Origin of the sequence: Bacillus sp. FSL K6-2869 (assembly GCF_040869405.1) — a bacterium.
GTDB lineage: Bacteria > Bacillota > Bacilli > Bacillales > Bacillaceae > Bacillus > Bacillus altitudinis.
Map to the genome: position 1 here is coordinate 3364798 of NZ_CP152035.1, position 57671 is coordinate 3422468.

Sequence of the window (57671 nt, forward strand, 5' to 3'; positions counted from 1 at the left end):
CATCGCTGTGATTTTGCCTTCTTTTTATATAGCAGTCATCGGCTTTCATTATGAGGTAGTCCCGGATGAATTAGCGATTACGATGAAAAATTCCATTATCGGCATTCCTTTTCCGCCTTTAATAGAAGCAATGCTGATGGAGATTACGATTGAGCTCATACGAGAAGCAGGGGTGCGACTGCCAAAGCCAATTGGTCAGACGATTGGAATTGTAGGCGGTTTGGTTATTGGGGACGCTGTTGTAAAAGCTGGACTCATTTCGAATGTTCTTATCGTTGTGGTCGCCGTGACCGCTGTTGCTTCCTTTGTTCTTCCTTCGTTTGAAATGACGTCTACCATCAGGATGCTGCGTTTTCCCCTCATGTTCATGGCATCGATGTTTGGGTTTATTGGCATTTCATTCGGCCTGTCGATCGTCCTGATGAATTTATGCCGCCTTGAATCACTAGGTGTCCCGTATTTATCTCCAGTAGCTCCATTTAACTGGCAGGACTTAAAAGACACTGTGATTCGGTTACCGATGTGGATGTATAAAAAGCGCCCTGTTTACTTAAATCCAAAAAAGAAAGAGCAAATTGAAAATTTGAGAGGATGGAAAAATCAAGATGAAAAATAAAATATCTCCATCTCAAGCTGTCTTTTTTATCATTCAATCTCAAATTGGTGTCGGTATTTTAGCCCTGCCTCATTTGCTCATGAAAGATATGGGGCATGATGGCTGGATGGCTATCATTTTGGCATGTTTTTTTATCCAAATCATCAATACCATTTTTATATATATCATTCACAAATATCCTGAGACATCATTTTTCGAGGCGTTAATTGAGGTTTTTGGAAAATGGATTGGGCGAATCTTAGTGGCTCTTTATACAATTTATTTCGCCTCAGTCTGTATTGTCGTTCTATCTATTTTCACGAGAATTCTGGGTATATGGGTTTTACCACTTACACCCAATTGGGTCATCAACCTACTACTCATGATATCCATCCTTTACATCGCCAAGGAACAAATTACAGCGATTGTCAGATTCAACTTTATTCTTACTCCTTTTTTACTCTTGTTGTCTCTCATCATGCTGTATTCATTAAAAGGAACCAATATCGACTACCTTATGCCCTTTTTCCAAACGGACTTCTCTCAATTTCAGCTTGGATTGAAGGATGTTGTATTATCTATGAATGGATTTGAGATGATTCTGATCATTTCTCCACTGATGAAAGGCACCATTAAAGCGCGATACAAGGTCATGACCATTGCCAATATATGCACGACTCTTTACTACCTATTTATCACAGTGATTTGTTTTATGTTTTTCAGCCCGATTGAGCTTAAAATCATTCCAAATCCTGTTCTTTATCTGTTAAAAACCATTTCGTTCGGTGTGATTGAGCGAACAGACTTGATCTTTCTCAGTTTCTGGGTATTTATCATTCTTGCCACACTCAGCAATTACCTTTACTTTTGTGCGAATGGCGTGGCAAGTATTCTTAAGAAAAAAGAACACAAAAAATATGTCTTTTATTTTGCCATTTTGATCTATGCGGCTAGCTGTTACCTTGCAACCGATAATTTTAGAATTCAGCGTTTTAATGATTTTACCACCATCGCTCAATATTCATTTATTTACACACTCCCAATCTTTATGGCCATTATCATCTTTATCAAACATCGCAAAGGGAAGGTGAAATCACATGCGTCATAAGTACATACTGACGTTGCTCATGTGTGTTTCTCTCATATTCATGCCTGGCTGCTGGGATCAAAATTTATTAAAGAACATCTCTCTTGTGTTAACCTCCGCTGTTGATCAAGGAGAGGATGAAAATGCAAGATACTCGATTACTTATCGAAAGGTGCAGCAGTCTCAAAGTATGGAACAAGGAAATACAGGTAGCTTTTTAACCACTCTTCTCACAACTGAAGCCCCTACTTTAAGAAAAGCGAGAACCAACTTCAGCCGGATTGTGGATCAAAAAATAGACATGTCGAAAATGCGGGTGATGCTGATCGGTGATGAATTTGCCCAAAATCGTCTTCTGCCCTACTTAGATATGTTTTATCGTGATCCAAAAAGTCCCCTCCTCGCAAATCTTGCCGTTGTTCAAGGGGGGACCTGTGAAGAAGTGATTAACTCGCTGCTGAAGGAAAAACTCATCGTGAGTGACTATTTAAATAACTTGATCACAACCGCATCACGCTCCTCCCAAGTAGCACCTAAAAACATCCAAAGTATTCGATCTAAGATGCTCCAAACTGGAGAGGACTTCACACTGCCGTTAATCTATTTTGATCAATCGAAGAAATTAATCAATGTCAAAGGGGTTGCTCTATTTGATAATGAGAAGAAGAAAGGCGAGCTGTATGGTCAAGATGCGATTCTGCTCACCGTAATGGACGGGAAAATGGGCAAGTATGCGAACTTCACTAAAAAAGTGAGAAGTGACATGAAGTCAAAAGAAAACAATTACATCACCATCCAAGTCACTGATGTGAAGAGAGACATCAAAATTCTGAATCCTGATCATCGAAACTTAACATACTCACTCAAATTTGAATTTAATACTTCTGTCCTTGAGTACCCAAAAGATAATCTAGATACAGATAAAAAAATTGAAATGCTCAACAAAAAGCTATCAGTCATTTTGACAAAAGAAGCAGAAAAAATTATCGCTGCCCTGCAAGATGCGAATTCCGATGTGCTAAGCCTCGGCAGAAAATACAGAGTCAGACATTATGATGAGTATATGAAAATGAATTGGGTCACCGATTATCCAAAAGTGAAAATCATCCCAAAAATCAAAGTGAACATTACCCAAACAGGCATTATTAGTTAAGAAAAGGAAGACGACCTCTTTCTTTTCTTTTTTTATTTTTTTAAGATTGTTTTTTCAATGCTTTCGTGATAATCTATCTGTGTAAACGGTTACACATCAAAGAAGGGAGGCACTCCATTGGCTACAATTAAAGATGTTGCAAAAGCTGCTCAAGTGTCTGTTGCAACTGTTTCACGCGTGCTCAATGATACTGGATACGTCCATATTGATACGAAAACCCGTGTGACACAAGCGATGCAGGAGCTAAACTACTTCCCCAATGAAGTGGCACGATCCCTTTTTAAAAGAGAATCAAGATTAGTTGGTCTCATCTTACCTGATATCACAAACCCCTTCTTCCCTCAGCTGGCTAGAGGCGTTGAGGATGAGATTCATGCAAACGGTTTTCGCTTATTATTCGGAAACAGTGATGAAGATCGGGAGAAGGAAATGGCCTATTTACAAACCTTTAAGCAAAACCAGGTGGTCGGTGTCATCGCTGTCACAAACGAACCTGAATCGGATTTGTACAATAATGATGAACTGCCTGTTGTCTTCTTAGATCGTACCGTTCCAAATGCGCCTTCTGTGTTTGCAGATGCTACGGCAGGCGGGAAAATGGCTGCAATGGAATTAATCAAACGCGGCAGTCAGCAGATCACATTGCTAAAAGGGCCCGCTCATCTTCAAACGGCGCGGCAAAGATTCAAAGGCGCACTTGATGTTCTGACTGAAGAAGGTGCTAACTTTCATGTGATGTCTAACGCTTCTTTTTCTTTTCAGGAAGCCCGAAAAAGCGCCAAGGCTCTTTTCAAGCTGTACCCTGAAACAGATGGCATCATTGCCAGCAATGACATCGTCGCAGCAGCCGTCGTACACGAAGCGCTTCGTATTGGAAAAGCCATTCCAAAAGACGTCCAAATCATTGGATTTGATGATATTCCGCAAAGTGAACTGCTCTTCCCTTCTCTATCAACGATCCGGCAGCCTGCCTATGATATGGGGAAAGAAGCCGCAAAGCTGATCATTAAAGCCATTCAAAAACAGCCAATAGATCAAGCAGTTATTCAAATGCCCGTCTCTTTTATTGAACGAGAGACCACAAGAAAGGTGGATTCACAATGAGTCAAATAGTTGTCGTAGGAAGTTGTTCCATGGATCTAGTTGTCACATCGAATAAGCGTCCCAATGCAGGAGAAACCGTCCTAGGTGAATCATTTAAAACGGTTCCTGGGGGAAAAGGAGCCAATCAAGCAGTAGCAAGCGCAAGGCTCGGTGCAGATGTATATATGATCGGCCGAGTTGGTGATGACGCATATGGTCAGGACATTATGAGCAATTTGCAAGCACAAGGTGTTCGCACCACCTATATGAAACCGGTTACCGAAATGGAAAGCGGAACAGCTCATATCATTTTAGCTGAAGGAGATAACAGCATTGTTGTCGTCAAAGGAGCAAACAATGAGGTAACACCTCATTATGTAAAAGATGCGCTTTCTTCTATTGAAAATATCGGAATCGTCCTCATCCAGCAGGAAATTCCTGAAGAAACAGTCGAAGCCGTCTGCACCATTTGCAGCGAAAAAGGGATCCCAGTCATCTTAAATCCCGCACCAGCTCGCAAAGTCTCTCAGCAAATATTAGATCAAGCTGCCTATATCACGCCAAACGAACACGAAGCAGCTCTTATGTTTGATGGACTCACCATAGCAGAGGCTTTGCGACAATATCCAAACAAATTACTCATTACAGAAGGAAAAAATGGGGTTCGTTACTTTGATGGATCAAAAGAAGTGTTGGTACCGGGCTATCCTGTGAAAGCCGTCGACACAACAGGGGCTGGCGATACCTTTAACGGCGCTCTGGCTGTAGCACTAACAGAAGGAAATTCCCTATACGACGCACTTGCCTTTGCCAACTTAGCCGCATCTATCTCAGTCACAAAATTTGGTGCCCAAGGCGGCATGCCAGCAAGAGAAGAATTGGAGAATAAGAAATGAAGAAAAATGGTATTTTAAATAGTCATATCGCCAAGGTACTTGCTGACCTTGGTCATACAGATACGATTGTCATTGCAGACTGCGGCCTGCCCATTCCAGAAGGCCCGGTCAAGATCGACCTTGCATTATCCATCGGCACACCATCCTTTCAGGAGGTTACTTCCCTTCTTCTTGAGGAAATGGCCGTTGAACACATCACGATCGCCAGTGAAATCAAAGAAGCCAATGAGAGAGATCATTCATTTCTAAAGAAAGCGTTCTCACATCCGTTAGATGAAGTCGATCACGAGACATTTAAAGACATGACCAAACAGGCAAAAGCAGTGATTCGAACGGGTGAAGCCACCCCATACGCAAACTGCATTCTTCATGCCGGTGTCATCTTTTAAAAGGAGGAGCCACTTATGAACATTGAAATGCATAACATCCATAAGACCTTTGGAAAAAACACCGTTCTCGCCGGGGTCTCCTTTGACCTCGTCACAGGTGAAGTCCATGCACTAATGGGTGAAAACGGGGCAGGAAAATCAACGTTAATGAATCTGCTGACAGGACTCTATTCCCTGGATCAAGGAACGATTCAAATCGACGGAAAAGAAACCGCTTTCAAAAATCCGAAAGAAGCCGAGCAGAACGGGATTGCCTTCATTCATCAGGAGCTGAATATATGGCCTGATATGACGGTACTCGAGAATTTATTTATCGGGAAAGAAATCTATACAACACTTGGTCTCCTAGACACCAAGAAAATGAAAACCCTCGCCCAAGCGCAGCTCGACCGATTGTCTGTCAACCTCTCGCTCGATCAAGAGGCAGGAAGCTGTTCTGTCGGACAAAAGCAGATGATTGAGATTGCGAAAGCGTTAATGACCGATGCAAAGGTCATTATTATGGATGAACCAACAGCTGCTCTCACAGACCGTGAGATTGAAAAGCTATTTCAGGTCATTGAATCACTCAAAAAAGAAGGCGTTTCCATCGTCTACATTTCTCACCGGATGGAAGAAATCTTCGCCATCTGTGACCGAATAACCATCATGCGTGACGGGAAAACGGTCGATACGAAAGCGATACCGGACACGAATTTCCATGAAGTCGTCAAAAAAATGGTCGGCCGCGAATTAACCGATCGTTACCCTGAACGCACACCTTCTACTGGTGATACCGTCCTAGAAGTGAAGCAAGCAACGAGGAAAGGCCGCTTTCAAGATGTCAGTTTTTCCGTCAAAGCTGGAGAAATTGTCGGTGTTGCAGGCTTAATGGGTGCTGGCCGGACGGAAATGATGCGGTCGCTCTTTGGACTCGATCCCCTGGATCAAGGAGAAATTTGGGTTCATGGGAAAAAGGCTGTCATTAAAAAACCAAGTGATGCAGTCAAACTTGGCATCGGTTTTATCACGGAGGATCGTAAAGATGAAGGACTGATGCTGGATGCATCCATTCGGGAAAACATCGGCTTGCCTAACTTAGACAGCTTCTCTCCAAAGGGGCTGATTGATAAGAAAAACGAACAGGATTTTGTTGACCTGCTCATCAAACGACTCACGATCAAAACCGCTTCATCTGAAATTTCTGCACGCAGCCTGTCCGGTGGAAATCAGCAAAAGGTCGTCATCGCCAAATGGATCGGCATTCAGCCGAAGGTACTCATTTTAGATGAACCGACAAGAGGCGTCGACGTCGGGGCGAAACGAGAAATTTATCAGCTCATGAACGAGCTGACGGATCGAGGCGTTGCGATTTTGATGGTCTCCTCTGAACTCCCAGAAGTTCTTGGGATGAGCGATCGAGTGCTTGTTATCCATGAAGGAACTATCAGCGGAGAATTAAGTAAAACAGAAGCTACACAAGAACGAATTATGACACTAGCTACAGGAGGGAAGTAACATGAAACCACTTACTTCAAATGGACGATTTGACAACATCATGCAAAAGCTTGGGCCATTCTTAGGACTCATCATCCTTGTTGCCATTGTTTCTATTTTAAATCCGGCCTTTTTAGAACCATTAAACATTTTAAACTTACTCAGACAAATCTCCATTAACGCCCTCATTGCCTTTGGCATGACGTTTGTTATTTTAACCGGAGGAATTGATTTGTCTGTCGGTGCCATTCTAGCGCTGTCTAGTGCTCTGACTGCCGGCTTTATTGTATCTGGTTTGGACCCGATTCTTGCCATCATCGTTGGATGTATCATCGGTGCCATCCTTGGAATGATCAACGGTCTTTTAATCACAAAAGGAAAAATGGCTCCTTTTATCGCAACACTTGCGACGATGACGATTTTCAGAGGATTGACGCTTGTTTATACAGACGGAAACCCAATTACAGGGCTTGGCTCTAACTATGCATTTCAGCTATTTGGCCGTGGATATTTCTTAGGCATTCCTGTTCCAGCGATCACCATGCTTCTCACCTTTATCGTACTTTGGGTCTTGCTTCATAAAACACCTTTTGGCAGAAGAACGTATGCCATTGGCGGAAATGAAAAAGCAGCCCTCATCTCAGGTATTAAAGTACCACGCGTCAAAATCATGATTTACTCATTAGCCGGCTTTATGTCTGCTTTAGCAGGTGCAATCTTAACATCTCGTCTCAACTCAGCCCAACCAACAGCTGGTACGTCGTATGAACTTGATGCAATTGCTGCCGTTGTACTTGGCGGGACAAGCCTATCCGGCGGAAGAGGACGAATTGTCGGCACACTCATCGGGGTGCTCATTATTGGTGTCTTGAACAATGGTATGAACTTACTTGGTGTTTCATCATTCTATCAGTCTGTTGTGAAAGGGATTGTCATCTTGATTGCAGTCCTACTCGACAGAAAGAAATCTGCTTAAGGAGGCAGCTGCTATGAAAAAATATGTAATCCTGCTCGTGACTCTCTCATTATTCATGCTTTCTGCCTGCTCGCTTGAACCGCCAGAGTGGGCCAAATCAACAAAGGATGGCAAGAAAAAAGACATAAAAATCGGACTGTCGATCTCGACTTTAAATAACCCATTCTTCGTTTCTCTTAAAAACGGCGTGACAAAAGAAGCAAAAAAGCTTGGCATCGAAGTTGTCATTGCCGATGCACAAAATGATTCAGCCAAACAAACAAGTGATGTAGAAGATTTAATTCAACAAGGTGTCGATGCATTACTCATTAACCCAGCCGATTCCTCTGCCATATCAACGGCTGTCGAATCTGCGAATGCTTCAGACATACCGGTCATCACATTAGACCGCTCCGCAGAAAGCGGAAAGGTTGAAGCGCTCGTTGCTTCCGATAACATCAAAGGCGGCGAAATGGCGGCTAACTTTATCATCGACAAGGTTGGTAAAGGCGCAAAAGTGGCTGAACTAGAAGGTGTACCAGGTGCTTCTGCGACACGTGAACGAGGAAAAGGTTTCCATCAAATTGCAGACAAACAGTTAGATGTCACAGCAAAACAAGCCGCTGACTTCGACCGGACAAAAGGGCTCAACGTGATGGAAAACCTTCTTCAAGGAAACCCTGACATCAAAGCTGTTTTTGCCCACAATGATGAAATGGCACTTGGCGCACTAGAGGCCATCCAAAGCTCTGGAAAAGACATTCTTGTCGTCGGTTTCGACGGTAATGAAGATGCACTCAACTCGATCAAAGCAGGAAAACTATCTGCAACAGTCGCGCAGCAGCCAGAGCTGATCGGTCAACTGGCAGTCGGCGCTGCTGACGATGTATTAAAAGGCAAAAAGGTAGAAAAAAATATCGCCGCACCATTGAAACTAGAACAAAAGAAATAAATACTAAACCCCCGATAGCCTCGGGGGTTTTAGATTGTAGACAAAGGCTGAAATGAACTTTATTTTAGCCCTTTGTCTTCTTTTCAGCGTGATAGAAAACCTTTGCAGTCTAGGAAGGACGAGCACCGGAGCAGAGCGAATTGACATTCGTGAGCACCGAAGCGCAGGACTGACAAAGAATGCGAGGGTTTGTCTACACGCTGGACCCCCGATAGCCTCGGGGGTTTTAGATGTTATTCCGGCCTCTTCAGTACAAATGGCGTACCTAAATGGGCATAATCATTCCCCGCTAAACGTGCAACTGGCTTTAATTCATTCGTAAAAATATATCCTTTTTCCGCATCATAGACGGATTCATCTAAATGCGCGCACACCACCCGGCCAATGATATGATCGACTGTGATCTCCCCTTCATCATTTTGAAAGGTCAGATGTTTTTCCAGCTGACATTCAAAGCGAATGCGTGCTTCCTTGATTCCTGGCACTGACACCACGCTGCTCTTCACTTGATGAAGACCGGTACGAGTCAGCTCACTCTCTTCCTCTGGCAAAGTAGCAGCTGTTTCATTTATATCTTCAATCATCGCTTCATCACTCACATGGACAACAAATTCTTCCCTGTCGATGATATGTTTTGCTGTATCTTTCATCTCTCCTTGACGACGTCCAATAGAAACAGCGATCAGCGGAGGATGGCCACTGATGACATTAAAGAAACTAAATGGTGCAGCATTGACGACTTCTTCTTTAGAAAGGCTTGTAATAAATGCAATGGGTCTTGGAACGACGGAACCAGATAATACTTTATATGCTTCTTTTCGTGACAACTGATCCATTTGTAATGTAATCACTTCAGACATGCCTCCTCTTGTATGTAACGACATCATACCATACCCCGTTCTCTCTTCCCTTATTCCGGCTCACCGCGATGGAGAATATGATGGACAAGATGAAACAATGCCGGATTATGATTTTCTCGTCTATAAGAAATGGTCCATTCTGCGAGTAGCTCCTCACCTTCAATTGACCGATACACCACATCTAAATTAAATAAACGCCGGGCCGATGTTGGAATGATAGCAATTCCGATTCCCGCTGTGACAAGCCCAATGACCATTTGATATTCTGCTGCTTCCTGCACGATATTGGGTGAAAATCCGTACTTTTCACAAAGTAGGACAAAATGCTGATAAAGGGACGGCCATGATTCCTTTGATAAAGAAATAATCGGCTCATCACGAATATCTTCAATCGTGACCGCTTCTTTTTCCGCCAGCGGATGGTTTTTCGGAATCGCAAAAATACATTCACTTTGCTTCATTAAACGACTGACCAATTCTTCTTGCGGTGATGTAGGATGCAAAAAACCAATATCAATCTCACCATTCAAAAGCGCCTCAAGCTGCTGCGGGACAGAGAGCTGTTGCAGCTCAATACTGACAGAGGGGTACCGCTCTCTGAATTCACGGACAACTGGCGGCAGAATATCATATGTCGCTGTACCAACGAAACCGATGATAATCTTCCCAAGCTCCCCTCTTGCCGTATGCCGGGCATGATCAACGGCTTTATCAAGCTGATGCAGCACCCCCCGGACCTCATGTAAAAAAACCTTTCCAGCAGCTGTTAACTCCACCACCCTTTTAGACCGGTGAAACAAAGGAAATCCCAATTCTTCCTCAAACTGCTTAATTTGCTGACTAAGTGGAGGCTGTGTCATGTTCAATCGTGCGGCCGCTCTGCCGAAATGCAGCTCCTCCGCGACTGTGACAAAATACTGCAAATGTCTCAGTTCCATCCTTTCACTCCTCAAACACTTATTCGTGAAACATATTAAAACTACGTTAAACATATATTGGAAAATTTATTTTGTGAAATGTATAGTAAATCATATCATGAAAATATATTTTCATAAAAAATTTTACTTGCCGAAAGGAGTGCGGGGTAAATGAATTCTCAAACACAACCCCTAACAAAACGAGGAGCAGAGTTGATTGTCGATACGCTCATTGCCCAAGGTGTGACCCATGTTTTTGCGATTCCAGGTGCAAAAATTGATGCAGTATTTGATGTATTAAAAGACAGAGGTCCAGAGCTTGTGCTATGCAGACACGAACAAAATGCGGCATTCATGGCAGCAGCTGTCGGTCGTTTAACTGGCAAACCAGGCGTTTGTCTCGTCACATCAGGTCCTGGCGCATCCAATTTAGCGACAGGTCTATTAACAGCCAATACAGAATGTGACCCTGTTGTTGCAATCGCTGGAAACGTCATCCGTGCGGATCGGCTCAAACGAACACATCAATCACTCGACAATGCGGCATTATTCAAACCAGTGACAAAATATAGCGTTGAAGTACAAGACGTAAACAATATACCAGAAGCCTTAACAAATGCTTTTCGCGCGGCACAAAGAGGTCAAGCTGGGGCAGCATTTATCAGCTTTCCACAAGATGTCGTGACCGAACACACCACACAAACACCAGTGTCTGCTCACCCTTCTCCAGAACTAGGTCCTGCACCGGATGCTCTCATCAGTTCGGCCATCGCCAAAATTCAAAATGCGCACTTACCTGTTGCAATTGTGGGAATGAAAGCTAGCCGTCCAGCTGCGGCAAATGCGACAAGAACATTATTAAAAACACTTGGTATCCCATTTGTCGAAACGTACCAAGGAGCCGGTGTTCTCTCAAGAGAGCTTGAGGCTCAATATGTGGGCAGAATCGGCTTATTCCGTAATCAGCCAGGCGACCTTCTCATTGAGAAAGCGGATGTGATTTTAACTATTGGCTTTGATCCAATCGAATACGATCCGAAGCATTGGAATTTGAAACCGCAGCAGCGTCAAATCATCCATGTGGATGACATGCAGGCAGATATTGACCATTTCTATGAACCGACGCTTGAGCTTGTGGGCAATATATCTGAAACGGTGCAACATCTAGCCCACGACAGCGTTCCACTTTCATTATGCAAAAAGAACGTAGATCTCGTCACAGAATTACAAGAGCTGTTAAGTGATATCGAAAAAACACCAGAAAGAGAAAGTCATTTATCACACCCGCTGGATGTCATTCATACGTTGAGACGTATCATTCCAGATGACACGAAAGTGACATGTGATATCGGATCGCACGCCATTTGGATGTCTCGCCACTTCCGTGTTTATGAACCGAACACGTTCCTAGTAAGTAACGGAATGCAAACACTTGGCGTGGCATTACCATGGGCGATTGCAGCCTCCATATTGAATCCAGATGAAAAGATCATTTCAGTCTCAGGTGATGGCGGTTTTCTCTTCTCCGCCATGGAATTAGAAACAGCCGTGCGCATGAAAACAAATCTCGTTCATCTCGTTTGGAACGACAGCACATACGATATGGTGGCATTCCAGCAGGAAATGAAGTATGACCGTACGTCTTGTGTTGAGTTCGGTCAGATCGACTTAGTAAAATATGCAGAAAGCTTTGGAGCAACTGGATTACGTGTCAACTCACCTGAAGAGCTTTCAACTGTCCTTCAAAAGGGTATAAACATAGAAGGGCCCGTTATTATTGATATACCGATAGACTATCAAGACAACCCAGACCTCGCCAGTCAAAAATGGCCAGAAGCCTTTCGTGAAAAACACACAACGAACGTCAGATAAGACTTCGATACATTACGTTAAAGGAGTGAGCGGATATGGGTATGATGCACCCAATGAATCAACAAAATAACACAATACCGCAGGACAAAAAGCAAGAGGTCTATCAAGTATCAACCATGACCTCCTTGCTGGAAGCCGTATACGATGGAGATTTCTCCCTATCACATATTCCCGAGCATGGTGATTTTGGCATTGGCACATTCAATCAATTAGATGGGGAACTAATCGGCTTTGATGGCGCTTTTTATCGACTGCGCTCTGATGGAACAGCCACACCAGTAACCGATCAAGATTATTCACCATTCTGCTCTCTAGCATTCTTTGAAACGGACATCGTTCATCGAATTGATGCACCGATGACGTCCAAAGAGCTAGAGGAAGAAATCGACCGAATCTTACCGAGCAAGAATGTCTTTTATGCGATCCGCATCGATGGGTCATTCAAAAAGGTTCAAACCCGTACGGTTGAAAAACAGGAAAAACCTTACGTTCCGATGGTAGAGGCAGTCAAGTCACAGCCTATTTTCGATTTTGAAAATATTCGCGGGACGATCGCAGGCTTCCGTACACCACAGTACGCACATGGCATTGCGGTAAGTGGATATCATCTCCACTTTATTGATGATGATCGAAGCTTAGGCGGGCATGTATTTGATTACACTGTGGATCAAGTGACCATCCGAATTTCCCAAAAACGTCACATGAATTTACACCTTCCAAATACGCAGGAGTTCTTCCAAGCAGACATTGATCGTGCTGACCTTGCACAGCAAATTGCCAGTGCGGAAAGCAGCCCAGAAAAATAAAATGAACACACCCCGGTGATACTGGGGTATTTTTTTATGCAAAAAGATATATTATCTTCTTTTATTATTTCATTTCGTTACTCAATTAAAAATCAAACATTCTATTCGTAATAAAATATGATAGAATATCAACAGAAGAAAGGTGGTTATACGGTGGCACATGAATATCGCATTCCAAACTTAACATTAGATGAAAGAGATAAACAAATTCTTTCCTTATTACACGAGGACGGGCGTATGTCCTACACGGATCTAGGGAAACAAGTCGGCCTTTCCCGTGTTGCTGTACAAGCCCGTATTCAGCAACTCATTGAAGCAGGTGTCATTGAACGATTCACCGCTGTCATTAATCCAGCAAAGATCGGCATTCATGTCTCTGTCTTTTTTAACGTAGAGGTTGAGCCGAAATGTTTAGAAACAGTCGCCCTTCAGCTTGAGCAGGAAACAGCCGTCACAAGCCTTTATCATATGACAGGACCAAGCAAGCTGCATATGCATGGCATTTTTCAAAATGAACAGGAAATGGAGACGTTCCTGACAAAGAAGCTGTACCCGCTTGAAGGCGTCGTCAGTGTTGACTGTCAAATGCTCATTAAACGATATAAAAGCCGAATGGGCATGAAATTGTAGATAGGAGTTGAACCACTTGCAATCATATCTTGAACTCATGATCGCCATGGTACGAACCGGTATTCTGGGATTTGGCGGAGGACCTTCTGTCATCCCGCTCATTCGCCATGAAGCGGTCGTCAAATACAAATGGATCAATGATGACGAATTTGGAGAAACACTCGCCATCGCCAACGCATTACCCGGACCGATTGCTACGAAAATGTCGGCATACCTCGGCTATCGATTAAAAGGTGTATCTGGCGCCATTGTTGCAACAGCTGCACATATTTTACCGACATGTCTCGCTATGGTGGCACTTGTTACACTTGTCAGCGTCTTAAGCTCTTCAGTCATCATTCAAAATATGATCGGTGCTGTGACACCAGTGATTGCCGTTCTGTTAGGAATGATGGCATATGAATTTGGACAAAAAGCGTTGAAGGGCTTCGGCATGATCTTCGGAATCGCCCTATTCCTATTGGCATTTGTCGGTCTTCAAGTACTCTCGATTCATCCAGGAATCATTGTCATCATCTTTTTATGTTATGGTGCCTTTCATTTTAAACTGAAAGATCGCTGGACTCGAACAAATAAAGAGAAAGGAGTGTCTTCGTGATGCTGATTCTCTTTTTATTCTGGGCATTCTTCTTATCCAATCTGTTAGGGTATGGCGGAGGACCTGCCTCCATTCCGCTCAATTATGAAGAAATCGTCAATCATTTTCATTGGATGACGAACGAAGGGTTCTCCAATATGCTCGCATTAGCCAACGCACTTCCAGGTCCAATCGCTACGAAAATTGCGGCTTATGTAGGCTATGATGTCATGGGATGGCCAGGCTTTATCGTTGCACTGCTTGCCACGGTCCTGCCGTCTGCAATCGGATTGATCTTACTGCTAAAACTCATTGACCGTTTTCGCCAATCTTCTGTCGTCAAAGGCATGACCCTATCTGTGCAGCCTGTCATTGCGATGATGATGCTTTTATTAACATGGGAAATTGGCGGAGATGCCGTGAAAGCCATTGGCTGGACACAATCACTTGCCATTGCCGCCATTTCATTTTTCTTTATGACCAAATTCAAATTGCACCCTGCCTTTCTAATTGTGGCTGCATTTTTATATGGCGGATTCATTCTTCCGCATTAACGCAAAAACCGATAACACGTGAAGTTATCGGTTTTTCTCATTACATATAAATAGGAGAGACAGACCTGCGCCCAATAGAATGATACTCGACACCAGCTACTTCTGCCGCTTCAAGCGTATGACAATTCCGGCCATCAAAAATGATCGGCTGCCTCATGAAATCTTTATAAGCTGAAAGTGGAAAGGACTGAATATCCGCCCACTCAGTTAATATACAGACAGCATCAGCATCCTTGATCGCCTCTTCAATCGTTTGAGCAAAAAGGACTTGATCAGGCAGTTCTTGAGCTGCATTGCGAGCGGCAGCAGGATCATAGGCTACAATCTCCGCTCCTAATTGATGGAGCTGATGAGCGATCGGGATTGACGGCGCCTCTCTCATATCATCTGTATTCGGCTTAAAGGAAAGGCCAAGAAGAGCCATTCTCTTCCCTTCCAAGTTTTCTCCCATCCGCTCCTTCACACTTCGAATAAAACTTGCTCGCTGCTCATTGTTGACTTTGATGACAGCCTTCAATAGCTCAAAATCATGGGACACATGCCCTGCAATTTGGACAAGAGCATTAGTATCCTTCGGAAAACAGGAACCTCCGTAACCAATGCCTGCCCTAAGAAACGAAGCACCAATCCGCTGATCGAGTCCCATCCCCTCTGCAACTCTCTCAACATCAGCTCCCGTTTTTCCACAAATCGAAGCAATTTCATTCATGAAGCTGATTTTTGTGGCAAGAAATGCATTTGATGCGTATTTGATCATCTCTGCGCTTTTCCGATCTGTTCTCACGAATGGAATGTGGAAATCCGCATACATAGACTCTAGCTGATCTAATCCGTTCTTCGTTTCGGCTCCAATCACCAGCCGATCCGCTCGCAGCGTATCTGAGATGGCAGACCCTTCTCGTAAAAATTCTGGGTTCGATGCAATAGATAATGGCTCCTTACGACCTAACACGTGATGAATCAAATGATCAATTTGATCGCCCGTTCCGACAGGCACTGTACTTTTCACGACAAGCACTGCGCCTGGCTTTGCTTGTAAGCCCATCTCCTTTGCCGCTTGAAAGACATACTGCAAATCAGCTTGACCGTCTGCCTGCTGCGGGGTACCGACAGCAATCATTAACACGTCAGCCTGCGAATAGGCTGACGCTCCATTAATATGAAAACGAATGCGTCCTTGCTCCATATTCCGTTTGAGCAGTTCTTTTAATCCCGGCTCGTACATCGGAGGATTCCCTTGCTTCAGCTGCATGACCTTCCGCCGGTCAATATCCATACATGTCACATCATGTCCCGCCTCTGCTAAACACACCCCTGTGACAAGCCCTACATACCCACAGCCTGCAATCGCAACCTTCATGACACATCAGCTCCCCATACTCCTTATGCTTGTAATGTCATCGTATGCCGGGAATTTTCGTTCCATTCATAAAAGCATACAAAAACCCCCTGCTGAGAGAGCAGGGGGCTACTTTTATGAAACAAGGCCATTTCGAATATGAGCAATCAGATTTTCAAGCATTTCTTTTGTTGTGACATCATTGGAATTTTCACCAATATCATGAGCGTACATCAAAATCTTTAAAAACTCTTCTTGATTTAAACCCTTATTATCCATGTCTGTATCCTTTCGATTCCACTAATTTCATTATTATATGCTGTATGGTTGGTTTATGCAATACTCTATTACATCATTCGACAGCTTTTGAAATTTATGACCATTTTCATGAAAAACTTTTTTATAAATCACCATTGAGCTATAATAAAAGAATTGGAATCTTTTACTTGGTTAGGAGCGGATCAAATGCTTCAGCACAACATCAACGAAGAAGAAATCAAACAAACAGCCGAACAGATCAAAGAACTTCTTCCTTCAACAGATGAAAACAAGCAACTCATCAAAAAAGCATTGATTACTTATAGACAGGACAGCGTATATCGGCTCAAGCAAGAGTCTGATACCGAATGGTCAGCTTATGTACATGATGTCGTGGCAGCAAGAGTCCACCTTCATGTGCTGTTTCCAGTGAAAAGCAGCTGTTCATGTCCAGCTGATGGACTATGTAAACACATCCTCGCTGTCTTCTTTTCGCTATACGCTCAAGTAGAGAGTGTGACCGGCTTTACAGAAAATTGGTCAGAGAAGGATGAATTACAGCGCAGCAAAGAACTCATTCGTCAGCACTTCCAAGTGAAGCGCCCAGATGAACATTCACTTCAGAGCTGGCTGAATTTTTTCCAGGAGGAATTTCACCTCTGGCTGAAACGGACACCGAAGCACCAGCAAACGCCACAGCATTTGTATTACGGCTATTTATCGATCCTGAAAAAACACGCACCCACTTCACCTGAATTCAAGAGTTTGTATGCGATTCATACGTCCATCGATGTGTGGTTAAGGCTCCATGAGCTAATCGATCTCGGCCGTCTTGATGCCGAAAAAGACTTTTATTCGATGAATCCATATGTAGAACAGCTCATGAACACCATTTTTGATTCAGTGGATCACTTGAGGACATACGCCCTTTCCTTTTCCCTCGATCCGTTTCTTGAAAACACACCAACTGCCGTTCGGACACTTCTTCAAATCAGCGGACCTTTCCAGCATGAACGAGTTGCGGTCTTTATGGAAATGTGGGGAACTATATTAAATAGAGGGAAATGGGTCAAAAAAGAAACAGAATTACTCAAGAGCGCCCAACAGCAGGAACAAACGGTTGAACGCACCATTGGGCTGATGCATATGGATTATTTGCTAAAAGAAGACGAAAGACTCTTCCAGCAATTAAAATTGCTCAATGCAGATATGCTGCCGAATGTGCTCAATTGGCTAAAGGATCTCACAAACCGCAAGGACTGGAAGCGTCTCAAACTTTGGTATCAAGAGATCACATATGTATTAGAAGAATATTGCCAGCTTGACCTATCTTATAGAGAACTGCGTGGAGCCGTCAGCGATTTCTTCTTTTATTTAGACGCGTACTTTAAACAGACGAAAGATCATTTCTTGTATGAACGCTATCTCCAAATCTGTATGCCTTATGCATTTACTGAATATAGTCAGCTCTTATATGCACAAGAACGCTATGCAGAATGGATTGAAATACACAGCCTCGTTGGTTTCTCCATCAGTGAATTGGAGAAAGAACTGATCAAACAGATTGCAAAGGAAGAGCCTGAAGCACTCATTCCTTCGTACCACCGGGAAATCTCACTGCTTCTCGATCAAAAGAATCGAAGTGCTTACCGGGAATCTGTGAAAATGCTCAAAAAACTGCGTACGCTTTATCATAAAACGAAAAAAACCGCGGTGTGGGAAAGATATGTACAGCAGCTGCAAGATTCAACAAAACGGCTGCGTGCGTTCCAAGAGGAAATGAAGAAAGGAAAATTAATTGATGACACGCCATAAACAAATTGTCATTCATGCAGAACAAACCGAAGATTTCTCTTTCACCATTTCAGCGCAAGCAGAGGACGGACAGCCTGTACCGCTAAATGAAATGAAGAGGCAGCTTTTCCAATGGCACGAATCATCTTTTTACGGAACATTCTTAGAAGATGTGAGCTTTATTGGCACACCTGCCTTCCTGTTAAGTCCTTGGATGACCGTTGAATTGCTAGGGAAAAATTCATTCAATACTTTCAGCCATGTGACGTTAACGGATGAAACAGAGCCGCTTATGAAAACAGCCTCAACCATTTACGAATTCATCGAGGATGAAGATTTTGTCCCAGATTTCGAGGCATGGACAAAAGGCATGCTTCGCTTTAAAGACAAAGAAGGCCTATTAGATGGCTACACAGCTGATTGGTTCTCCTTTGCCATACAGGATTACATTCAATATGATGATGCCTTGCAGCACAAATGGAACCGAATGACTGCACAATCGCCTGCTCTTTCCTCCTTCCAGGGACATTTTTTAGATGAACAGGATTTCTTGGAAACGATCGGCTGGATCGATGATGAGACGCCTTTCACTGTCGGCTTGCGTTTAAATGAGCCTGATTTCGACGGGGATGATTGGAAAATTGAATTGTTTTTGCGTGATAAGAAAAACAGTGATCTGCATTTCTTTGAAGGCATCCGTTCTTTAAAAAAATCATGGCGTCCGTTTCAAGAAAAAATCACCAGAGAGCTGGAGCGGTTCGGTCAGATTGTCCCTTGGCTCTCATTTACATCTGGTACCACCCTCATGTCAGAAGAAGAAGCGTGGCTCTTCCTATCTGAAGCGAGTGAAACACTTGTAAACATGGGGATTGAGATCCTGCTCCCATCATGGTGGCAGATCGTCAAAGAAAGCACCATGATGCTAAAAGCACGGATTTCCTCCACACCACGAGGCGAATCGCACGTTGGAATGGATGCCCTTATGGACTTTAATTGGCGCTTTGCCACAAACGGTATTGAGCTGACAGAAGATGAGTTCAACGAGCTTGTTCAAAGTAAACGTCGTCTTGTCAACATTCGTGGACAATGGATTAAAATCGATCCGACCTTTATCCAGCAAATGAAGAAATGGATGGAGCGCGCTGAGAACGAAGGACTTCATATGTCGGATATTTTATCACGTGAACTCGCAGACCAAGAGGCCTCCTCTGAGTCGATTCCTGAGCTGCTAGACAGTTCGGCCTTTGCCCATATTCAATTTGAACTTTCGTCTCAACTACGAGGACTTGTTCATCAGTTAAATGATACACAAGAGCTGCCATCCTATGAGATGAGTGAGTCCTTTAAGGGCACACTGCGCCCGTATCAGCAACACGGTGTCAACTGGCTTCTGTTCTTAAGGTCTCATGGATTCGGGGCTTGTTTAGCAGATGATATGGGACTTGGAAAAACGATTCAAATGATCGCTTATTTCACCTATTTGAAGGAGCATCAACAAGACGCCGCTCCATCTCTCATCATTGCACCGACTTCCGTATTAGGGAACTGGCAAAGAGAGCTTGAAACATTCGCACCACATTTGAATGTCGCTCTGCATTATGGACCGTCACGTCCACAAGGTGAGAACTTTACAAAAGCGTACGAATCAACAGATATCGTCCTCACTTCGTATGGTCTCTCACATTCTGACCGTGATGAATTAACAGCAGCCAAATGGAATACCATTTGCTTAGACGAAGCCCAGAACATTAAAAATGCCCACACGAAACAATCGAGAGCCATTAGGCAATTAAAAGGACAGCACCACATTGCCCTCAGCGGGACACCGATGGAGAACCGCTTGACAGAGCTTTGGTCTATTTTCGACTTCGTGAACAAAGGATATCTCGGCAGCCTGACCAGTTTTCATAAAAAGTTCGTCCTTCCGATTGAAAAAGACCGTGAAGAAAAAAGAATCCAACAGCTACAGCAGCTGATCAAGCCATTCTTATTAAGACGAACAAAACAAGATGAAGAAGTCGCACTCAATCTGCCAGAGAAACTAGAAGAAAAAGAATTCATCCCGTTATCTGCAGAGCAGGCATCTTTATATGAACAGCTGGTCAAAGATACATTCGAACATATGGCCTCATTAACAGGGATGCAACGGAAAGCCATCATTTTAAGTATGCTTGGCAGACTCAAACAAATTTGCGATCACCCTGCTCTTTATTTAAAAGAGAGCGGAACAGATGTGAAATTGTTGAAGCGTTCATTAAAAATGGATAAATTAGCAGAGCTGTTAAAAGCCATACACGAACAAGGAGAAAGCTGTCTCATTTTTACGCAGTATATTGAAATGGGCAACATGATCAAACAGCTCGCCGAAAAGATGTTTGGAGAACCAGTTCAATTTTTAAATGGGAGCTTATCAAAACATGATCGGGACAAAATGGTGGAACGTTTCCAGAAAAAAGAGTTCAACATCTTAATTCTTTCTTTAAAAGCAGGAGGAACCGGACTAAACTTAACCGCCGCCAATCATGTCATTCACTACGATAGATGGTGGAATCCTGCTGTAGAAAACCAAGCAACAGACCGTGCTTACCGCATCGGGCAAAAGCGGTTTGTTCACGTCCATAAGATGATCACAACCGGCACGATAGAGGAAAAAATTGATCAAATGCTCGAAACAAAACAAACGTTAAATGATCAAATTATCCAAAGTGAAAGCTGGATTACAGAGCTGTCAACGAACGAACTAGAAGATTTATTCACGTTAAGTGCAGCCGCTCAATCATCGTAATGACAGCAAAAAGAGGACTTTTCTCAAACTTGATGAAAAGTCCTCTTTTTTTAATCTCATCTAAAGGAATGCTTAAATTTGCAGCTTTTTCAATGCAGATTTCACATTCATATACGTGTTCAACTCACGGAAGTCCTCTCTCATTTCTCCCATTTTCATCGCAAGATTTGGTTTAATACCTGTCACGATCAGTTCTGTGCCAGTCATTAAAATCAAATCGTTCAGCTTAAAGATCGCATCCGCCACAAATGAATCCACTTCTAATAGACCAGACAGATCCACAATAAAGTAATCGTCTTTGGATTGAGAGATATAAGTGGAGACTGTTGAGATGATTTTATCAAATCTTGGCGCTGTTAACGTACCTATGATCGGCAGGACAGAAATACCATCCTTCACCGGAACAATCGGGACAGAAATATTCAATACTTCATCAATGGATTGCTCAAGAAGCTCTTGCTGTTCCTTCTCTTTTGTAACATCCTTTTGCAGACCAACGAAATAAAGGCGTTTCCCTTCATTTTCATCAATCCATAGAGGCGCCACACTTAACTCGTTCCAAAACATTTGACCAGATTTTTTATAGTTTTTCAACTGTACAGTGACAGCCTCTTTGTTTTCAATGGCTGTCCTAATTTGTTTGAGAGCAATCTGTTCAGTTTCATCTCCTTGAAGGAAACGACAGTTCTTTCCTAATACTTCGGTTTCTTGATAGCCTGTCATATCTAAAAAGCCCTTGTTCACATATATTAAAGGATTATCAGGTAAAGACGGGTCCGTCACCGTCAGGCCAACCTGAGTATAGTCTAAGGCTTCCTTGATTAAATGCAGATTGTCGGACTTATAAGATTCCAGCGCCATTCGTTTACTCTCCTTAACTTCCTTACAAGCGGGTTATATTCATAATTAAATTATATGATGTTCCATAGCGGGTGTAAATAGAAGTAGTTCTGAATTCCTCTTTTGTAGAATGCGCTTCATCCTATGTCATTTATACAAATACATACGATTCAATTATTTCAAAAGATGTTGAATCATATGTGCCACACCATGTTCATCATTTGTTAACGTGACGTGATCAGCTAATTCTTTTATATCCTTTCTCGCATTCCCCATTGCAATTCCAACCCCAGCTGCCCGAATCATCGATTCATCATTTAAACTGTCTCCTACAGCCGCTGTTCGGCTTAATGGAATACCGAGCTTTTCTGCCAGCCTGGTTAACGCCTGCCCTTTCGACGCTTCCTTTGCTCCAATTTCAAAGTTATGATCAGCCGAACTAACCAATGTTAATTCAGAATCATGTCCAAACGCATCCCATCCGGCTTTCAATCTGTCTTGAAAAAATGAGAAACCTAAGATGTTATAAAACGAAAGATTCTGATCCTCACGAAACAATTCTTGATATGTATCAATATAAGCAAAACCTGACTGGCTGTATTGAACTTCAGCCGCTTGCTCAAGAACACGCTGATCCGTTTCTGGATTTGCACTCTTTAAGCGGTCCATTTCTATCGCCAGAAGCTCCCTGCCGCGGTTTGGTGTGTAAATGGCTTCATTCGTAAACACTTCATAGTAATAATCACGCTCCTCAAGCCATGATAAGATGTGTTTTGCTTTTTCTTCTTCTAGAACAGCCGAATGATATACCTGACCTTCTGGATCATGAATCACAGCTCCATTTGCACTGATGACCCACGTATTCATCCCAAGCTGATCAAAAATAGATTTCACATCAAAATACGCTCTTCCTGTTGAAACGACAACCTCAATCCCACTCGCCGCTGCTTCCTTTAACGCCTGCTCGTTTTCCTGACTCACTTTGTGCTCACTGTTCAATAAAGTTCCGTCTAAATCCGTTGCGATTAATTGAATGTTTGCCATCGGTCTCTCCTTTTTTGCCTGCATTTTCAGTTGACCTTCCGTTTATCAAATCCATCATCATTATGAAATGAGTATCCACTATTTGCAAGGGATGATCGGCTTATCAATGAATATAAGAGTACCCGGTCACGCTACATGACCGGATACGCATAAGGGGATTCACAGGGGACACATGACTGATACAAAGAAACCTTGGTTCTACTATTACGCAGTGAATATGTGTACAAGGCAAAGTCTATCAGCTATAGCTAGAGGGGGGCTGCGAGATGCTAGACCTTTGCCTTTTGCCTCCTTTCCTTTCAGCTAACCCTAGTCTACTGAGAAATAGCACAAGAGACAAAAAACGAAAATGACAAAATCGTTCTTCAAATTCTTAATTTCCTCAATCATTTTTACTTTTTACCGCTTGCGTATAAAACATCATCTTATTTTGTTTGACGAAATACTTATTTTTCATAAATTGATAAAAAACATCTGAATGAATCCAATTACTAGAAGGCATGTGAATATAGTCAGACCCGTCCCACGCAAACCAATAAAAACAAAGCCTTCCATCATGAATTGACAATTGAAATTCGAAACAGTCCATTTGATCGTCTGTCACGTATTGAAAAGTGAGGGACTCCCCTTCTTCCATATACACATCACAAAATGAGAGAATGTCTCCCCATGTATAGACCCTCACATTGCTTTCCTTTTCCTCACCAATATGTATGTTTCGAAGTTGATAGGACTCCATAAAACATCTCCTTTCACTTATATGCAGCTAGTTCTGAGTAGGCAGCGGTTTCATTTATACAGATGTTGTATGCTATAATGATACTTACGAATAATGAACGCTTGTGAGGTGATAAATATGAAAACCTTTAGGCTGATTGATTTAAAAATCGAACTTGATCCAAAGCAAGATAAAATGTCCAGCATTCCCCTTCGTGACGGCTTAATCATTAATAAAGAAGATGGCGAAAATCACTGGATGATCGAGGCACTGATTCCAAAGAAGCATAGACAAGTGTTTGAGGTGCTCTTTCAGCAGCATACAGAAGTAAAGATTCTCGTGACGATTACAAAAGAAAACAACCGCCCTGTTCATCTATCGGTCCAAGTCAAAAACATCGTTGCCTTAGAAGAAAACATATCTGTATTACTCGACGGTAAAATGATCACAAATCGTTACAGAACTGAAACCGAAGAAGTATTAAAAGACCTCGTCAAAGAGGGGCTATCAGGAGAAAAACTGCTGGATGCTTTTAAACAGAACACATAAAAAAGAGCGGGATGAGCCGCTCTTTTTCTATTGCACATCTTTCGATTGGCTTTGTTTTTTCAATAAATCTCTAATTTCGGTTAACAACACTTCCGTTTGATCTGGCGTTTCAACCACTTCTTCTTCCTCTACCTTTTTCCGTTTTAATTTATTTAAATAACGAATAAAGATAAAAATGGAAAAGGAGATAATCAAGAAGTCGACCACTGTTTGAATGAAACTTCCATACAAAATTTGAGCAGAACCGATTTTAATAGACAATCCACTAAAATCATGCCCCCCAACAATAATACCAACAAGCGGCATAATTAAATCATTCACAAGAGAAGTGACAATTTTGCCAAATGCTCCCCCGATGATGACACCGACAGCAAGGTCAATCACATTCCCCTTGACGGCAAACTCTCTAAATTCTTTCAGCATTCTTTATCACCTTCATCTTTTTTTGTCTAATATGACGTTTTTTTGTCAAAAAAGCAAGTCCTCATCCGCTCTGGCTGAATGTTTCCATATAAAAAACGGTTCATACAAGATGAACCGTCAGACACATTACGATACTTTCGGACCGATAGAAAATGTCAGTTCTGCTTCACATGCCACTTCGCCATCTACTGTTGCAACTGCTTTTCCTTTGGCAACTGGACCGCGAAGACGTGTGACTTCAACCTCTAAACGTAGCTGATCGCCTGGCTTGACCTGTCTTTTGAATCGGCAGCTGTCAATCCCTGCAAACAAACCAATTTTCCCTTTGTTCTCTTCTTTACCTAACATGATGACCCCAAAAACTTGAGCAAGCGCTTCTACAATAAGCACACCCGGCATGACGGGGTATCCTGGGAAATGGCCATTAAAAAATTCTTCATTTACTGTGACATTTTTGATTCCAACCGCTCTTTTCTCACCATCAACTTCTAAAATACGGTCAACCAATAAAAATGGATAACGGTGTGGAATAATGTCTTGAATTTGCTGAGCATCAAGCATGTCTTGATCTCTCCTTCTTTTCTATATCGCTAATCTTCATTTGATTCCTATTGAAGTATATTATGAATGCAGTCATTTTTCAATGTTCAGCCAACATTTATGGTAAAAAATAGAATCTATCATTACCTATTGTCATGAAATATAATCCACTCTACACTCATCGTTTTTTCACAAATATGGTAATATATATTACATCATTGATTGAATAAGAGGGTAAAAATGAATTTTATAAGCGATAAATCCATTAAAAAACTTCTCCATTCGTGGTATACAATGCTAAAACATCGACATTTTTCGAAGGCTGAAGAGATCAAAACGTCCTTAACCAAATATAAACGTAGATTGTCAAAGAAACAGGAGCTTCATTTACATTATCAGCTTATGCTTTTTCGGCACCAGCTCTGGATGAACCAAACAGAAGACTTAGAAAAACTGAAGCATGAACTCATGCTCCACAAAGATCAAATGAATGATCAACTGCAATATTATTTTTACTTTTTTCTCGGTTTATACGAATCTTTAAAGAGCGATCAAAATGATGCCATTCATTATCTTGAAAAAGCAGAAGAAAAACTGCCCCTGCTAGACGATGAGCTAGAGGAAGCGGAGTTTCATTTCCGTACAAGTGGTGTTTATTATAACAACCGCTATTCACTGTTATCCATTCGACATGTTGAAAAAGCCATGGATATCTTTGCAAAGCACGGGGATATCCACAGCATTTATCGGTGCAAAATTGTGCTCGCACTTAACTTTAGTGATCAAAAAAAATATGAAGAAGCAGAAGCTATTTTGATTGAAATTATCGAATACGTGAAAATGATTGATGACCAAGAACTGCTTGGTATCGTGTATTATGACGCTGGTTTTATCAAGTCGAGACAGAATCGTCATAAGGAAGCACTAGAATACTTTAAAAAAGCGCTTCGGCTCCCAGCATACCGGAAATCTGCCCACTCCTATGTATCGTGTCTCTATGAAACTGTGCGTTCCTGCTTTAAAGAGAATTTAACTGATGAAGGAATGAAGTATATTCAAAAAGGGCTAAAAGAAGCCGTTGATGCCCAATTTGATCTATTAAGAATCAAGTTCCAAATTTTATTCCTTCTCTACAGCCAAACGCCCAAGGCAGATGAACAGATTGCTACACTCGTCACATGTCTTGAACGAAAAGAAGCCTGGATTGATCTTGAAGATCTGCTTGCAGATGTCTCAGATTTTTATAAAAAAAAGGGCGACTTTGAGCGAGCCGCCTTTTTTATCATGAGAGGCTGACATCCGCCTGCTCATTATCGAATGGTATTAATGAGTCCTAGCATTTGATCGCCCATCGTAATGGTTCTTGAGTTCATCTGATACGAACGCTGTGTTGTCATGAGGTCTGTTAATTCTTTAGACATGTCTACATTCGACGTTTCAAGTGCACCTTGCTGAAGTTGAATGGCCTGACGGTTTGCCCCATTCAGTGCCGTTAAAGCGCCTTGATAGTTGCCGTCGACTGAGAACAAATTTTCTCCTTCAGAGATGAGTGCTGAAGAATTATTCACTTGAACAACCCCAAGATTCACCTGCTGATTCGGTTGATTGCCTCGAGAAATAGCTGTAAGCCGGCCATTTTTATCAATAGAAATATCACGGAAATTCGCATTTAAGACAATCTCATTCCCGTTTTCGTCAAGAATCGGATGGCCTTCACTTGTCACCAGCTGGACTTGATTCCGATTATTTCCTGGCTGTAGATAAAGAGAACCATCTCTTGTATACCGGATGTTACCGCCAGCATTGACCTGCAAATACTGCGATGGCGCACCAAATGCAACATCAAGGTCACGGCCTGTTTCTTTAATAGACCCTTGCAATGAGTTAATGGATGCATTGACCATCGTTCCAGTTCCAAGCCTTAAACCAGCAGGTGTCAGACGACTGTTTGCCACCTGCTCATTTTTTTCATCTACCTGATTAAACTGTTGTCTGACCAGCTCTGAAAAACGGGTGTTTTTCGCGCGATACCCTGTTGTTTCACTGTTTGCGATGTTATTACTAATGATATCAAGCTGCTTTTGCACCTCGTTCATTGACACAGCTGCATTGATCATCGTTCTAAGCATGAGAATCCTCCTCTCTCTTCATTTTTTCATTAATACACTCTTCCGATTTCGTTCACTGCTTTTTCTAAACTTTTATCATATGCCTGAACCACTTTTTGGTTTGTTTCAAATGCGCGGTAGGCTGTTGTCATTTCTGTATATGATTTCGTCACATCAACGTTCGACAGCTCTGATACACCTTGGCTTAATGTATAGGACATTTGACCGTTATTGACCGCACTTGGAAGAGGCTGGTTATCAGCTGTACGGTATAAATCATTTCCTTCACGCGCAAGGTTTCTTGTATCCATTGCAACACGTACATCAATTTGTCCAAGGTTTTGTCCGTTTTCACTCACGGTTCCATCTGCGTTCACTTTGAAATTCTCACTTTGAACGGTAATCGGCTGACCCGTCACAGAAAGAAGGGCACGTCCATTGATCGTCAACTGATTTTGATCATTCAATGTAATGGAACTGCTTTTCGTATAACGAACGCCTTCTGGTGTATTCACAGCATAAAAAAGCGCTGACTTTTGATTTGTCTCCGGGTTGATGGGTACATTATTTTCTACTAATGCGATATCCGTTGTTTGATCCGTTGTTTTTAATGTTCCTTGTGTAAATTGAGGAATCAATTCCTGCATGTATGTTCCCGTATTAATTCCGCCAATCGCCGTTTGCTGTGGGATACTAAAGCCTTTGCCTGAAGATGTTTGGAAACGTCCTGATTCCATTCGGCTTAGCAGCATTTCTGGAAATGCGCGCATGGCCCCTTCATCTGCTTTATAGCCTGGAGTATTCGCATTTGCGATATTATTTGAAAGCATTTCTGTCCGCCGCTCTTGAGCGATCATGGCAGATGTTGCGGTGTATAGTCCTTTTAACACGTGCTCACCTCATTCAAATTCTTTCACATGACATAAAATCATCAGTACACAATCTTCTATGAAATATATCGGCATATTGGCAGGCTTCTTTAATAAAAATCCCCCATTCTTTCTAAAAAGAATGAGGGAAATCATTAGCTGAGTTTACGCTTTGGCAGCTTGTCCATATTATCAAGCATCACGCCAGTACCAACTGCTACACAATCCATTGGATTTTCTGCAACGAAAACTGGTACTTTCAGCTCTTCTGCAAGCAATTGATCAAGCCCGTTTAGAAGCGCTCCGCCACCAGTAATGATGACGCCGCGGTCAATGATATCAGCTGATAATTCAGGTGGTGTTCTTTCGAGAACTTGTTTCGCAGCCTGAACAATGGCAGATACAGATTCACGTAATGCTTCTTCTACTTCTTTGCTTGTGACGGTAATCGTTCTTGGTAATCCTGTCACCATGTCTCGTCCACGAATCGAGATCTCTTCGTGACGTGCGTCTGGGAATACCGTTGCAACTTGGATCTTAATGTCCTCTGCAGTTCGCTCACCGATCAACAGCTTGTACTCTTTTTTAATGTAGTTTAGAATTTCCAAGTCAAATTTGTCTCCAGCCATTTTAATAGAAGAGGCGGTTACAATGTCACCCATTGAGATGACAGCGATATCTGTCGTTCCGCCTCCAATATCTACGACCATGTTTCCACTTGGCTGAAAAATATCCATACCAGCACCAATAGCTGCTACTTTTGGCTCTTCTTCAAGAAATACATGCTTCCCGCCGCTTTTTTCAGCAGCTTCTTTGATCGCCTTCTGCTCAACAGATGTAATGTTTGTTGGACAGCAGATGAGCATACGCGGCTTAGAGAATAGCCCTTTCACATTTAATGAGTTAATAAAATGCTTGAGCATCGCTTCAGTTACTTCAAAATCAGCAATTACGCCATCTTTTAATGGACGAATCGCAACAATATTCCCAGGCGTACGTCCAACCATACGTCTTGCTTCTTCTCCAACAGCTAATACTTTCCCGCTGTTTTTATCAAGAGCGACAACAGATGGTTCATTTAACACAATTCCTTTTCCTTTGACATGAATCAGTACATTTGCAGTACCAAGATCAATTCCAATATCCCTAGCAAACATCTATATATATCCTCCTTGAAAATCTGTTTCCATAGCAAATACCACATTCTGCCCTAATTATATATTCTATCATAATTTGCAGAAAAAAAGATATTTCTTTACAAAAGTCTTTACAAAATTTGTGGTTAGAAACTACCGATAAGAGGAAGATATATATATCATGTTTATGAACAAAGAACTAAAGCTTACTGTTTTACAGGCTCACCTTCTAAAATTTCTTCTTTTTTATACTTTAACTTTGTGGCTTCTCCCCCTCGCAGGTGGCGGATTGATTTATGATAATCCAGTATCTCCTTCACTTCGTTAGCCAGATCTGGATTAATTTCTGGCAGTCTTTCTGTTAGATCCTTGTGTACAGTACTTTTAGAGACTCCAAATTCTTTCGCAATTACACGAACGGTTTTCTTTGTCTCCACGATATACTTTCCTATCTTGATTGTTCGCTCTTTGATGTAATCGTGCACACCACTCGACCTCCCTAAAATGGATGTGAGAAGTGTGAAATGAGATCCGTATCAATATTATCCATTTTCAGCGGCGCTTGTTCGTCTTAATTTCTCATCCATTAGGTAGTAAATGCCAAACACGATCCCTCACCTCAAACACTCTCTTTGTCAGGTTTGTAACAGTGTATTAGCATTGCATAGGGAATATGCTAAAAATGAAGATGGGACAAGGGATTTATCAGAAAAGACAAAACAAAAAATCATTTCGAGTGGCGAAAATTTTCACTTTACAAGCATCGGTGTAACACGTAAAATAGGAAAGGTGATTTTATTTACCTAGATAAATAATGAATAAAGGTGAGCCTATGGATACGTTAAACAGAGAGTGTTTACATCAAATACATCAAAGCGCGCGGCTGCTGTCTAAAAAAGCGAACGAAGCGCTTGCTGCTTATGACTTGTACATGTCCCAGTGGACTGTACTTTTTTGTTTGGATACATTCGGTCCTAAAACGCAAAAAGACATTTGGACCTATTTGAACGTCGAAGCACCGACGATTACCAGAACCGTGACGCGTCTAGAAGCAAACGGCTGGGTGAAACGAGTCCAAGGAAAAGACAAACGTGAGAATCTCATCGTCATGACAGACGATGCAAAAGCAAAGTTTAAAAAAATCAAACAGACGATGGAACAATTTGAAGAAGAATGTCTTTCAGATTTTACCTACGAAGAAAAACAACTCCTCCATACACTTTTACACAAATTATCAACTGAATAGGAAGTGACATACACCATGAACGAACGCATTTGGACAAAAGACTTTATCATGATTGTCCTGGTGAATTTATTTACATTCACCTCTTTTTATGCCCTTTTGACACTACTCCCCATTTACACAATGGATGAATTAAATGGAACAGAATCACAGGGCGGCCTCCTTGTGACGGTCTTCTTATTATCAGCAATTGTGACAAGACCATTTTCAGGGGCCATTATTGAGAAATTCGGCAAGAAACGCATGGCGATTTTTTCTTCAACGGCTTTTGCCCTGCTCACTTATTTATACATTCCAATTGATCAATTCCAAACACTTCTCATGCTGCGTTTCGTGCAAGGAATCTTCTTCAGCATTTTGACAACCGTAGCAAGTGCCATTGCAGCTGATATGATTCCGAAACATAAACGAGGAGAGGGTCTTGGATACTTTGTGATGTCGATGAACCTTGCCGTGGTCATCGGTCCGTTTATCGCACTGAATCAAGTCGGAAAAGTAGGATTCCATTCTTTATTTCTGCTCTTTTCCATCATCGTCTCCATCGGTGCAGCTTTCACGATGCTGATTAGACAGCCAGAGCCTGAAAACGGCGGAAGTGTCATCTTTCGATTCACTTTTTCTCACCTGTTTGAAAAAGGTGCTTTAAAAACGGCAGCAGTTGGAATCATTATCTCCTTCTGTTACTCGCCGATCATTTCATTTATTTCAGTCTATGCCAATTCCCTGAACCTAATGGGTGCAAGCAGTTATTTCTTCATTGTTTTTGCAGCTGCAATGCTTGGATCACGTCCATTTACAGGCAGACTGTTTGACCGAGTCGGACCTCATATTGTGATCTATCCATCGATTGCTCTCTTTGCGATTGGTTTATGGATGCTGACCGCTACCCAAACAGCCACCATGCTTCTTTTATCCGGCGCTGTCATCGGTCTTGGCTACGGCTCTTTGGTGCCATGTCTACAAACACTTGCGATACAGCACTCACCAGCACACCGTACAGGCTACGCCACAGCAACTTTCTTTACCCTGTATGATACAGGGATTGCCGCTGGATCCTTTGTCTTCGGACTGCTTGTCAGCTTCACAGATTTTTCAAATGTATATCTCATTGCTGGCGTTGTCGTGTTACTCAGCATGGGCGTTTTTTATTGGAGCGAACGAAAACCGCAAGAAGCAAAAGCACAAAAGGTTTCCCTATCAGAATAGGATACTGTTTTAAACTTCACTGAAAACATGCTAAAATATAGGATATTTCAAATGAACAGATAGGTCTTTTGAAAAATAGTTGGCGTTAAGCGAAAGTATAGGTGATGTTTTGAATTACGAATTGTTTAAAGTCATACACGGGATGGCTCATCATTCTGAGTTTTTAGATCAGGCCATGATTTTCATTACGAAAAAGGCCATTCTCGTATATGCCCTCGTCTTATTGATTTGCTGGTTTTTAGGTAATCACAAATTTAAGAAGCATGTCTTCTTTTCTGGTGTAACAGGCATCGTGGCACTCATCGTCAATTTTGCCATTACGCTGTTTTATTATGAAGAGCGGCCGTTTGTGGCGCACAAAGTCGACACACTCATCCCGCACTCAGCAGACGCTTCCTTCCCAAGTGACCACACAACAGGTGCACTGGCTCTTTCACTAGCCATTCGATCCCGTAATAAAAAACTCGGCAATATTTTGCTTGTTTTTGGATTACTGACAGGGTTCTCCCGCATCTGGGTCGGTCATCATTATCCATTTGATGTATTAGGCAGCTTGATCGTATCGATTGTGGTTGTCTTTATCATGAATAAATTATGGAAGTTCTTTGACTCTCCAATTGACCGTATCGTGACATTTTACGAGAACATTGTGGGCAAAATTTTCAGAAGGAAGCAAAAGGACCAAGGATCAGACCTATCCAACTCTTAAGCGGCTTGCGATAAAGTATGGAAGACCTCTCTTCTACTTTATCCCAGCCGCTTTTTTCATTGTTTGTTTTCCTCTGACCATACTCGAAAAATAAAGGCTGACGCTAATGCCGACAAGAGAAATCATGATCAATGTCCAGCCTAATTGTTCAAAATGAGAACCTGCAATTTCCTCACCAAACAGCATGCCAAGCACGGCAGATGACAGAATGGAACCAAGGTACCTGCATGTTTGAAAAAGCCCAGAGGTCGTGCCAATCATTTGTTGAGGGCTCGCTTTTAACATCGCAGCTTGAAGCGCAACATTTCCAATCCCATAACTGAGTCCAAGCAAAGCAAGAACCAGTCCTTTCCCCCAGAATGGCGCCGGAATAAAAAAGAAAGTCATTGCGGAAGCACCGGCCAGCATCAGCACAGCACTTGCCAAAACAGGGTGCCGTTCATCGCCGCGATCTACCCACTTGCCAGTCAGTGGCGAGACCATTATGCTCATGCCAGACATGCAAAGCATAAAGAGACCTGTCATCTCCACACGCCAGCCCAATTCATCCTGAAAATAACTTGGCAAGCCAAAAAAGAGACAATAGAAGAAAATATTCAAAATGATAAATTGCACATACACAAGCGAAAGCCGTTTCTCCTGCCTGAACATCCGAATTTGGATAAATGGCTCATCCACCTGATATTCCCACCATATAAAAGCACCCGCACTCACAAGACAGAGAATGCCCTGTACATACTGAATACCATCAGATAGTGATAATAAAAAAGAAAGCAAAAGGACAATACAAACTGTAAATAGAAACATCCCTGGCAAATCAAGCTTTCGGACAGTGTCTCCGATACGCAATTTTTTCTTCTTCTCCTTAGGAAACAAGGAAAGGCCTAGAAAAAAACTGATCAATATGAATGGCAGATTCACTAAAAAGATCGCCGGCCAGCTGCCGATCGTCATCAAAAACCCGCCAAGTGTCGGCCCGAGTGCTGTCATCGCTGAAGCAAAGATGGACAATACCGCTAAAGCAGAAGCTTGTCGTTCCTTCACATGATCCCGAATCAGTCCAACACCTGAAGGATAGATCGCACTGCTTCCAATCGCCTGTAGAAGCCGGATCACAATCAGCACCGCAAAAGTCGGGGCAAACGGCGCACAAATGGCTGAGACTGCCACTAGAACTAGTCCAAATAAAAATAAGGTTCTCCGGCTCATCACATGATCTCCAATTCGTCCACTCACCGGCTGCGTGACCGCACTGGCCAAATAAAAGGTTGAAATGAGCCAAGATACCGTCGTAAACGACAAACCGAACTCATGCTGAATTTGATGCAAGGCTAAAGAAATCATTGAGGAATTCAATGGATTTAACATCGTTCCAAAAGCAATCGCCGTTAAAAAGACTTTTCGGTTGTTTTTCCATTTGATCATACACCCGCCCCCTTCTTTTGACATACACGTTCTTTGTCTATCTCCTCGTTATTATGAGATTCATTTCCCTTTTTTACCCTGATCAATTCAAGTTCTCTCTCCGAAAAGCAAGACATACATTTTAAAAAGGGCAAGTGTTGGAAAAGCGCATATAAAATTGAGAATATGAGGAACAAATGGTAAGATGCTACACATATTTAAAAGCCTACTTTCTCCTTATACGGAGAACGGCTGAAAAGGAGGAGAAGCTTATTATTAAAAAAAGACGGTTTTGGGTCCCAGCCCTTTTCTCGGTTGCAGTATTACTTCTGTCTTCGTGCGGTTCAAATGAAACAAATGGGAACGGAGATAAACGTAATTCTACAGCGAAAGGGTCGCCGATTTTGGAGGATGGGAAATTTATTTTTGCAGCATCAGGTGAATTCCACCCATTCAGTTACATGGATGGAAACCAGATGTCCGGCTTTGATATTGATGTCGGCAATGCGATTAGCGACAAGATGGGCCTAGAGCCTGTACAGAAAAAATATAAATTCGCAGGCATCGTCGAAGGCGTCAAAGCAGGTAAATTTGATGCCGCCATTGCAAGTCATACCATCAACGAGGAACGAAAAAAACACGTCCTTTTTTCTCAACCGTATTACTACTCAGGTCCGCAAATCTTCACAAGACCCGGCGCAGATATTCACAGTGCAGATGACTTAAAAAGCAAAGAAATCGCTGTCTCTAAAGGTTCGTCTTATGCGGATATTGCCAAAGAACATAGCGGTCAGGAACCGAAATATTACGACAGTGATGTTGTCGCTTTAGAAGCACTAGCCAATGGCAAACACGATGCAGTCGTCACTGATTTTGCCACAGGGGCAGAAGCCATGAAGAAAAAACTAAAAATTGAAGCACAAGAAAGACTCGGGCAAAGTGAGCAAGCAATTGCTGTCTCTAAAGATAATAAAGAGCTCATAAAAGAAATCAACGATGCGATTGATGCACTCAAAAAAGACGGAACATTAAGACAAATTAGCGAAAAGTATTTTGACGAAGATATTACCGTCAAACAGGATTAAAACCACGATTGTGCGCCTTTCTCTAGGCGCACTTTCTTCAAATGGAGATGATTGTTTTGCCTACCTTATCACATTTTTTTCAAACGCTGATTGATTCTAGAGGCGTTTTCTTAGAAGGAATGCTGCTCACCTTACAACTCACTGTCATCAGTATTTTCATCGGCATGTTCATCGGGCTTTTCTTTGCCTTACTAAAAATATCCCGCGTGGCCGTTTTCGGTTATATCGCAAATGCCTATATCTTCCTTGTACGCGGGACACCACTCATTGTGCAGATTTTCATCCTGTATTTTGGGCTGACAGAATTAAATATACCCGACTTTTGGGCAGCCTCTATTGCGCTTGCCTTCCATAACGGTGCCTATATAGCAGAAATATTCAGAGGGGCGATTCAATCAATCGATCAAGGTCAAAAAGAAGCAGGACGTTCTCTTGGCATGGGGCGATTTCTCACCATGAGACGTATCATTCTCCCGCAAGCGATGCGGCGCGCCCTCCCCCCTCTCGGCAATCAGTTTATTATCGGCTTAAAAGACTCATCACTTGCTGCCTTCATCAGCGTCAATGAACTCTTTAACATAGCCACCACTCAAGGCTCCAACAGTTTTGACAACATGACGTACTTACTTGTCGTGGCTGTCTATTACTTAGTTCTTGTCCTGCTGTTAACATTCGCTGTGCAAACCGTTGAGAAGAAACTATCAGTCAGTGATCATTAGGAGGAGAAGCATGACAGAATCAAAAGAGATCATTCGTGTTGAAAAACTGAATAAACACTTTGGAGAACTGCATGTCTTAAAAGATATCGACCTCACTGTATATGAAAATGATGTTGTCGTCTTAATTGGTGCAAGCGGCTCTGGGAAAAGCACCTTGCTCCGTTGTATGAATTTTTTAGAAATAAAAAATGACGGTCAGATCATCATTGATGGCAGTCCCGTTCATCCAAAACGAGATCAATTAAACGAAATGAGGCAGAAAATAGGCATGGTGTTTCAGCATTTTAATCTTTTCCCGCACAAAACCGTGCTTGAAAACATCATCGAAGCACCGGTCATGGTGAAAAAAACAAAGAAAGCACAAGCGATAACTGAAGCCAATGTCTTATTAGAGAAAGTCGGACTAGCGGATAAAGCAAAAGTGTACCCTTCAAAGCTATCAGGAGGTCAAAAACAGCGCGTTGCCATCGCACGAGCTCTCGCCATGAAGCCCGATGTCATGTTATTTGACGAGCCCACTTCTGCGCTGGACCCAGAGCTTGTAGGCGAAGTGCTGCAAACCATGAAAAGTCTTGCCAAAGAAGGCATGACAATGGTCATCGTCACTCATGAAATGGGCTTCGCAAAAGAAGTAGCTGACCGAGTTGTTTATATGCATGAAGGACGAATTGTCGAACAAGGTACCCCATCAGAATTATTTGATTCTCCCCAAGAGGAGCGAACCAAATTGTTTCTCAGTTCGATTTTATAGGTCAAACGCCCTTTATTTTTCGTCGTTCATACACGTTTATTCTCATTTTTTACGAACTTTTCATCCATTTATATTGATAATGACCAAAAAACCATGTTAGATAAACTTACATGAATATGTTATATATGACTTTTCTCTCTATAATGAAGAATTAAGAAATCTATTAATTCTGAATGATTCGGGGGAATGCAGCATGCAAATGGGTGATACAGTATTTATGTTCTTCTGCACACTACTCGTGTGGTTAATGACACCGGGTTTAGCCTTATTCTATGGAGGACTTGTGAGAAGTAAAAACGTGTTAAGTACGACAATGCACAGCTTAACCTCACTAGCCATTGTCTCTATCGTCTGGATCGTGTTTGGCTATTCACTGGCCTTTGCGCCAGGCAATGCATGGATCGGAGGCTTTGACTGGGTTGGACTAAAAGGCGTTGGCTTTGAACCTGGTTCATATAGTGATACGATTCCACATTCATTGTTCATGATGTTCCAAATGACCTTTGCTGTCCTCACAACAGCCATTATCTCTGGTGCCTTCGCTGAACGTATTCGTTACTCAGCGGTGGTCGTGTTTACACTCCTTTGGGTCACATTTGTATACGCTCCAGTCGCACACTGGGTATGGGGTGGCGGCTGGATTGGCGAAATGGGAGCACTTGACTTCGCCGGTGGAAACGTCGTCCACATATCATCCGGTGTGGCTGGTCTAGTCGTAGCCATTGTTCTCGGGAAGCGAAAAGAAGCGGCAAGTTCTTCTCCGCATAACTTGATCTACACACTTCTAGGCGGAGCTGTGATTTGGTTTGGCTGGTTTGGGTTTAACGTAGGAAGTGCCCTCACATTAGACAGTGTCGCCATGTATGCCTTTATTAACACGAATACAGCAGCTGCTGCAGGGATCATCGGCTGGCTGTTAGTCGAATGGATGATCAACAAAAAACCAACGATGCTAGGTGCAATCTCTGGAGCCATTGCAGGCCTAGTAGCGATTACACCTGCCGCAGGTTTTGTCACACCATTTGCTTCGATTATCATCGGAATCATCGGCGGAATCGTTTGTTTCTGGGGCGTCTATTCACTTAAAGCCAAGTTCGGCTATGATGATGCACTGGATGCATTCGGTCTGCACGGAATCGGCGGTACGTGGGGAGGCATTGCTACAGGCCTTTTCGCCACTACATCTGTCAATGATGGCGGAGCCAACGGCTTATTTTACGGCGATCCAAGCTTACTTTGGAAACAAGTTGTCGCCATCGTGGCCACATACGTCTTTGTTGCAGTTGTCACATACGTGATCATCAAAGTCGTCAACATCTTCTTCAAGATTCGCGCAACTGAAGAAGAAGAATCAGTCGGTCTTGATTTAACGATGCACGGCGAAAAAGCATATCAAGATTAAAGAAAAAGGGGTGTCTCTATGAGCAAAATGTATAAAGTGGAGATTGTCACACGTCCAGCTAATTTTGAAACATTAAAGGTGGAGCTTGGAAAGATTGGTGTCACCTCGATTACCTTTTCCAATGTGCACGGCTGCGGACTACAAAAGGGACATACGGAACTATACCGTGGCGTCAAAAAGGAAAGCAATGTGTACGAACGTTTAAAGATTGAAATCGTCTTAAGCAAAGTACCTGTTGAACAGGTCGTGGAAACGGCTCAAAAGGTACTTCGTACAGGAGAACCAGGGGATGGGAAGATTTTTATATATGAGATAGAAAATACAATCAACATTCGGACAGGTGAAGAAGGACCTGCCGCCTTATAATCCATCCTCCGCCGAGTGCGGGGGATTTTTTAAGACAGAAAAAAACCTCTGCATATTCATATACACAGAGGCTGCAAGGTATTAAGATTGTTTTGTTTCTTCTGACTGACTGCGGTCTTTAGAGGAATCAGAAGACTTTTCTTGATCAGAGGATTTCCCCTTCTCATCAGACTTATCTTCAGATTTTTCTTCAGCCGGCTCTTTTGCCTTATCGTCAGCAGCAGGTTCCTTCGTTTTTTCATCAACTTTTGGCTGAGCAGGTTCTTTTGCTTCTTCTGTCACTTCTTGCGCTGCTTTTTCAATGGAAGAAACAGGCTTATCAATGAAGCTAAGTGGATTAAGCGCTAAACCTTCCATACGAATTTCAAAGTGAACATGGTTGCCGCTTTCAGCACCATATAGATTCTTACCAGAAGCACCGATGACATCATTCTGCTTTACTTCATCGCCTTCTTTTACACTCACTTGAGACAACGATTGATAAACAGTAGACAATCCATCTTCATGTTCAATTTCAACAACGTGACCGAGAACTGGATCTTTTTTCGCCTGAACGACTGTTCCACTAAGAGCAGCTGTGACATCAAACACTTTGCCATCTTTATCTGCAAGATCAATACCTTTGCTTAAGGTATAGGTGTTATTATAGTTTACAAGTGCTGCTTCTTTTTCTTTTTGATCAGCATCTGCTTCATAGAACTTTTTCACGACAGAAACATTCTCAGAATTCTGGACCGGCATAGCGACATTTTCAATTGGCTTTCCAACTTCAACGGCATCATCACGTTGTTCTTGTCCTGTTTGATTTCCATCAGATAGTTGGTCTTTCACATCTTTCGATACAGCTTGATACCAAAGAACGGCTGTTAACACGACCGCTGCGCTGACCAAGTAAATAGCAGGGAATACCCAGCGCTTACGGAAAAATTGCTGAACTTTTGTGATTTTGGAAGTACGTTTCTTTTCTTCCTCTCTCATTTTTCATCACCTCAGCAACATTCTGAACACTTTTCAAAAAATATATACACACGAAATTATTTTTCTTTTTATTTTGCGCAATCGTATCAATAATATGTATGATGAATGAAAAAAGATGGGGGTACATATGGTGAAGACTTTCAACCGCATGGCGACAGAAGATGACCTCAAAGAGATCGTCGATATCTACAATTCTACGATTGCTTCAAGAGAAGTAACGGCCGATACAAAACCTGTTACAGTAGAAGACCGCCGTCAGTGGTTTTTGAATCATTCGGAGAAACGTCCTCTCTATGTGAAAACAGATGAGGAAGGAAATATCTACGGCTGGCTCAGTTTTGAAACGTTTTACGGCAGACCTGCATACAACGGTACTGTTGAAATGAGTATTTATTTGAACCAAAACTATCGAGGAAAAGGTTTAGGGTCATTGTTCTTACAAGAGGCGCTCGAATTGGCACCCTCATTAGGCATCCGAACGTTACTTGCCTTTATTTTCGGCCACAACGAAGCCAGCATCAAATTATTTAAGAAGCACGGCTTTGAGACTTGGGGACATTTGCCACGCATCGCAGAAATGGACGGAAATCGGTACGACTTAGATATTTTAGGAAAAGAATTATAAACGGAGCGTCTCTTGAAGAAAGAGACGCTTTTTTATGAAGCATGCACTAACTGCTCAAATTGCTTCGCATTTTGAAGCGATTTTCTTTTCAGAATGATACCATGTTCATCAATCAGAAGCGCTTGCGGAACAACTGTTACTCCATACAACTCCATAATTTGTGATGAGCGCATATAAACAGCTTGCTCCGGCAGCAATTGAAGAAGCGAGGCATCATCGGCTTTTTCATCTCCATTAATAACAATCACATGAGCATCATCATGTGAAGTTTGAGGCTGCACATCAGACAAAATACTTTTACAAGTCATACAAGTAGAATTCACAAATAACAGCATCACAGCTCGCCCATTTTGCAAATACTCCTTCAAGATCACCTTTTCACCTACATGTGAATAACTGCGAAATAACGGAGCCGGGTCACCAATATCCGCTTCCTTCAATTCAATTCCATCAAGGGACTTTATTTTATTCATAAATCTCCCGATAAAACGGGCAAGCAAAAACACGACAGCCAGCTGGGCAATGACAATTAATAACACAATGATTAATAAAATATCTGTCATTTCATTTTATCTCCTTCTATAATTGATCCATCTGCAATCTGGAATGAGTCGATCCACTTTCGCTTCAATAGCACAATTTCTTGGCTGACCGCTATGATCAAACAGACAGCCGCTGCAATGAGAAAACAAATCATTTTCAACCGCAATGAAATCATTTCAACACTAGGATGTACATAAAATAACCCTGCCACAAGAGTAAGCATCAGCAGATTGCGAATCACAATCCCCCAATGCAGGCGATCGTTTTCCAGTAATCCTCCACAACCGCACGAAATATCACGATGCCCCCTAATTAAATTGAACGTAACCGCTCCAGTATAAATACATAACAGGGCTGTAAGGCCAATTGCAGGCAGGACAGACATGTTCCATATAAACAAATGAACCGTACAAACCAATTCAATCAACAAAAACAAATAAAACATAGGTGCCTCGAAAGAAGGCGGCAGCAGCCGATAAGCATTGATCTGCTGGACATGTGCCTTCTGTTTCCTTGCTTTATCGAGCCATGCACCCGCAAAAATGATTCCTAGTAAATAGACGCCTATGAAATAAAAGACACTCACCTTACACCATCTCCTTTTGTTGAAATAGTTGAGATTGTGCCTCGTAAAGCCTTCTGTACTCTCCGTGCAACGCCATCAGTTCATCATGGTTGCCCTCTTCAATAAAAGCACCATCTTTCATGACGATGATACGGTCTGCTAAGCGGGCCGCTCCCATACGATGTGTAATAAACAAAACCCCTTGATCCTGCGTATGATCGAATAACTTTCGAATGAGCGAGATCTCCGACAGCGGATCGAGAGCAGAGGTCGGTTCATCTAAAATAATAAAATCACTTTCTCTAAAGAAGGTTCTCGCCATCGCAAGCTTTTGCCATTGTCCGCCAGACAATTCATGTCCCTCTTCAAAAAAGCGACCTAGCTGCGCATCATATGTGTCTTCCATTTGATTAATTCTTTTCTCTATACCTGCTTGGCGGGCGGCTGAAATCAACCGCTCTTCCTCTTCTATATCATCAATACGGCCAAACCCTATGTTTTCTCTCACAGTGAATTCGTACTTCATAAAATCTTGAAAAAGAACAGCCATTCTCGCATGATAGGTCTTTTTATGGATGGTGGAAATATCCTCTCCATTGACTTTGTGCATATTCTGTTGATCTGGATCATATAAGCCGGTTAAACATTTGATTAAAGTGGTTTTACCGGACCCATTATCTCCTACTAATGCAATTCGTTCACCTTTTTTCATATGAAAATGAATATGCTCAATCGCTGGTTTTTTCATATTCGGATAAGTAAAAGAGAGATTGTCTAATGTAATGGACTGGATATGCTCAATTCCCTGAAGCGACGCTGCCCCTTCTGTCTGTTCATGTTCATGCATTTCCTCTTCTCTCTTTTGAAAAGCTCTCATTTCATCAACATATAGGCTTGTTTCATATAAACTAGAACATTCTCTTGTTAAATCTTGAAACCCACTTTGAATGTTTTGTACAGCTTGCAGCACTGCAACAAACGTACCCGCTGCTAATTTTTTTTGAAAAATAAGAAAGACAATCAATAAACCACAGCACACATAGGCCAATGTCATAAGCAACCCGCCTGCCATCTCCCAGCGCACTTGGCGTTTCAGCAAATTATATTTTTCATCTGCACTTTTAACGTAGTGACCTCTCCACTTTTGAAGAAGATAATTCCCTATTCCATATAAACGAACTTCCTTTAAAGAATCTCGCTGCGCGACGAGATCAGATACATACATTTCTCTTCGATCATTAGCCGTTAACAAACGATTTAATCGATAACGTGCGCCTCCAAAGAAAAGTTCAATCCATAATACAGGCAAGGTAAACAAGAACAATATGACCGCTAAGCCCCAATGAATACCGATCATATAGATAAGAAGTGATACAACAGTAATCAACGCGCTCATCATTGTAAAAATACTTCTCACCATACTGAGAACATGCTGATGACTGTTCATCACACGTTGACTTTCATTGTAAAAGGACGGGTGCTCAAACGTAATAAACGGCAGTCTTATCGCTTTTTGAAGCAATTCACCTTTCAAATGCAGACCAATCAGATTTGTTGCTTTCTGTTGACTAAGCTGAAGAATGAATTGAAGCCCATATCCTAAAATCACAATGACCATTTGCAGTCCAAATAACCACAAAACCTTTTGGATGTCACCTGAAGACGTCATAAATAAAATAATTTCATTAATCAAAGTTTGAATAATCCAGACACTAGCCAAAGGCATAAAACCAACGATCACTTGAATGAACAAAGTTAAAAGAAGATAAGAACGACTTTTTTTCCAAGTATAGGAGATTGCATATAAACAATGGTTCACTGTACTCATGAGATGCTCCACCTTACACCATTTAGTATAATTGACATATTTTTGATATTTGTAATATGATAGCTTTGCGTAACTTCACTTTGAGAGGACGATATACGATGAATTCAATTTTTCTTTTACAGCTCGCTCTTATGATTTGCAGTCTTCTATTAACGGCTGGAATTATCATCTATTTAAAACAACAGATGCAGCTTATCATCTTACCTATAGAACACGTGGGGCAGAAACTTGCGCATCCACTTCTCGAACAGCCATCACCCATTCACATGAATGATCTGCTGCAAACAAATCGTACACAACAATTACTGATCTTCACTGACACAGCATGTCCGCACTGCATTCCATCACTCGAACAATTCCTAGAAACAAAAAAGCAGCGTAAACTAAACGTTTCATTGAGTATTTTGTTGAAAAACGGGCAAAAAAAGGACCAAGAATTATATCGTGATAACGAAACAAACTTGCGGATTATTCCGGTAGACGAACAATTGATAAACGCATTCCAAATTCAGGAGTTTCCGTACTACATCATGGTAGAAGACAATGATACCATCTCATATGCAGCACCTTTTCCAGACGGTCTTTATTCAAGACTAGCTGCAAACTAAAGATAAATGAGGCATGTGAAGAGCATCAAACACATGCCTCATTTTTTATTATTGTGAATTTGGCTGAACATCCTTCCCTTTTTCCTCTGCAGCGATTTCATTAGCTTCGCTTGAAGCGGATGTTTGTTCCTCAGCTTGTTCAAACTCACTGCGAGCTTCATTTGAAATGTCAACTTGATCACCGTGCTGATTCACAGTAACAGAAGAAGACCCCTCTTTTTGAACCTCTTTCTCTAGTTCCTTTAATTTAGAAACATGAAGCTCTAAATCTTTTCCTTGCTGAACTAAAGTCAGTTGTTGAAATAACGCCTTTCTCTCTTCTGGAGAATGGTCGCCTTGAACAATTTGCGCTGCTTGGGTCAAAAAAGAATTTGATGTATGGCCAGCTTGACGCTTATTCGACGTCTGCATAGCATTTGTTACTAATGAAATTGGAGTTATGCTCATGCGTTCACACCCTAATAAATAAGATACTTAGATTTAGCAGCCACATTTAACGCGTTCTTGGCTAGTACAAATCTCACCTGTGTCACGATCCACATAGTAACGGAAAGTTCCAACGCCTTGAAGGAAACAAGTTGGTGCTGATTGGCAAGAAGTTACCAATCTTTGCAAAATACATCTAGCAGCTGCAGGTTGAACATTGGTCATTTTGTTTAAAATTCGATCTAACATATGAATTCCACCTTCCAAATTTTATGGTAATACAACACAATAATAACCAATTGATAGACAACTAACAACATATTTTGATAAATTTTCTAATTACTTCAAACTAATTTTCTTATTTATGACAAAATTTGTAGATTACATTTGTAGTAATTGTTACTTTTTTCTTATTCAAAAATAATTTATTTATCCATAAAAAGTAAATAAAAGATAGAAAAAAGGTCAATTCACTCTTCCTAAAGTACTACTTGCTCAAGTATGATATAGAGTGAATACATAAAGGAGTGAACAAAATTGCAACAAACTGAGAAAATCATTCAATCTCTTCATTCAATAACAAAGTGGGGAAAGGTTGGGAGCATCTTTCTCTATATTTCAGGTGGTCTGTCCATCCTCAGTGGGTTTTGGCTTGTTCTTCCTGCTGCCATTGGCGTTTTTCTGATTATGATGGGAATTCATGTCCAAAAATCCGTGAAAGCAGCTGAACAATTGATTCAAGCGCCTGATACTTCTTACGAAGAATTATTGGAACAATATGCTAAGATGATGAAAATGCAAACACTGTTTGCGATTTCAAGTATTGCCGCCGTTATTCTCTCATTCATCGCTATCGTTTTGATGATTATACTAGGCGGGCTAGCCTTTCTCCAAGAACTCCCTACTGATGTCCAACAGTACGAAGATTATTACGAAGAAGAACTTGGTGACTTTTATTAATGAAAAGGGGTATCAATGAAATACGATACCCCTTTTTTATTTGAGTTGGTATAGACTTGATACTAAACTTGACAATCAGCCTTTATCATTTTAAAATACAAATCGTAATCATTACGAAATAAAGGAGGATTATAGCAATTATGCGCGTGAAAATCACCTTAGCCTGTACTGAAACAGGTGACAGAAACTATATCACTACAAAAAATAAACGAACGAACCCAGACCGATTGGAGTTAAAAAAATATTCTCCACGATTAAAGAAATACACCCTTCATCGGGAAACAAAATAATTTTTAAGATTTAAATCGTAATCATTACTATATAAGTGAGGCGGCATACAAAATGAGCATGTTCAAAAGGACTAAAACAAATGGATAAAAGAATACCTGTCACAGTTCTAAGCGGCTTTTTAGGAGCTGGAAAAACCACGATATTGAATCATGTTCTTCAGAATCGTAAAGGGCTAAAAGTAGCTGTTATTGTCAATGACATGAGTGAAATAAACATTGATGCGGAATTAGTTAAGCAAGGCGGCGAACTCTCTCGATCAGATGAGAAACTGGTTGAACTATCTAATGGTTGTATTTGTTGCACATTGAGAGAAGATTTATTAATTGAAGTAGAACGCCTTTGTAAGGCTGGGAATATCGATTATATTGTCATTGAATCTACAGGTATTAGTGAACCAATTCCTGTCGCTCAAACTTTCTCTTACATTGATGAAGAAATGGGCATAGATTTGACACGTTTTTGCAGATTAGACACGATGGTAACGGTGGTAGATGCAAACCGTTTCTGGACAGATTTCCAGTCAGGAGAAAGTTTATTGGATCGTAAAGAAGCAGTTTCAGATGATGATGAACGAGAGATTTCCGATTTACTTATTGATCAAATTGAATTTTGTGATGTGCTCATTATCAACAAATGTGATCTTGTATCAGCATCAGAACTAGATCGGCTTGAGCACGTGTTAACCAAACTTCAACCAGAAGCAGCCATTATTAGAACCTCTAAAGGTAACGTACAACCTAGTGATATTTTGAATACTGGTTTATTCGATTTTGAAAAATCTAGTGCTTCTGCGGGCTGGATCAAAGAAATTAATGCTGGACACTCTCAGCATACGCCTGAAACAGAAGAATACCAAATCTCATCTTTTGTTTATGAAAGAAGGCTCCCTTTTCATACTGGCAGACTGAATGCATGGTTAGATCAAATGCCAGAGCAGATTGTTCGAGCGAAAGGATTTACATGGCTAGCGACACATCATGATTTAACCATTTTAATTTCGCAAGCCGGAAAATCTGTGGCAATTGAACCAATCGCATACTGGATTGCTGCCTTGCCTGAGCAAGAACGATCACGGATCTTAAATCAGGAACCAGACATTCTAGATGAGTGGGATGCAGAGTTTGGTGATCGACATACAAAACTTGTCTTTATCGGTGTAGATTTACCTAAAGCAGATATTATTCGTACACTAGATCAATGCTTACTTACACCTGAAGAATTTGATCAAGATTGGACAACGTTTGAAGACCCCTTTCAATGGAACATACACACTTAAACCAGGAGGGTTTTAAATGGCAAAGAAATCAAAAATAGCAAAAGAAAAAAAGCGACAGCAGCTCGTTTTGAAATATGCACAATTAAGGAAAGAGCTAAAAGAAAAAGGTGACTATGAAGCTTTGCAGAAACTACCTAGAGACTCTTCACCCACTCGCTTAAAAAACCGCTGTGAATTAACTGGCCGTCCTAGAGGTTACTTGAGAAAATTTAAAATGTCTCGAATTGCTTTTCGTGAGCTTGCCTATAAAGGACAGATTCCAGGAGTGAAAAAATCGAGTTGGTAAAGATTGATTTGATCTTAGCATAGTTCCTATCAATGTAAAGCAGGACAAAATGAATAAAAATCTCTTTTTCATCCTTACTCCGTCAATTTTGAGGTACAAAATAGCATTTTAAAAAACAGCAGAATCTCTGCTGTTTTTTTATGGGGCCGAGCCTTATAGGAAAGATTGTCCTGATGTTAAAAGAAGATTTTCAACAGTGATTATAGCATTTTCTCTTCTTTTCAAAAATCGATGATCATGATACTTTGTTGTCATTACCCGCCGATGTAGGACATCTCAACTTTTTTCTGATCTTTCTTTTGCTCTCTCTCAGCTGAATATTGATCCTGTCTGTTTGACCAAAGTTCCTTCAATATGTTCACTAGGTATTCATCATTTTCTGAATTACGGATGAATCGTCTCAGATCAAAACCCGATGATGCAAAAAGACAGGTGAATAATTCGCCACGTGCAGATAGTCTAGCTCTATTACACGATCCACAAAAAGCATCTGAAACGGAAGAAATAATGCCAATCTCTCCTGACCCATCCTCATAAAAATAACGATTGGCTACTTCCCCTTGATATCGAGGAGGTTCTGGTTTGATAGGGTATTTTGAATGAATTAGCTCCATAATCTCTTTTTTCGTCAATACATGCTTGAGATTCCATTTGTTCGTATTGCCAACATCCATGAATTCAATAAATCGTAGAATGTGTCCTTCTTTTTTAAAATAGGCTGCCATTGGTAAGATATCTTGATCATTCACACCTTTTTGGACAACCATATTGATCTTAATAGCAAGTCCAGCTTTTTTTGCAGCCTCTATCCCATCAAATACTTTTTGGATAGAGATGTGTCTTCCATTCATCTGCTTAAAACGATCTGGATTTAAAGAATCTAAACTAATGGTGACTCTATTCAAACCTGCTTTCTTTAGCTTATCTGCGTACAAAGGTAACAGCGTTCCATTGGTTGTCATCGCGATGTCTTCAATACCTGGAATTTTTGCGAGTTTTTCTATCAAAACGGGCAAATCTTTACGCATTAAAGGTTCACCGCCTGTAATACGTAATTTCACCACACCTAATTCCTTTGCAAAAAGCGCAGCAAGTCGTTCAATTTCCTCGAAGCTAAGCAGCTCTTCTTTATCTAAAAAAGGATAATCTGGTCCAAAGATTTCAGCAGGCATACAGTACGTACATCTAAAATTACAGCGATCTGTTACGGATATTCTTAAATCGCGCAATGGTCGATGTCTTTTATCCAAAATACTGACCATACTTAGCCTCCTATTCTGTAATACGCTGATGATGAGTATAGATATTAAAAGATTCTCCTCTTACGAATCCAACTGTTGTTATATTTAATTCTTCTGCCATTTTAAGTGCTAACTCAGTAGGAGCTGATTTTGATATGACGATTGATACTCCTAATTTTGCTGCCTTCAACAGAACTTCAGATGATATCCGGCCGCTAAATACAAGGATTTTATCTCTCAGTGGGATTTTATGAAGTAAACAATATCCATAGATTTTATCCAACGCATTATGCCGTCCTATATCCGTCCTAGTGATGAATAGCTTTTCTGTATCACACAGTCCAGCATTATGGACACCACCAGTATGTTGAAATAACTGACTTTCCTCCTGTAAACATTTCATTAAATGAATACAAGTTTCAGCAGAAATACTGATTCGGTCAATGGCTGTTTTTGCCGTCTTCACATCTTGGAGAAAATAAAAATGTCTTCCTTTCCCACAGCAAGATCCGATCACTCGTTTTGTAAAATCTGAGGATTGGAACTGAGTTGTGTGATGTAAGTCAACATATGCAAAACCCATACTTTCATCTATTGTAAACCTTTTAATCTCTTTTTCAAATCGAATGACTCCTTCTGAAGCTAAAAAACCGATCACCAATTCTTTCAAATGATCCGGTGAACAAACGAGTGTGACAAACTCTTCACCATTCACCAGCACGGTTAAAGGGAATTCTTCTACAACTTCATCTGTTTTACATGTCATTTGACCTTTGCGATATTGGTGTATGCGCCGTTTCGTTTTAACAGAAGGATTCATGATCTGATCTTCCTTTCAACACAAATTTAGTTATATGAACCAGACGAATTGTGATATTATTTTAAAAAGTCATAAAAATGTAACATATTTCTATCTTATCAAACTTTTTGTTTGCTTTATATGGAGGGAACACAATGAATAAAACAAAAAATCGTTGGCTGATCGCTACAAGTGCTGTGGGGATTCATTTATCTATCGGATCTGTTTATGCATGGAGTGTTTTTACGAATCCTTTACATCAAACCTTTCAATGGTCATTAACAGAAATAAGCCTGACATTTAGCATTGCTATTTTATTTTTAGGTTTATCAGCTGCCTTCATGGGGCATTTCGTTGAAAAGTATGGGCCGAGGGCATCAGGGCTCTTCTCAGCTATTTTCTTCGGCATTGGGATGACTGGATCAGGGTTTGCTGTCCACATGTCTTCATTACCTCTCCTCTATTTATTTTATGGTGTACTCGCTGGAATCGGATTAGGTGTAGGCTATATTGCTCCAGTATCAACATTAGTCAAATGGTTTCCAGATCGAAGAGGACTCGCAACGGGTTTAGCCATTATGGGTTTTGGATTTGCTTCTCTGATTTGCAGTCCCATTATTCAATTTCTCATTGAAAAAGTTGATATTGCAAATACCTTCTATATTCTCGGAATCTCTTATTTTATTATCATGGTCGTTTCATCTCTTTATTTATCACCACCAACACCTGATGACGTCAAACAATTTAACGTGCTAAAAACAAGCCAAAGGAAAATTCCTCAAGATTTATCACAGCTCACCGCAAATGAAGCCATTAAAACACGGCGTTTTTATTATTTGTGGGTCATGCTCTTTATTAATATCACATGCGGAATTGCTATTATTTCTGTAGCATCACCGCTTGCTCAAGAAAGTGTTGGTTTCACGGCGGGTGCAGCAGCTACTCTTGTTGGAATTTTAGGTGCTTTTAATGGGCTTGGACGGATCGGATGGGCATCCTTCTCTGATTATATCGGAAGGCCAAATACGTATACGATTTTCTTTACTATACAGCTCATTGCTTTTCCCTTACTTCCCTACTTAAAAGAACCGCTCATCTTTTCAATCGTGATGGCGATCATTTATACGTGCTACGGAGGAGGGTTTGCTTCAATTCCAGCCTATATCGGAGATTTATTTGGTACGAAGCAGCTAGGTGCCATACACGGTTATATTCTCACCGCTTGGGCCGCTGCTGGTTTAGTAGGACCTTTATTTTCCTCCTTTATTCGTGACATTACAGGCAATTACACACAAAGTCTCATGGTCTTCTCTGGCCTATTTTTCATTGCGTTTATCATATCTCTTCTCATTCGGAAGGATATTAAACAACTTCGTGAATCAAATCTTACTGCTCCTTCTTCTGTCACGGTCCGCTCTTAATATGAATTTGACAGAATGACAATCTACAGGTAATTTTTAGATATGAAAACGCTTTACAAAATGATAGGAGGGTGACGATATCATGGGAAAAACAAAACACAAGGGGCCTATTAAACTCAACAAAAAACCCTCACCAAAGCTATGGGCCTCTTTTGCTCCTATGGGGCTCGGAAAAGTAAAACCGAAACACATTCGAGACACGATGAAAGTGGCATGGGAGAACAAAGATAATCTCCCCTATGCGTACCGTATATTGACTCAGGGCGTTTGTGACGGCTGTGCTCTTGGTGTATCAGGTTTATACGATCAAACACTAGCAGGACCCCATATATGCACTACAAGACTGAATGTGTTACGGCTTAACACAATGCCAGCTATTGATCCAAAATGGTTCGAAGATATTGAGCGGCTCAAACAAATGGATAGCACGTCTCTTCGAAAACTTGGGCGTATTCCTTATCCCCTGATTCGAAAAAAAGGTGAGAATGCCTTTACACGCATTTCTTGGGATAGTGCATTAGATCAAATCGCCGCTAAAATCAAATCCATTGATAAACGTCAGCTTGCTTTCTATTTAACGGCTAGAGGGATTACAAATGAAGTGTACTATACTGCGGCGAAAGCTGCGCGATTTATTGGAACAAATCATATCGATAATGCTTCTCGTATTTGCCATTCACCAAGCAAAACCGCTCTTAAACGCTCCCTTGGTATAGGTGCATCCAGCTGTAATTACAGTGATTGGATTGGAACAGATGTATTGATATTTTGGGGCTCTGTTGCATCAAACAACCAGCCGGTTTCGACTAAATATATGTACGCCGCTAAAAAGAAAGGAACCAAAATCATTGTCATCAATCCATATAAAGAGCCTGCAATGGAAAAATATTGGGTCCCTTCTATTCCAGAAAGTGCTTTATTCGGTACAAAAATAGCGGATGATTTTTATCAAGTCAATATAGGCGGCGATATTGCGTTTATGAATGGTGTCATCAAACATTGGCTTGAAATGGAAGAGCAAGCGCCTCATTCCGCTCTTGACCATGAATTTATCCAAGCACATACAACCGGCATAAAAGATGTAAAGCAGCATGTCACTCAGTTAAAATGGTCGGATCTCGAAGCATCGTCAGGCTTATCTAAAGAAAGAATGAAGGAATTCGCTGTACTGCTTGCCAATGCCAATTCAGGGGTGTTTATTTGGAGTATGGGTCTCACTCAGCATCGCTTTGCCACTGATAATATATCACAAGTCGCAAACCTTGCCATGTTACGCGGATTTATTGGCAGAAAACATTGTGGCGTTATGCCTATTCGTGGCCATAGCGGTGTCCAAGGTTCAGGCGAAATGGGTGCCGATCCATTCGTATTGCCCGGCAGTGATTTTGATGAAGAGAATATTAAAAGAATCGAGAAGATATGGGGATTTGATATTCCAAAATGGCATGGTGACACGATTGGGCAATCATTTGAAAAAATGGCTCTTCCAAAAGAACACCCGCAAAAGCTGAAGATGCTGTTTACTAGCGGTGGAAACTTTTTAGAAACGATGCCAAATCCTGAAGCGATTGAAAAAGCACTATCCGAACTTGAACTCCGTGTCCATCAAGATATTATTTTGAACACCTCTACACTGGTAGAAGCAGAAGAGACTGTGATTGTTCTGCCTGCAATGACAAGATATGAACAGCCAGGCGGCGGTACATCAACCAGTACGGAACGCATGGTGTATTTCAGTCCGGAAATTGAAGGACCTCGCATTGAAGAAGCTAGAGCTGAATGGGACATTTATATTGACCTAGCAAAAAGAGTTCGCCCAGAAGACGCGAAGCTGATTCATTTTGACCATGCTGAAGACATTCGCCGTGAGATTGCCATCGCAAATCGGAACTATGATGGGATCCAGCATTTGCGTCATAAAGGGGATGTCTTTCAATGGGGTGGCGCATGGCTTTGCGAAGATGGGGTGTGTCCAACACCGGATGGAAAAGGACACCTGCTCCCAGCACAGCTGCCTCAATACCGAAAAACTGAGGGGCATTTCAATATCACGACAAGACGAGGCAAGCAATTCAACTCTATGATTTACAGTGAAAAGGATGCCTTTAATGGTGGAAAGCGGCATTCTATCTTGATGAATGAAGAAGATGCGAAAGAGCTTTACGTCCAAGAAGGCGATTCCGTTGTCCTTTTTAATCAATATGGATCCTACCAAGGAGTTGCTCAATTCGGAGAGCTGAAACGTGGAAATATCGCAGTTTATTGGCCTGAAGGAAACGTGTTAATACCAAAAGGGGTTTACGAAAGCTATTCCCAGATTCCAGAATACAATACCACCGCAATATTAGAAAAAGCCGAAACCTTTCATGCAAGAAAAGATCAGCACTACGTGGAGAAACGGATTGATGAATTGGAAACGACTTTAAATTGATCCTTTATGAAAAAACAGCTGGGGGTTTCTCCCCAGCTGTCTATTCACAGCCTATTGACCAAAAGAGTTCGCTTCTTTTTGAAGAATATGATTCAATTCTTCTGCATTTGCTGCTGGTTGATATTGTCCACCACCAGCTTGGGCAACAGATTTTAGACTTTTTGCTTCTTTTTCATTTACATCGAAGCCAATGATATTGACGATTGTGTCAATACCTTCTTCATGTAATTGCTTCGCTGCTTGTGATGGGCTTCCGCCACATGTTTCCTCACCATCGCTGACAACATAGACAATATTTTTTCCTTTAGCTTGGTGATCTTCAAAATCTTGTTTCGTATCAGTTAATGCTTTGGCAAGTGGTGTCCATCCTGTTGGACCATACACATTTAGCGCTTGTTGAAAGGTTGCTTGCTCATATGTTCCAAATCCATAAACTGCTTCGGAACTTGCACAAGAAACGGCTTTTCCTGCATTTTTATTCGTTCCTTCATGACCAAAAACACGAAGCAAGACTTGTGTATCTTCTGATAAAATACTTGCGAAACTTTGGATCGAGCGTTTTGCGATATCGATTTTCTTTTCGCCTTCAACCGATTGTGCCATGCTTCCGCTTAAATCAAGTAAAATCACCACATGAGCAGGCTCCTTTTTCGTTACAGCATGAGCTGGTGAAGAAAGAAGCAGAACAAGACTCGCTAAAATGGTTAATATAATATTTCTTTTCATTAAAAAATCTCCCTTTTTTTCATTTGTACAGAAAAAGAGAAACGAAAGCATCAATCAATCGTTTCCCTTTTCTTCAGCAAGTTATTCGTGTAGTTTTAATGATTCTGCTGTAAGGATAGAACCCATTTCTTTCCCTGTGCTTGCTTGGTAGTAATGACCTTTACCAGCTTTAGCTACTTGCTTCAATTGACCTTCATAGCCATCGTTAAAGTCTAATCCAATCACATTGACTACAGTAGATCCTTTTGAGTTATGAAGCTCTTTCGCTACTTTCACTGGATCTCCACCACAAGTTTCTTCACCATCAGTAATTAAGTACACAATGTGTTTTGTTCCCTTATGAAGCTGCTTATCCGCTTGCTTTGCACTTTCAAGAGCACGTGCAATCGGTGTCCAGCCATTTGGTCCAAGACCGTTTAGAGAGTTTTCGAAACTATCCTTTTCATAAGGCTGAACGCCATAAACGCCTCTAATGACTTCACATGATTGGGCTTTACCTGAGTTTTTGTTGTTTCCTTCAGACCCAAACAAGCTCATACGGATTTTAGCATCTTTCGGAAGAGACTGAGCAAATTTAAATACCTCTTGTTTTGCTAAATCGAATTTGCGCTCTCCATCCACTTTTCTTGCCATACTTCCACTTGCATCAAGTAAGATCGTCACTCTTACATCTTTCTTATGTTTTTTGGCTGATGCTGCTTCTGCAAATACTGGTGAAGAGATTGACATTGATAATGTCAATACAGCTAAGGTTACGAGTGTAAATACTTTTTTCAACATGCTTTTCCTTCCTCCTTATGTATTTGATTGAAACATCTTAATCGTAAAATATTCTGTCTTGGAATGGTATAGGACTCGATCCCTTTTTCTCTTTCATCAAAATCACTAAAATTCTGTCAGATGTCTAGATATATTCACCTAAAGACTCTTTTGTCACCCTCGTTTTCTCATTCTTTCGAGGGGCTTTGTATCGGCCATCGGTTCTTGTCGGGATGTAAATGTTTAAGATTTCCTGAGGTGCGCCTTAAGTCGCAATTTGTCACATTCTGTTCATACCTCTTCACACATAAAAAAAGATGCCCCCATTTTGAGGCACCTTTGCTTTTATTTCTTAGCCATATATGTGTTCAGAAAGCGATCAGCTGATTCAATTTTTATCCCTTGATAATAATGTTTCACGATCGCCTCTACTTTTTTGCCTGACTGTGCCATATAATGTGCACCATACTGACTCATGCCCACACCATGGCCATACCCTTTTGTCGTAATCACGATTTGCTGACCCTTTCGTTCCCATGTAAAGTCTGCAGAGTGCAATCCTAGTGATTCGCGAATGTCTCTGCCCGACAATGTTTTTCCGTTAATGACGGCTTTGGCTACTTGATTGCCTGGTGTTCGTTCTACAATTTCTCCCACCTGCTGCTGGCCAAGGGTCACACCCAGTTTTTGCTGAAATTCGCTCACTGTGATGGTTTTCTTGTTTTGGAATTTGGGTGATTTTTCGTCCCATTTGCTTGAGACGCTTTTCAAATAAGGGATTTCATTTTTCCAATAAGCTTCTGCATTTTCGGTTTTCCCATTACTTGTTGAAAAGAAGGAAGCATCAATTGGTTTTTCGTCATACGTCAGTACTTTCCCTTGTGTACTGGCAACCGCTTCTGTGACCTTTTTTAATTTCCAATTGTACGCTTTTCCCCAAATTTTCTTCAGTTCCTGTTTATTTTTGTACACTTGGAACATTTGGGTGTCATCTACAAGAGAACCCTGTGGAGATTTGACGGTTTTATCAATGATCATTTGTCTGACGATATACGTTCTAGCGGCGAGTGCCTGTGCCTTGAGCGCCTCTATTTCAAAATCGGCTGGCATTTCAGAAGCGACGACACCGATCACATACTCTTCTAAGGGGATGTTTTCTACCTGCTGATGCGCTGAACGGTAGACGGGAATGGAGACGGGTGATTGTTTCAATTTGACTGAACCTTTCACTTCTTTTTTAACTGATGGTTCTGCTGCTACGTGTTGGCTGGCTGCTGGTTTTCCTTGGAACGTCGGCAACACGAGTAAGGTTGGAATCATTAAAATGATGATGCAAATTCCTGCGATTGTCCATATCATTGGTTTCATATTGGCTGCCCCCATTTGTCATTGAATCTCTTTTATCCTATGGGCAAGGACAAGCTAATATGACAGCTTCTTTCATTCATTGGACAAGTCTTTTGCTGATATGTTTGTGCTCTTCATCATTTGATTTACTGTTCGTCTTTATGAATAAAATTTAAAACGATTGGATACACTAATGATAAGCTTTTGAAAATGCAACCAGTCTATGATTCTAAAAAAAAAATCAGCATGCCCAAATGGACACACTGATTTCTTTTATGATTATGCGTTTAGATCTGATACAACTTGTTCTTGTGTCACATCTGCTGATTCATCATTTACTCTTTCAATGTCTGCACCGATTGCTGCTAGTTTTTGGTGGAAGTTCACATATCCACGGTCAATATGCTTCAATTCAGTGACACGTGTATGACCTTCTGCCACTAATCCAGCAAGTACAAGTGCTGCTCCTGCTCTTAAATCAGTCGCTGCCACTTCAGCACCTTGAAGTTGAACAGGTCCATTGATTATCACAGAGCGACCCTCAATTTTAATATCGCCATTCATGCGGCGGAATTCTTCAGCATGCATAAAACGATTTTCAAACACAGTTTCTGTGATCATGCTTGTTCCGTTTGCACGAAGCAATAGCGCCATCATCTGAGATTGCATATCCGTTGGGAAACCAGGATGCGGCATTGTTTTTAGATCGATTGGCTTGAGCTCAGATGGTCCAATGACTCTTAAACCTTCTTCTTCTTCAATGATCTGAATACCCATTTCTTCCATTTTCGCCACAAGTGAAGTCATGTGCTCAGGCACAGCGCCTTTTACAAGAACATTCCCTTCAGTAATGGCTGCTGCCACCATAAACGTACCAGCTTCAATTCGGTCAGGGATAATGTTGTGTTTTGCACCGTGAAGTGTTTCTACACCTTCGATTTTGATTGTACCAGTTCCAGCACCGCGAACCTTACCGCCCATGGCATTAATGTAGTTTGCCAAATCAACAATTTCAGGTTCTTTTGCTACGTTTTCTAAAATCGTCGTTCCTTCAGCCAATGCTGCTGCCATGATGATGTTTTCAGTTGCCCCTACACTTGGGAAATCCAAATAGATTTTTGCACCTTTTAAACGGCCATTTACTTCAGCCTCGATGAAACCATTACCTACTTGAATTTTAGCTCCCATTGCTTCAAAGCCTTTTAAATGCTGATCAATTGGTCTTGAACCAATCGCACAACCACCAGGTAATGCAACTCTTGCATGACCTGTTCTAGCTAAAAGTGGTCCCATGACGAGCACAGATGCTCTCATTTTACGGACGTACTCAAACGGAGCCTCAGTTTCTAGTGCATGAGATGCATCTACTGATACTTCGTTATTTTCAAAATGTACTTCTGCTCCTAAATGACGTAACACTTCATTGATTGTATATACATCGGAGAGCGTAGGTACATCACAAATTACGCTTTTTTCTGTACTTGCTAACAAAGATGCAGCGATAACTGGTAAAACGGCATTTTTTGCGCCTTCTACTTTAACTGTGCCGTTTAACTTTTGACCGCCGCGGACGATGATTTTTTCCAAGGTCTTCCCCTCCGCGTCCCAAATTCTCTATATTAATATTCAGTCGTTACGATTGGTGTGCCAACCGTAATCGTATGATTTTCGTTCATTTCCGAACTTCTGATGGCAATTTGAACATTCATTTTATCATTTGAAGTCATAATGAACTGTTCCCACTTCTCTGTGTAAGCGGAAAGCGACACAAAATTAGACTCAACGAGATACTCAACAGGTTTTGCTTGAAATTCATTTGCTATCATTTCAGCTTTTTTTTGCAAAACAACATCCATCATACCATTTACATGACCATCGAGACAAGTAAAAATCACAAATTTTTCTTGTAATATGCTTTTTGCATGACGTACGAACTGATCATATGTATGCTCCCAGGTATTCAGTGGGCGAGCACCTTTTTGCTCATATAATAAATACGACTTTTGGTTTGATTTTGTGTCGGTCTTCACGAGTAAAATTTTCGATAATGTATCATTTTTTTCATCTTTGTAAATTCCTGTGACTTTGGTGACATGTTTCTCTTTTTTTTCGGTCCACTCATACTGTCGTAGTTCGTCTTTCAAACGTTTCACTTTTTTTGAAAATTGTTCGGATGAAATGTCTATATTTGTTTTGGCATGAAGCGTCCATCCACTTACTTCGATTTGCTGGTTTTTCATACCTTCTGCTATTTGGGCGAGCGTGGATGTTTCTTCCGCCCGAACACCTTGAATCATCAGAACAAAAAAAAGAATAAATGCAAATAATGGCCAACCTTTTAAACACTTTCTCACTTGTCATTCCCCCTTGCTACAAGTGTTGCCGCAAGGAGATCAATGCATACGTGGAAAAGTCATCAAAGGCCATATTTTTGACACTTCTTTTTACGTTCCCGCAGAAGGCAGTGACCA

The 57671-nt window shown here is 41.4% G+C and carries 60 protein-coding genes (1 of these 60 running past the window's edge); 34 read left to right on the plus strand and 26 right to left on the minus strand.

Translation table 11 applies throughout. The features are described 5' to 3' along the window. From MHI58_RS17375 to rbsB, 9 genes are all read left to right on the plus strand, one after another. On the plus strand, nucleotides 1-616 hold the 3' end of the coding sequence (locus MHI58_RS17375; RefSeq protein ID WP_045033954.1) for a spore germination protein. Its footprint begins 866 nt before the window's first position; the window shows 616 of its 1482 coding nt (coding positions 867-1482); its start codon lies beyond the left edge, outside the window; its stop codon occupies nucleotides 614-616. Next, nucleotides 606-1703 (plus strand): endospore germination permease, encoded by a 1098-nt coding sequence (locus tag MHI58_RS17380; protein ID WP_041507881.1) that lies wholly within the window; start codon nucleotides 606-608, stop codon nucleotides 1701-1703. The genes MHI58_RS17375 and MHI58_RS17380 overlap by 11 nt, the downstream gene beginning before the upstream one ends. Beyond that, a complete protein-coding gene (locus tag MHI58_RS17385) occupies nucleotides 1693-2835 on the plus strand; it encodes a Ger(x)C family spore germination protein (protein ID WP_041507882.1) in 1143 nt (380 codons plus the stop codon). The genes MHI58_RS17380 and MHI58_RS17385 overlap by 11 nt, the downstream gene beginning before the upstream one ends. Before the next feature lie 117 nt (nucleotides 2836-2952). Continuing rightward, nucleotides 2953-3939, plus strand: coding sequence for a LacI family DNA-binding transcriptional regulator (locus MHI58_RS17390; RefSeq protein ID WP_041507883.1), 987 nt, complete (start codon nucleotides 2953-2955; stop codon nucleotides 3937-3939). Further along, a complete protein-coding gene (rbsK, locus tag MHI58_RS17395; protein ID WP_041507884.1) occupies nucleotides 3936-4814 on the plus strand; it encodes a ribokinase in 879 nt (292 codons plus the stop codon). Before MHI58_RS17390 ends, rbsK begins: the two co-directional genes overlap by 4 nt. Then, nucleotides 4811-5203, plus strand: coding sequence for a D-ribose pyranase (rbsD, locus tag MHI58_RS17400; RefSeq protein WP_045033953.1), 393 nt, complete (start codon nucleotides 4811-4813; stop codon nucleotides 5201-5203). The genes rbsK and rbsD overlap by 4 nt, the downstream gene beginning before the upstream one ends. Before the next feature lie 15 nt (nucleotides 5204-5218). Further along, nucleotides 5219-6700 carry a sugar ABC transporter ATP-binding protein gene (locus MHI58_RS17405; protein ID WP_045033952.1) on the plus strand — a complete coding sequence of 494 codons (1482 nt, stop codon included), beginning with the start codon at nucleotides 5219-5221 and terminating at the stop codon, nucleotides 6698-6700. Between the two features lies 1 nt (nucleotide 6701). Further along, nucleotides 6702-7655, plus strand: coding sequence for a ribose ABC transporter permease RbsC (gene rbsC / locus MHI58_RS17410; RefSeq protein WP_007497532.1), 954 nt, complete (start codon nucleotides 6702-6704; stop codon nucleotides 7653-7655). Nucleotides 7656-7668: 13 nt separating this feature from the next. Continuing rightward, entirely contained in the window at nucleotides 7669-8586 is a 918-nt protein-coding gene (gene rbsB, locus MHI58_RS17415) for a ribose ABC transporter substrate-binding protein RbsB (protein ID WP_045033951.1), read from the plus strand. A gap of 233 nt (nucleotides 8587-8819) precedes the next feature. Here the strand turns inward: rbsB and MHI58_RS17420 are convergent, their stop codons facing one another. Both MHI58_RS17420 and alsR read right to left on the minus strand, forming a co-directional pair. After that, complete coding sequence (locus MHI58_RS17420; protein ID WP_024718717.1) at nucleotides 8820-9437, minus strand: flavin reductase family protein; 618 nt, start codon at nucleotides 9435-9437, stop codon at nucleotides 8820-8822. Between the two features lie 59 nt (nucleotides 9438-9496). Beyond that, nucleotides 9497-10384, minus strand: coding sequence for an acetoin biosynthesis transcriptional regulator AlsR (alsR, locus tag MHI58_RS17425; protein WP_045033949.1), 888 nt, complete (start codon nucleotides 10382-10384; stop codon nucleotides 9497-9499). Between the two features lie 150 nt (nucleotides 10385-10534). Here alsR and alsS point away from each other — a divergent pair, with 150 nt between their 5' ends. The 5 genes from alsS (at nucleotide 10535) to MHI58_RS17450 (ending at nucleotide 14802) form a co-directional block, all read left to right on the plus strand. Further along, nucleotides 10535-12235, plus strand: a complete 1701-nt coding sequence (alsS, locus tag MHI58_RS17430; protein WP_368004347.1) for an acetolactate synthase AlsS — start codon at nucleotides 10535-10537, stop codon at nucleotides 12233-12235. Between the two features lie 53 nt (nucleotides 12236-12288). After that, nucleotides 12289-13041: an acetolactate decarboxylase gene (gene budA, locus MHI58_RS17435; RefSeq protein WP_234710284.1), complete on the plus strand. Its 753-nt coding sequence runs from the start codon at nucleotides 12289-12291 to the stop codon at nucleotides 13039-13041. A 153-nt stretch (nucleotides 13042-13194) separates the two neighbouring features. Further along, nucleotides 13195-13671: an Lrp/AsnC family transcriptional regulator gene (locus MHI58_RS17440; protein WP_017360010.1), complete on the plus strand. Its 477-nt coding sequence runs from the start codon at nucleotides 13195-13197 to the stop codon at nucleotides 13669-13671. Between the two features lie 37 nt (nucleotides 13672-13708). After that, nucleotides 13709-14269, plus strand: coding sequence for a chromate transporter (locus MHI58_RS17445; protein ID WP_039963093.1), 561 nt, complete (start codon nucleotides 13709-13711; stop codon nucleotides 14267-14269). Further along, complete coding sequence (locus MHI58_RS17450) at nucleotides 14269-14802, plus strand: chromate transporter (protein WP_007497548.1); 534 nt, start codon at nucleotides 14269-14271, stop codon at nucleotides 14800-14802. Before MHI58_RS17445 ends, MHI58_RS17450 begins: the two co-directional genes overlap by 1 nt. 40 nt (nucleotides 14803-14842) lie before the next feature. On the opposite strand, the gene MHI58_RS17455 is transcribed toward MHI58_RS17450, so the two are convergent. Together MHI58_RS17455 and MHI58_RS17460 are read right to left on the minus strand one after the other, a co-directional pair. Next, nucleotides 14843-16162 (minus strand): UDP-glucose/GDP-mannose dehydrogenase family protein, encoded by a 1320-nt coding sequence (locus MHI58_RS17455; protein WP_045033946.1) that lies wholly within the window; start codon nucleotides 16160-16162, stop codon nucleotides 14843-14845. A gap of 114 nt (nucleotides 16163-16276) precedes the next feature. Beyond that, nucleotides 16277-16420 carry a hypothetical protein gene (locus tag MHI58_RS17460; protein WP_003214884.1) on the minus strand — a complete coding sequence of 48 codons (144 nt, stop codon included), beginning with the start codon at nucleotides 16418-16420 and terminating at the stop codon, nucleotides 16277-16279. A gap of 186 nt (nucleotides 16421-16606) precedes the next feature. Here MHI58_RS17460 and MHI58_RS17465 point away from each other — a divergent pair, with 186 nt between their 5' ends. Continuing rightward, a complete protein-coding gene (locus MHI58_RS17465) occupies nucleotides 16607-18214 on the plus strand; it encodes an SWIM zinc finger domain-containing protein (RefSeq protein ID WP_045033945.1) in 1608 nt (535 codons plus the stop codon). Then, on the plus strand, nucleotides 18201-20978 hold the full coding sequence (locus MHI58_RS17470; RefSeq protein WP_045033944.1) for a DEAD/DEAH box helicase: 2778 nt from the start codon (nucleotides 18201-18203) through the stop codon (nucleotides 20976-20978). Before MHI58_RS17465 ends, MHI58_RS17470 begins: the two co-directional genes overlap by 14 nt. Before the next feature lie 72 nt (nucleotides 20979-21050). Here the strand turns inward: MHI58_RS17470 and MHI58_RS17475 are convergent, their stop codons facing one another. The 3 genes from MHI58_RS17475 to MHI58_RS17485 form a co-directional block, all read right to left on the minus strand. Next, nucleotides 21051-21839: an STAS domain-containing protein gene (locus MHI58_RS17475; protein ID WP_019743575.1), complete on the minus strand. Its 789-nt coding sequence runs from the start codon at nucleotides 21837-21839 to the stop codon at nucleotides 21051-21053. A 153-nt stretch (nucleotides 21840-21992) separates the two neighbouring features. Further along, nucleotides 21993-22853 (minus strand): Cof-type HAD-IIB family hydrolase, encoded by an 861-nt coding sequence (locus tag MHI58_RS17480; RefSeq protein WP_211256834.1) that lies wholly within the window; start codon nucleotides 22851-22853, stop codon nucleotides 21993-21995. A gap of 391 nt (nucleotides 22854-23244) precedes the next feature. Continuing rightward, a complete protein-coding gene (locus tag MHI58_RS17485; protein ID WP_008343305.1) occupies nucleotides 23245-23601 on the minus strand; it encodes a hypothetical protein in 357 nt (118 codons plus the stop codon). A gap of 117 nt (nucleotides 23602-23718) precedes the next feature. Between MHI58_RS17485 and MHI58_RS17490 the strand changes: the two genes are divergently transcribed. Further along, nucleotides 23719-24129 (plus strand): YwpF-like family protein, encoded by a 411-nt coding sequence (locus MHI58_RS17490; protein WP_003215215.1) that lies wholly within the window; start codon nucleotides 23719-23721, stop codon nucleotides 24127-24129. A 27-nt stretch (nucleotides 24130-24156) separates the two neighbouring features. Here MHI58_RS17490 and mscL read toward each other — a convergent pair whose 3' ends face one another. Next, complete coding sequence (mscL, locus tag MHI58_RS17495; protein ID WP_008343317.1) at nucleotides 24157-24552, minus strand: large conductance mechanosensitive channel protein MscL; 396 nt, start codon at nucleotides 24550-24552, stop codon at nucleotides 24157-24159. Between the two features lie 126 nt (nucleotides 24553-24678). Next, entirely contained in the window at nucleotides 24679-25113 is a 435-nt protein-coding gene (gene fabZ / locus MHI58_RS17500; protein ID WP_007497564.1) for a 3-hydroxyacyl-ACP dehydratase FabZ, read from the minus strand. Nucleotides 25114-25332: 219 nt separating this feature from the next. Between fabZ and MHI58_RS17505 the strand changes: the two genes are divergently transcribed. Beyond that, a complete protein-coding gene (locus tag MHI58_RS17505; protein WP_045033942.1) occupies nucleotides 25333-26388 on the plus strand; it encodes a tetratricopeptide repeat protein in 1056 nt (351 codons plus the stop codon). A gap of 14 nt (nucleotides 26389-26402) precedes the next feature. Here MHI58_RS17505 and MHI58_RS17510 read toward each other — a convergent pair whose 3' ends face one another. The 4 genes from MHI58_RS17510 to spoIIID form a co-directional block, all read right to left on the minus strand. After that, nucleotides 26403-27221: a flagellar hook-basal body protein gene (locus MHI58_RS17510; protein WP_007497568.1), complete on the minus strand. Its 819-nt coding sequence runs from the start codon at nucleotides 27219-27221 to the stop codon at nucleotides 26403-26405. A 29-nt stretch (nucleotides 27222-27250) separates the two neighbouring features. Next, nucleotides 27251-28090 (minus strand): flagellar hook-basal body protein, encoded by an 840-nt coding sequence (locus MHI58_RS17515; RefSeq protein WP_017360018.1) that lies wholly within the window; start codon nucleotides 28088-28090, stop codon nucleotides 27251-27253. 134 nt (nucleotides 28091-28224) lie between these two features. Then, nucleotides 28225-29226 carry a cell shape-determining protein Mbl gene (mbl, locus tag MHI58_RS17520; protein WP_012011515.1) on the minus strand — a complete coding sequence of 334 codons (1002 nt, stop codon included), beginning with the start codon at nucleotides 29224-29226 and terminating at the stop codon, nucleotides 28225-28227. Nucleotides 29227-29411: 185 nt separating this feature from the next. Beyond that, the gene (gene spoIIID, locus MHI58_RS17525; RefSeq protein ID WP_008343327.1) at nucleotides 29412-29690 is read right to left on the minus strand and encodes a sporulation transcriptional regulator SpoIIID; all 279 of its coding nucleotides are present in this window, start codon (nucleotides 29688-29690) and stop codon (nucleotides 29412-29414) included. A 347-nt stretch (nucleotides 29691-30037) separates the two neighbouring features. Between spoIIID and MHI58_RS17530 the strand changes: the two genes are divergently transcribed. The 3 genes from MHI58_RS17530 to MHI58_RS17540 all read left to right on the plus strand — a co-directional run bounded on the left by MHI58_RS17530 (nucleotide 30038) and on the right by MHI58_RS17540 (nucleotide 32363). Next, nucleotides 30038-30451 (plus strand): MarR family winged helix-turn-helix transcriptional regulator, encoded by a 414-nt coding sequence (locus tag MHI58_RS17530; RefSeq protein WP_026050165.1) that lies wholly within the window; start codon nucleotides 30038-30040, stop codon nucleotides 30449-30451. A gap of 15 nt (nucleotides 30452-30466) precedes the next feature. Then, complete coding sequence (locus MHI58_RS17535; RefSeq protein ID WP_007497577.1) at nucleotides 30467-31654, plus strand: MFS transporter; 1188 nt, start codon at nucleotides 30467-30469, stop codon at nucleotides 31652-31654. Between the two features lie 109 nt (nucleotides 31655-31763). Beyond that, nucleotides 31764-32363 carry an undecaprenyl-diphosphatase gene (locus MHI58_RS17540; RefSeq protein ID WP_008343330.1) on the plus strand — a complete coding sequence of 200 codons (600 nt, stop codon included), beginning with the start codon at nucleotides 31764-31766 and terminating at the stop codon, nucleotides 32361-32363. Nucleotides 32364-32396: 33 nt separating this feature from the next. On the opposite strand, the gene MHI58_RS17545 is transcribed toward MHI58_RS17540, so the two are convergent. Further along, nucleotides 32397-33788, minus strand: a complete 1392-nt coding sequence (locus MHI58_RS17545; RefSeq protein ID WP_024718736.1) for an MFS transporter — start codon at nucleotides 33786-33788, stop codon at nucleotides 32397-32399. 176 nt (nucleotides 33789-33964) lie between these two features. Between MHI58_RS17545 and MHI58_RS17550 the strand changes: the two genes are divergently transcribed. The 5 genes from MHI58_RS17550 to MHI58_RS17570 all read left to right on the plus strand — a co-directional run bounded on the left by MHI58_RS17550 (nucleotide 33965) and on the right by MHI58_RS17570 (nucleotide 38090). Then, nucleotides 33965-34852: a transporter substrate-binding domain-containing protein gene (locus MHI58_RS17550; RefSeq protein ID WP_045033940.1), complete on the plus strand. Its 888-nt coding sequence runs from the start codon at nucleotides 33965-33967 to the stop codon at nucleotides 34850-34852. A gap of 41 nt (nucleotides 34853-34893) precedes the next feature. Beyond that, a complete protein-coding gene (locus tag MHI58_RS17555; protein ID WP_007497584.1) occupies nucleotides 34894-35571 on the plus strand; it encodes an amino acid ABC transporter permease in 678 nt (225 codons plus the stop codon). Nucleotides 35572-35581: 10 nt separating this feature from the next. Further along, nucleotides 35582-36322, plus strand: a complete 741-nt coding sequence (locus tag MHI58_RS17560; protein WP_045033939.1) for an amino acid ABC transporter ATP-binding protein — start codon at nucleotides 35582-35584, stop codon at nucleotides 36320-36322. Between the two features lie 193 nt (nucleotides 36323-36515). Next, nucleotides 36516-37724: an ammonium transporter gene (locus tag MHI58_RS17565; protein WP_041091425.1), complete on the plus strand. Its 1209-nt coding sequence runs from the start codon at nucleotides 36516-36518 to the stop codon at nucleotides 37722-37724. 18 nt (nucleotides 37725-37742) lie between these two features. Next, nucleotides 37743-38090 (plus strand): P-II family nitrogen regulator, encoded by a 348-nt coding sequence (locus tag MHI58_RS17570; RefSeq protein ID WP_007497589.1) that lies wholly within the window; start codon nucleotides 37743-37745, stop codon nucleotides 38088-38090. A gap of 81 nt (nucleotides 38091-38171) precedes the next feature. Here MHI58_RS17570 and MHI58_RS17575 read toward each other — a convergent pair whose 3' ends face one another. Continuing rightward, the gene (locus tag MHI58_RS17575; RefSeq protein ID WP_039165313.1) at nucleotides 38172-39068 is read right to left on the minus strand and encodes a peptidoglycan DD-metalloendopeptidase family protein; all 897 of its coding nucleotides are present in this window, start codon (nucleotides 39066-39068) and stop codon (nucleotides 38172-38174) included. A gap of 127 nt (nucleotides 39069-39195) precedes the next feature. Here MHI58_RS17575 and MHI58_RS17580 point away from each other — a divergent pair, with 127 nt between their 5' ends. Next, nucleotides 39196-39693, plus strand: coding sequence for a GNAT family N-acetyltransferase (locus MHI58_RS17580; RefSeq protein WP_045033938.1), 498 nt, complete (start codon nucleotides 39196-39198; stop codon nucleotides 39691-39693). Between the two features lie 32 nt (nucleotides 39694-39725). Here MHI58_RS17580 and MHI58_RS17585 read toward each other — a convergent pair whose 3' ends face one another. The 3 genes from MHI58_RS17585 to MHI58_RS17595 are packed head-to-tail and all read right to left on the minus strand — an operon-like array spanning nucleotide 39726 to nucleotide 42629. Next, entirely contained in the window at nucleotides 39726-40256 is a 531-nt protein-coding gene (locus MHI58_RS17585) for a thioredoxin family protein (protein ID WP_045033937.1), read from the minus strand. Continuing rightward, on the minus strand, nucleotides 40253-40822 hold the full coding sequence (locus MHI58_RS17590) for a MauE/DoxX family redox-associated membrane protein (RefSeq protein ID WP_045033936.1): 570 nt from the start codon (nucleotides 40820-40822) through the stop codon (nucleotides 40253-40255). The genes MHI58_RS17585 and MHI58_RS17590 overlap by 4 nt, the downstream gene beginning before the upstream one ends. Nucleotide 40823: 1 nt before the next feature. Beyond that, nucleotides 40824-42629 carry an ABC transporter ATP-binding protein gene (locus tag MHI58_RS17595; RefSeq protein ID WP_045033935.1) on the minus strand — a complete coding sequence of 602 codons (1806 nt, stop codon included), beginning with the start codon at nucleotides 42627-42629 and terminating at the stop codon, nucleotides 40824-40826. A 98-nt stretch (nucleotides 42630-42727) separates the two neighbouring features. Here MHI58_RS17595 and MHI58_RS17600 point away from each other — a divergent pair, with 98 nt between their 5' ends. Next, nucleotides 42728-43237, plus strand: a complete 510-nt coding sequence (locus tag MHI58_RS17600; RefSeq protein ID WP_045033934.1) for a thiol:disulfide interchange protein — start codon at nucleotides 42728-42730, stop codon at nucleotides 43235-43237. A gap of 48 nt (nucleotides 43238-43285) precedes the next feature. Here MHI58_RS17600 and MHI58_RS17605 read toward each other — a convergent pair whose 3' ends face one another. Further along, nucleotides 43286-43684, minus strand: coding sequence for a hypothetical protein (locus MHI58_RS17605; RefSeq protein ID WP_007497596.1), 399 nt, complete (start codon nucleotides 43682-43684; stop codon nucleotides 43286-43288). A gap of 516 nt (nucleotides 43685-44200) precedes the next feature. On the opposite strand from MHI58_RS17605, the gene MHI58_RS17610 reads away from it, so the two are divergent. From MHI58_RS17610 to rpsN, 4 genes are all read left to right on the plus strand, one after another. Further along, the gene (locus MHI58_RS17610; protein ID WP_045033933.1) at nucleotides 44201-44623 is read left to right on the plus strand and encodes a DUF5362 family protein; all 423 of its coding nucleotides are present in this window, start codon (nucleotides 44201-44203) and stop codon (nucleotides 44621-44623) included. 140 nt (nucleotides 44624-44763) lie between these two features. Continuing rightward, on the plus strand, nucleotides 44764-44913 hold the full coding sequence (rpmG, locus tag MHI58_RS17615) for a 50S ribosomal protein L33 (protein WP_003214771.1): 150 nt from the start codon (nucleotides 44764-44766) through the stop codon (nucleotides 44911-44913). A gap of 80 nt (nucleotides 44914-44993) precedes the next feature. After that, nucleotides 44994-46190: a GTP-binding protein gene (locus tag MHI58_RS17620; protein ID WP_041091417.1), complete on the plus strand. Its 1197-nt coding sequence runs from the start codon at nucleotides 44994-44996 to the stop codon at nucleotides 46188-46190. A gap of 16 nt (nucleotides 46191-46206) precedes the next feature. After that, nucleotides 46207-46476 carry a 30S ribosomal protein S14 gene (gene rpsN, locus MHI58_RS17625; RefSeq protein WP_008343369.1) on the plus strand — a complete coding sequence of 90 codons (270 nt, stop codon included), beginning with the start codon at nucleotides 46207-46209 and terminating at the stop codon, nucleotides 46474-46476. Between the two features lie 254 nt (nucleotides 46477-46730). Here the strand turns inward: rpsN and moaA are convergent, their stop codons facing one another. After that, a complete protein-coding gene (gene moaA, locus MHI58_RS17630) occupies nucleotides 46731-47738 on the minus strand; it encodes a GTP 3',8-cyclase MoaA (protein WP_045033932.1) in 1008 nt (335 codons plus the stop codon). A gap of 10 nt (nucleotides 47739-47748) precedes the next feature. Next, nucleotides 47749-48537 (minus strand): formate dehydrogenase accessory sulfurtransferase FdhD, encoded by a 789-nt coding sequence (fdhD, locus tag MHI58_RS17635; protein WP_024718748.1) that lies wholly within the window; start codon nucleotides 48535-48537, stop codon nucleotides 47749-47751. 134 nt (nucleotides 48538-48671) lie between these two features. On the opposite strand from fdhD, the gene MHI58_RS17640 reads away from it, so the two are divergent. Then, nucleotides 48672-49937 (plus strand): OFA family MFS transporter, encoded by a 1266-nt coding sequence (locus MHI58_RS17640; RefSeq protein ID WP_045033931.1) that lies wholly within the window; start codon nucleotides 48672-48674, stop codon nucleotides 49935-49937. A gap of 82 nt (nucleotides 49938-50019) precedes the next feature. After that, nucleotides 50020-52368, plus strand: a complete 2349-nt coding sequence (locus tag MHI58_RS17645) for an FdhF/YdeP family oxidoreductase (RefSeq protein ID WP_045033930.1) — start codon at nucleotides 50020-50022, stop codon at nucleotides 52366-52368. Nucleotides 52369-52419: 51 nt separating this feature from the next. Here the strand turns inward: MHI58_RS17645 and MHI58_RS17650 are convergent, their stop codons facing one another. The 5 genes from MHI58_RS17650 to MHI58_RS17670 form a co-directional block, all read right to left on the minus strand. Beyond that, nucleotides 52420-53094: a VWA domain-containing protein gene (locus MHI58_RS17650; protein WP_045034059.1), complete on the minus strand. Its 675-nt coding sequence runs from the start codon at nucleotides 53092-53094 to the stop codon at nucleotides 52420-52422. An 81-nt stretch (nucleotides 53095-53175) separates the two neighbouring features. Beyond that, the gene (locus tag MHI58_RS17655; protein WP_008343379.1) at nucleotides 53176-53874 is read right to left on the minus strand and encodes a VWA domain-containing protein; all 699 of its coding nucleotides are present in this window, start codon (nucleotides 53872-53874) and stop codon (nucleotides 53176-53178) included. Nucleotides 53875-54198: 324 nt separating this feature from the next. Beyond that, nucleotides 54199-55221, minus strand: a complete 1023-nt coding sequence (spoIID, locus tag MHI58_RS17660) for a stage II sporulation protein D (protein WP_008343381.1) — start codon at nucleotides 55219-55221, stop codon at nucleotides 54199-54201. Between the two features lie 258 nt (nucleotides 55222-55479). Then, nucleotides 55480-56787 (minus strand): UDP-N-acetylglucosamine 1-carboxyvinyltransferase, encoded by a 1308-nt coding sequence (murA, locus tag MHI58_RS17665; RefSeq protein ID WP_007497616.1) that lies wholly within the window; start codon nucleotides 56785-56787, stop codon nucleotides 55480-55482. Nucleotides 56788-56819: 32 nt separating this feature from the next. Next, entirely contained in the window at nucleotides 56820-57554 is a 735-nt protein-coding gene (locus MHI58_RS17670; protein ID WP_035389789.1) for a YwmB family TATA-box binding protein, read from the minus strand. Nucleotides 57555-57671: the final 117 nt, after the last annotated feature.

What these genes read in the sequence shown, in the direction of transcription:
- MHI58_RS17645 (WP_045033930.1), top strand. Translation starts at nt 50,020, where the DNA reads ATGGGAAAAACAAAACACAAGGGGCCTATTAAACTCAACAAAAAACCC.
- spoIID (WP_008343381.1), bottom strand. Translation starts at nt 55,221, where the DNA reads ATGAAACCAATGATATGGACAATCGCAGGAATTTGCATCATCATTTTA.
- mscL (WP_008343317.1), bottom strand. Translation starts at nt 24,552, where the DNA reads ATGCTGAAAGAATTTAGAGAGTTTGCCGTCAAGGGGAATGTGATTGAC.
- MHI58_RS17545 (WP_024718736.1), bottom strand. Translation starts at nt 33,788, where the DNA reads ATGATCAAATGGAAAAACAACCGAAAAGTCTTTTTAACGGCGATTGCT.
- MHI58_RS17605 (WP_007497596.1), bottom strand. Translation starts at nt 43,684, where the DNA reads ATGAGCATAACTCCAATTTCATTAGTAACAAATGCTATGCAGACGTCG.
- rbsC (WP_007497532.1), top strand. Translation starts at nt 6,702, where the DNA reads ATGAAACCACTTACTTCAAATGGACGATTTGACAACATCATGCAAAAG.
- MHI58_RS17535 (WP_007497577.1), top strand. Translation starts at nt 30,467, where the DNA reads ATGAACGAACGCATTTGGACAAAAGACTTTATCATGATTGTCCTGGTG.
- MHI58_RS17650 (WP_045034059.1), bottom strand. Translation starts at nt 53,094, where the DNA reads ATGAAAAGAAATATTATATTAACCATTTTAGCGAGTCTTGTTCTGCTT.
- MHI58_RS17445 (WP_039963093.1), top strand. Translation starts at nt 13,709, where the DNA reads ATGATCGCCATGGTACGAACCGGTATTCTGGGATTTGGCGGAGGACCT.
- MHI58_RS17405 (WP_045033952.1), top strand. Translation starts at nt 5,219, where the DNA reads ATGAACATTGAAATGCATAACATCCATAAGACCTTTGGAAAAAACACC.
- MHI58_RS17530 (WP_026050165.1), top strand. Translation starts at nt 30,038, where the DNA reads ATGGATACGTTAAACAGAGAGTGTTTACATCAAATACATCAAAGCGCG.
- MHI58_RS17485 (WP_008343305.1), bottom strand. Translation starts at nt 23,601, where the DNA reads ATGGAGTCCTATCAACTTCGAAACATACATATTGGTGAGGAAAAGGAA.
- rbsK (WP_041507884.1), top strand. Translation starts at nt 3,936, where the DNA reads ATGAGTCAAATAGTTGTCGTAGGAAGTTGTTCCATGGATCTAGTTGTC.
- budA (WP_234710284.1), top strand. Translation starts at nt 12,289, where the DNA reads ATGAATCAACAAAATAACACAATACCGCAGGACAAAAAGCAAGAGGTC.
- MHI58_RS17465 (WP_045033945.1), top strand. Translation starts at nt 16,607, where the DNA reads ATGCTTCAGCACAACATCAACGAAGAAGAAATCAAACAAACAGCCGAA.
- MHI58_RS17510 (WP_007497568.1), bottom strand. Translation starts at nt 27,221, where the DNA reads ATGCTTAGAACGATGATCAATGCAGCTGTGTCAATGAACGAGGTGCAA.
- rbsB (WP_045033951.1), top strand. Translation starts at nt 7,669, where the DNA reads ATGAAAAAATATGTAATCCTGCTCGTGACTCTCTCATTATTCATGCTT.
- MHI58_RS17470 (WP_045033944.1), top strand. Translation starts at nt 18,201, where the DNA reads ATGACACGCCATAAACAAATTGTCATTCATGCAGAACAAACCGAAGAT.
- MHI58_RS17575 (WP_039165313.1), bottom strand. Translation starts at nt 39,068, where the DNA reads ATGAGAGAGGAAGAAAAGAAACGTACTTCCAAAATCACAAAAGTTCAG.
- MHI58_RS17560 (WP_045033939.1), top strand. Translation starts at nt 35,582, where the DNA reads ATGACAGAATCAAAAGAGATCATTCGTGTTGAAAAACTGAATAAACAC.
- rbsD (WP_045033953.1), top strand. Translation starts at nt 4,811, where the DNA reads ATGAAGAAAAATGGTATTTTAAATAGTCATATCGCCAAGGTACTTGCT.
- MHI58_RS17380 (WP_041507881.1), top strand. Translation starts at nt 606, where the DNA reads ATGAAAAATAAAATATCTCCATCTCAAGCTGTCTTTTTTATCATTCAA.
- fdhD (WP_024718748.1), bottom strand. Translation starts at nt 48,537, where the DNA reads ATGAATCCTTCTGTTAAAACGAAACGGCGCATACACCAATATCGCAAA.
- MHI58_RS17620 (WP_041091417.1), top strand. Translation starts at nt 44,994, where the DNA reads ATGGATAAAAGAATACCTGTCACAGTTCTAAGCGGCTTTTTAGGAGCT.
- alsS (WP_368004347.1), top strand. Translation starts at nt 10,535, where the DNA reads ATGAATTCTCAAACACAACCCCTAACAAAACGAGGAGCAGAGTTGATT.
- MHI58_RS17505 (WP_045033942.1), top strand. Translation starts at nt 25,333, where the DNA reads ATGAATTTTATAAGCGATAAATCCATTAAAAAACTTCTCCATTCGTGG.
- rpmG (WP_003214771.1), top strand. Translation starts at nt 44,764, where the DNA reads ATGCGCGTGAAAATCACCTTAGCCTGTACTGAAACAGGTGACAGAAAC.
- MHI58_RS17580 (WP_045033938.1), top strand. Translation starts at nt 39,196, where the DNA reads ATGGTGAAGACTTTCAACCGCATGGCGACAGAAGATGACCTCAAAGAG.
- MHI58_RS17460 (WP_003214884.1), bottom strand. Translation starts at nt 16,420, where the DNA reads ATGGATAATAAGGGTTTAAATCAAGAAGAGTTTTTAAAGATTTTGATG.
- MHI58_RS17640 (WP_045033931.1), top strand. Translation starts at nt 48,672, where the DNA reads ATGAATAAAACAAAAAATCGTTGGCTGATCGCTACAAGTGCTGTGGGG.
- MHI58_RS17455 (WP_045033946.1), bottom strand. Translation starts at nt 16,162, where the DNA reads ATGAAGGTTGCGATTGCAGGCTGTGGGTATGTAGGGCTTGTCACAGGG.
- MHI58_RS17550 (WP_045033940.1), top strand. Translation starts at nt 33,965, where the DNA reads ATGGTAAGATGCTACACATATTTAAAAGCCTACTTTCTCCTTATACGG.
- moaA (WP_045033932.1), bottom strand. Translation starts at nt 47,738, where the DNA reads ATGGTCAGTATTTTGGATAAAAGACATCGACCATTGCGCGATTTAAGA.
- MHI58_RS17585 (WP_045033937.1), bottom strand. Translation starts at nt 40,256, where the DNA reads ATGACAGATATTTTATTAATCATTGTGTTATTAATTGTCATTGCCCAG.
- mbl (WP_012011515.1), bottom strand. Translation starts at nt 29,226, where the DNA reads ATGTTTGCTAGGGATATTGGAATTGATCTTGGTACTGCAAATGTACTG.
- MHI58_RS17655 (WP_008343379.1), bottom strand. Translation starts at nt 53,874, where the DNA reads ATGTTGAAAAAAGTATTTACACTCGTAACCTTAGCTGTATTGACATTA.
- fabZ (WP_007497564.1), bottom strand. Translation starts at nt 25,113, where the DNA reads ATGCTTGATGCTCAGCAAATTCAAGACATTATTCCACACCGTTATCCA.
- alsR (WP_045033949.1), bottom strand. Translation starts at nt 10,384, where the DNA reads ATGGAACTGAGACATTTGCAGTATTTTGTCACAGTCGCGGAGGAGCTG.
- MHI58_RS17490 (WP_003215215.1), top strand. Translation starts at nt 23,719, where the DNA reads ATGAAAACCTTTAGGCTGATTGATTTAAAAATCGAACTTGATCCAAAG.
- MHI58_RS17595 (WP_045033935.1), bottom strand. Translation starts at nt 42,629, where the DNA reads ATGAGTACAGTGAACCATTGTTTATATGCAATCTCCTATACTTGGAAA.
- MHI58_RS17475 (WP_019743575.1), bottom strand. Translation starts at nt 21,839, where the DNA reads ATGGCGCTGGAATCTTATAAGTCCGACAATCTGCATTTAATCAAGGAA.
- MHI58_RS17555 (WP_007497584.1), top strand. Translation starts at nt 34,894, where the DNA reads ATGGAGATGATTGTTTTGCCTACCTTATCACATTTTTTTCAAACGCTG.
- MHI58_RS17600 (WP_045033934.1), top strand. Translation starts at nt 42,728, where the DNA reads ATGAATTCAATTTTTCTTTTACAGCTCGCTCTTATGATTTGCAGTCTT.
- MHI58_RS17570 (WP_007497589.1), top strand. Translation starts at nt 37,743, where the DNA reads ATGAGCAAAATGTATAAAGTGGAGATTGTCACACGTCCAGCTAATTTT.
- MHI58_RS17385 (WP_041507882.1), top strand. Translation starts at nt 1,693, where the DNA reads ATGCGTCATAAGTACATACTGACGTTGCTCATGTGTGTTTCTCTCATA.
- MHI58_RS17565 (WP_041091425.1), top strand. Translation starts at nt 36,516, where the DNA reads ATGCAAATGGGTGATACAGTATTTATGTTCTTCTGCACACTACTCGTG.
- MHI58_RS17450 (WP_007497548.1), top strand. Translation starts at nt 14,269, where the DNA reads ATGCTGATTCTCTTTTTATTCTGGGCATTCTTCTTATCCAATCTGTTA.
- rpsN (WP_008343369.1), top strand. Translation starts at nt 46,207, where the DNA reads ATGGCAAAGAAATCAAAAATAGCAAAAGAAAAAAAGCGACAGCAGCTC.